The 56,727-nt window shown below is 64.3% G+C and carries 55 protein-coding genes (2 of these 55 running past the window's edge); 20 read left to right on the plus strand and 35 right to left on the minus strand.

Annotated features, from left to right (window positions below; genetic code table 11):
• From AASM09_RS13205 to AASM09_RS13235, 7 genes are all read right to left on the minus strand, one after another.
• On the minus strand, positions 1-51 hold the beginning of the coding sequence (locus AASM09_RS13205) for a GNAT family N-acetyltransferase (protein WP_049430722.1). 501 nt of this gene lie to the left of the window's left edge; the window shows 51 of its 552 coding nt (coding positions 1-51); the start codon lies at positions 49-51; its stop codon lies beyond the left edge, outside the window.
• Positions 48-1,268, minus strand: coding sequence for a M20 aminoacylase family protein (locus tag AASM09_RS13210; RefSeq protein ID WP_080355067.1), 1,221 nt, complete (start codon positions 1,266-1,268; stop codon positions 48-50). The genes AASM09_RS13205 and AASM09_RS13210 overlap by 4 nt, the downstream gene beginning before the upstream one ends.
• A gap of 4 nt (positions 1,269-1,272) precedes the next feature.
• A complete protein-coding gene (locus AASM09_RS13215; protein WP_049430726.1) occupies positions 1,273-2,616 on the minus strand; it encodes an LLM class flavin-dependent oxidoreductase in 1,344 nt (447 codons plus the stop codon).
• An 18-nt stretch (positions 2,617-2,634) separates the two neighbouring features.
• The gene (locus tag AASM09_RS13220) at positions 2,635-3,612 is read right to left on the minus strand and encodes an MsnO8 family LLM class oxidoreductase (protein ID WP_049430728.1); all 978 of its coding nucleotides are present in this window, start codon (positions 3,610-3,612) and stop codon (positions 2,635-2,637) included.
• Positions 3,613-3,626: 14 nt separating this feature from the next.
• Positions 3,627-3,989, minus strand: coding sequence for a DUF3088 family protein (locus AASM09_RS13225; protein WP_014646898.1), 363 nt, complete (start codon positions 3,987-3,989; stop codon positions 3,627-3,629).
• A gap of 156 nt (positions 3,990-4,145) precedes the next feature.
• Complete coding sequence (msuE, locus tag AASM09_RS13230) at positions 4,146-4,727, minus strand: FMN reductase (protein ID WP_049430729.1); 582 nt, start codon at positions 4,725-4,727, stop codon at positions 4,146-4,148.
• Positions 4,728-4,844: 117 nt separating this feature from the next.
• Positions 4,845-7,421 carry a TonB-dependent receptor plug domain-containing protein gene (locus tag AASM09_RS13235; protein ID WP_049430731.1) on the minus strand — a complete coding sequence of 859 codons (2,577 nt, stop codon included), beginning with the start codon at positions 7,419-7,421 and terminating at the stop codon, positions 4,845-4,847.
• Positions 7,422-7,759: 338 nt separating this feature from the next.
• Between AASM09_RS13235 and ftrA the strand changes: the two genes are divergently transcribed.
• The 3 genes from ftrA (at position 7,760) to AASM09_RS13250 (ending at position 9,865) form a co-directional block, all read left to right on the plus strand.
• Positions 7,760-8,761: a transcriptional regulator FtrA gene (ftrA, locus tag AASM09_RS13240; RefSeq protein WP_049430733.1), complete on the plus strand. Its 1,002-nt coding sequence runs from the start codon at positions 7,760-7,762 to the stop codon at positions 8,759-8,761.
• A 95-nt stretch (positions 8,762-8,856) separates the two neighbouring features.
• On the plus strand, positions 8,857-9,300 hold the full coding sequence (locus AASM09_RS13245) for a BLUF domain-containing protein (protein WP_049430735.1): 444 nt from the start codon (positions 8,857-8,859) through the stop codon (positions 9,298-9,300).
• A gap of 148 nt (positions 9,301-9,448) precedes the next feature.
• Positions 9,449-9,865, plus strand: a complete 417-nt coding sequence (locus AASM09_RS13250) for a chemotaxis protein CheW (protein WP_238378622.1) — start codon at positions 9,449-9,451, stop codon at positions 9,863-9,865.
• Positions 9,866-9,876: 11 nt separating this feature from the next.
• On the opposite strand, the gene AASM09_RS13255 is transcribed toward AASM09_RS13250, so the two are convergent.
• From AASM09_RS13255 to AASM09_RS13265, 3 genes are all read right to left on the minus strand, one after another.
• The gene (locus tag AASM09_RS13255) at positions 9,877-10,377 is read right to left on the minus strand and encodes a membrane protein (RefSeq protein ID WP_049430739.1); all 501 of its coding nucleotides are present in this window, start codon (positions 10,375-10,377) and stop codon (positions 9,877-9,879) included.
• Between the two features lie 91 nt (positions 10,378-10,468).
• On the minus strand, positions 10,469-11,056 hold the full coding sequence (locus AASM09_RS13260; RefSeq protein ID WP_049430740.1) for a TetR/AcrR family transcriptional regulator: 588 nt from the start codon (positions 11,054-11,056) through the stop codon (positions 10,469-10,471).
• Between the two features lie 86 nt (positions 11,057-11,142).
• Positions 11,143-12,912 carry an oleate hydratase gene (locus AASM09_RS13265; protein WP_343368471.1) on the minus strand — a complete coding sequence of 590 codons (1,770 nt, stop codon included), beginning with the start codon at positions 12,910-12,912 and terminating at the stop codon, positions 11,143-11,145.
• Between the two features lie 206 nt (positions 12,913-13,118).
• Between AASM09_RS13265 and AASM09_RS13270 the strand changes: the two genes are divergently transcribed.
• The 7 genes from AASM09_RS13270 to AASM09_RS13300 all read left to right on the plus strand — a co-directional run bounded on the left by AASM09_RS13270 (position 13,119) and on the right by AASM09_RS13300 (position 17,009).
• Positions 13,119-13,574, plus strand: a complete 456-nt coding sequence (locus tag AASM09_RS13270) for an SRPBCC family protein (protein ID WP_049429142.1) — start codon at positions 13,119-13,121, stop codon at positions 13,572-13,574.
• An 11-nt stretch (positions 13,575-13,585) separates the two neighbouring features.
• Positions 13,586-13,900 (plus strand): ArsR/SmtB family transcription factor, encoded by a 315-nt coding sequence (locus AASM09_RS13275; protein WP_005416268.1) that lies wholly within the window; start codon positions 13,586-13,588, stop codon positions 13,898-13,900.
• A gap of 2 nt (positions 13,901-13,902) precedes the next feature.
• Positions 13,903-14,361, plus strand: a complete 459-nt coding sequence (locus AASM09_RS13280; protein WP_049429143.1) for an SRPBCC family protein — start codon at positions 13,903-13,905, stop codon at positions 14,359-14,361.
• Between the two features lie 133 nt (positions 14,362-14,494).
• Positions 14,495-14,914 (plus strand): helix-turn-helix domain-containing protein, encoded by a 420-nt coding sequence (locus AASM09_RS13285; RefSeq protein WP_049429144.1) that lies wholly within the window; start codon positions 14,495-14,497, stop codon positions 14,912-14,914.
• Positions 14,911-15,777: an alpha/beta fold hydrolase gene (locus AASM09_RS13290; RefSeq protein WP_049429145.1), complete on the plus strand. Its 867-nt coding sequence runs from the start codon at positions 14,911-14,913 to the stop codon at positions 15,775-15,777. The genes AASM09_RS13285 and AASM09_RS13290 overlap by 4 nt, the downstream gene beginning before the upstream one ends.
• Positions 15,770-16,147 (plus strand): DUF4180 domain-containing protein, encoded by a 378-nt coding sequence (locus AASM09_RS13295; protein ID WP_100443603.1) that lies wholly within the window; start codon positions 15,770-15,772, stop codon positions 16,145-16,147. The genes AASM09_RS13290 and AASM09_RS13295 overlap by 8 nt, the downstream gene beginning before the upstream one ends.
• Positions 16,148-16,244: 97 nt before the next feature.
• Positions 16,245-17,009 (plus strand): COG4705 family protein, encoded by a 765-nt coding sequence (locus tag AASM09_RS13300; protein WP_100443604.1) that lies wholly within the window; start codon positions 16,245-16,247, stop codon positions 17,007-17,009.
• Here AASM09_RS13300 and AASM09_RS13305 read toward each other — a convergent pair.
• Positions 17,006-17,788 (minus strand): 3-hydroxybutyrate dehydrogenase, encoded by a 783-nt coding sequence (locus tag AASM09_RS13305; RefSeq protein WP_049427994.1) that lies wholly within the window; start codon positions 17,786-17,788, stop codon positions 17,006-17,008. The genes AASM09_RS13300 and AASM09_RS13305 overlap by 4 nt on opposite strands.
• A 61-nt stretch (positions 17,789-17,849) precedes the next feature.
• On the minus strand, positions 17,850-18,329 hold the full coding sequence (locus AASM09_RS13310) for a tetratricopeptide repeat protein (protein WP_049427996.1): 480 nt from the start codon (positions 18,327-18,329) through the stop codon (positions 17,850-17,852).
• Between the two features lie 166 nt (positions 18,330-18,495).
• On the opposite strand from AASM09_RS13310, the gene AASM09_RS13315 reads away from it, so the two are divergent.
• Positions 18,496-19,872, plus strand: coding sequence for a hypothetical protein (locus tag AASM09_RS13315; protein WP_049427998.1), 1,377 nt, complete (start codon positions 18,496-18,498; stop codon positions 19,870-19,872).
• A gap of 126 nt (positions 19,873-19,998) precedes the next feature.
• Here AASM09_RS13315 and AASM09_RS13320 read toward each other — a convergent pair whose 3' ends face one another.
• Positions 19,999-20,478, minus strand: coding sequence for a hypothetical protein (locus tag AASM09_RS13320; RefSeq protein ID WP_238378623.1), 480 nt, complete (start codon positions 20,476-20,478; stop codon positions 19,999-20,001).
• Between the two features lie 79 nt (positions 20,479-20,557).
• Positions 20,558-21,292 (minus strand): hypothetical protein, encoded by a 735-nt coding sequence (locus AASM09_RS13325; RefSeq protein WP_049427775.1) that lies wholly within the window; start codon positions 21,290-21,292, stop codon positions 20,558-20,560.
• A 700-nt stretch (positions 21,293-21,992) separates the two neighbouring features.
• On the opposite strand from AASM09_RS13325, the gene AASM09_RS13330 reads away from it, so the two are divergent.
• Positions 21,993-22,568 (plus strand): 5' nucleotidase, NT5C type, encoded by a 576-nt coding sequence (locus AASM09_RS13330; RefSeq protein ID WP_049427773.1) that lies wholly within the window; start codon positions 21,993-21,995, stop codon positions 22,566-22,568.
• Between the two features lie 96 nt (positions 22,569-22,664).
• Here the strand turns inward: AASM09_RS13330 and AASM09_RS13335 are convergent, their stop codons facing one another.
• The gene (locus AASM09_RS13335) at positions 22,665-23,504 is read right to left on the minus strand and encodes a type 1 glutamine amidotransferase domain-containing protein (RefSeq protein ID WP_049427772.1); all 840 of its coding nucleotides are present in this window, start codon (positions 23,502-23,504) and stop codon (positions 22,665-22,667) included.
• A 96-nt stretch (positions 23,505-23,600) separates the two neighbouring features.
• Between AASM09_RS13335 and AASM09_RS13340 the strand changes: the two genes are divergently transcribed.
• The 5 genes from AASM09_RS13340 to AASM09_RS13360 all read left to right on the plus strand — a co-directional run bounded on the left by AASM09_RS13340 (position 23,601) and on the right by AASM09_RS13360 (position 29,570).
• Positions 23,601-24,524: a LysR family transcriptional regulator gene (locus AASM09_RS13340; RefSeq protein WP_049427770.1), complete on the plus strand. Its 924-nt coding sequence runs from the start codon at positions 23,601-23,603 to the stop codon at positions 24,522-24,524.
• 548 nt (positions 24,525-25,072) lie between these two features.
• On the plus strand, positions 25,073-25,429 hold the full coding sequence (locus AASM09_RS13345; RefSeq protein ID WP_049427767.1) for a hypothetical protein: 357 nt from the start codon (positions 25,073-25,075) through the stop codon (positions 25,427-25,429).
• Positions 25,430-26,051: 622 nt separating this feature from the next.
• Positions 26,052-27,260 (plus strand): hypothetical protein, encoded by a 1,209-nt coding sequence (locus AASM09_RS13350; RefSeq protein ID WP_080354974.1) that lies wholly within the window; start codon positions 26,052-26,054, stop codon positions 27,258-27,260.
• A gap of 1 nt (position 27,261) precedes the next feature.
• Positions 27,262-27,714, plus strand: coding sequence for a three component ABC system middle component (locus AASM09_RS13355; RefSeq protein WP_049427765.1), 453 nt, complete (start codon positions 27,262-27,264; stop codon positions 27,712-27,714).
• Positions 27,711-29,570, plus strand: coding sequence for a DUF3732 domain-containing protein (locus tag AASM09_RS13360; protein ID WP_049427764.1), 1,860 nt, complete (start codon positions 27,711-27,713; stop codon positions 29,568-29,570). Before AASM09_RS13355 ends, AASM09_RS13360 begins: the two co-directional genes overlap by 4 nt.
• Before the next feature lie 80 nt (positions 29,571-29,650).
• On the opposite strand, the gene guaA is transcribed toward AASM09_RS13360, so the two are convergent.
• From guaA to ndk, 13 genes are all read right to left on the minus strand, one after another.
• Entirely contained in the window at positions 29,651-31,216 is a 1,566-nt protein-coding gene (gene guaA / locus AASM09_RS13365) for a glutamine-hydrolyzing GMP synthase (protein ID WP_012479957.1), read from the minus strand.
• On the minus strand, positions 31,213-31,689 hold the full coding sequence (locus AASM09_RS13370) for a hypothetical protein (RefSeq protein ID WP_049427751.1): 477 nt from the start codon (positions 31,687-31,689) through the stop codon (positions 31,213-31,215). Before AASM09_RS13370 ends, guaA begins: the two co-directional genes overlap by 4 nt.
• A 107-nt stretch (positions 31,690-31,796) precedes the next feature.
• Entirely contained in the window at positions 31,797-33,254 is a 1,458-nt protein-coding gene (gene guaB, locus AASM09_RS13375; protein ID WP_049427750.1) for an IMP dehydrogenase, read from the minus strand.
• A 265-nt stretch (positions 33,255-33,519) separates the two neighbouring features.
• Positions 33,520-34,398 (minus strand): bifunctional methylenetetrahydrofolate dehydrogenase/methenyltetrahydrofolate cyclohydrolase FolD, encoded by an 879-nt coding sequence (gene folD / locus AASM09_RS13380; protein ID WP_049402332.1) that lies wholly within the window; start codon positions 34,396-34,398, stop codon positions 33,520-33,522.
• Positions 34,399-35,085: 687 nt separating this feature from the next.
• Positions 35,086-36,918 (minus strand): monovalent cation:proton antiporter-2 (CPA2) family protein, encoded by a 1,833-nt coding sequence (locus tag AASM09_RS13385; RefSeq protein WP_100443605.1) that lies wholly within the window; start codon positions 36,916-36,918, stop codon positions 35,086-35,088.
• 351 nt (positions 36,919-37,269) lie between these two features.
• Entirely contained in the window at positions 37,270-38,406 is a 1,137-nt protein-coding gene (gene moeB / locus AASM09_RS13390; RefSeq protein WP_049427444.1) for a molybdopterin-synthase adenylyltransferase MoeB, read from the minus strand.
• Positions 38,407-38,590: 184 nt separating this feature from the next.
• Positions 38,591-39,988 carry a ribosome biogenesis GTPase Der gene (der, locus tag AASM09_RS13395; protein WP_012479950.1) on the minus strand — a complete coding sequence of 466 codons (1,398 nt, stop codon included), beginning with the start codon at positions 39,986-39,988 and terminating at the stop codon, positions 38,591-38,593.
• Positions 39,989-40,005: 17 nt separating this feature from the next.
• On the minus strand, positions 40,006-41,214 hold the full coding sequence (bamB, locus tag AASM09_RS13400; protein WP_005409300.1) for an outer membrane protein assembly factor BamB: 1,209 nt from the start codon (positions 41,212-41,214) through the stop codon (positions 40,006-40,008).
• Positions 41,214-41,852 carry a YfgM family protein gene (locus AASM09_RS13405; protein ID WP_033834897.1) on the minus strand — a complete coding sequence of 213 codons (639 nt, stop codon included), beginning with the start codon at positions 41,850-41,852 and terminating at the stop codon, positions 41,214-41,216. Before AASM09_RS13405 ends, bamB begins: the two co-directional genes overlap by 1 nt.
• Before the next feature lie 65 nt (positions 41,853-41,917).
• On the minus strand, positions 41,918-42,790 hold the full coding sequence (locus AASM09_RS13410; protein WP_049427443.1) for a RodZ domain-containing protein: 873 nt from the start codon (positions 42,788-42,790) through the stop codon (positions 41,918-41,920).
• An 18-nt stretch (positions 42,791-42,808) separates the two neighbouring features.
• Positions 42,809-43,594 carry a tetratricopeptide repeat protein gene (locus AASM09_RS13415; RefSeq protein WP_049427441.1) on the minus strand — a complete coding sequence of 262 codons (786 nt, stop codon included), beginning with the start codon at positions 43,592-43,594 and terminating at the stop codon, positions 42,809-42,811.
• Entirely contained in the window at positions 43,581-44,786 is a 1,206-nt protein-coding gene (gene rlmN / locus AASM09_RS13420) for a 23S rRNA (adenine(2503)-C(2))-methyltransferase RlmN (protein WP_005409296.1), read from the minus strand. The genes AASM09_RS13415 and rlmN overlap by 14 nt, the downstream gene beginning before the upstream one ends.
• 10 nt (positions 44,787-44,796) lie before the next feature.
• Positions 44,797-45,222: a nucleoside-diphosphate kinase gene (ndk, locus tag AASM09_RS13425; protein ID WP_008265389.1), complete on the minus strand. Its 426-nt coding sequence runs from the start codon at positions 45,220-45,222 to the stop codon at positions 44,797-44,799.
• Between the two features lie 363 nt (positions 45,223-45,585).
• On the opposite strand from ndk, the gene AASM09_RS13430 reads away from it, so the two are divergent.
• From AASM09_RS13430 to AASM09_RS13440, 3 genes are all read left to right on the plus strand, one after another.
• Entirely contained in the window at positions 45,586-46,239 is a 654-nt protein-coding gene (locus AASM09_RS13430) for a TetR/AcrR family transcriptional regulator (RefSeq protein WP_049427155.1), read from the plus strand.
• A 39-nt stretch (positions 46,240-46,278) separates the two neighbouring features.
• Positions 46,279-48,651: a 3-hydroxyacyl-CoA dehydrogenase/enoyl-CoA hydratase family protein gene (locus tag AASM09_RS13435; protein ID WP_343368472.1), complete on the plus strand. Its 2,373-nt coding sequence runs from the start codon at positions 46,279-46,281 to the stop codon at positions 48,649-48,651.
• Between the two features lie 103 nt (positions 48,652-48,754).
• Positions 48,755-49,963 carry an acetyl-CoA C-acyltransferase gene (locus AASM09_RS13440; RefSeq protein WP_100443607.1) on the plus strand — a complete coding sequence of 403 codons (1,209 nt, stop codon included), beginning with the start codon at positions 48,755-48,757 and terminating at the stop codon, positions 49,961-49,963.
• 477 nt (positions 49,964-50,440) lie between these two features.
• Here the strand turns inward: AASM09_RS13440 and galU are convergent, their stop codons facing one another.
• From galU to rpsA, 7 genes are all read right to left on the minus strand, one after another.
• Complete coding sequence (gene galU, locus AASM09_RS13445; protein WP_049428015.1) at positions 50,441-51,319, minus strand: UTP--glucose-1-phosphate uridylyltransferase GalU; 879 nt, start codon at positions 51,317-51,319, stop codon at positions 50,441-50,443.
• Positions 51,316-53,229, minus strand: coding sequence for a polysaccharide biosynthesis protein (locus AASM09_RS13450; RefSeq protein WP_049428017.1), 1,914 nt, complete (start codon positions 53,227-53,229; stop codon positions 51,316-51,318). The genes galU and AASM09_RS13450 overlap by 4 nt, the downstream gene beginning before the upstream one ends.
• 15 nt (positions 53,230-53,244) lie before the next feature.
• Positions 53,245-54,222 (minus strand): MraY family glycosyltransferase, encoded by a 978-nt coding sequence (locus tag AASM09_RS13455; RefSeq protein ID WP_049428018.1) that lies wholly within the window; start codon positions 54,220-54,222, stop codon positions 53,245-53,247.
• 3 nt (positions 54,223-54,225) lie between these two features.
• Positions 54,226-55,404, minus strand: coding sequence for a lipopolysaccharide assembly protein LapB (gene lapB / locus AASM09_RS13460; RefSeq protein WP_049428020.1), 1,179 nt, complete (start codon positions 55,402-55,404; stop codon positions 54,226-54,228).
• Positions 55,405-55,410: 6 nt separating this feature from the next.
• On the minus strand, positions 55,411-55,692 hold the full coding sequence (locus tag AASM09_RS13465) for a LapA family protein (protein WP_049428022.1): 282 nt from the start codon (positions 55,690-55,692) through the stop codon (positions 55,411-55,413).
• A 76-nt stretch (positions 55,693-55,768) separates the two neighbouring features.
• A complete protein-coding gene (locus tag AASM09_RS13470; protein WP_005409286.1) occupies positions 55,769-56,074 on the minus strand; it encodes an integration host factor subunit beta in 306 nt (101 codons plus the stop codon).
• 88 nt (positions 56,075-56,162) lie between these two features.
• Positions 56,163-56,727 carry the end of a 30S ribosomal protein S1 gene (gene rpsA, locus AASM09_RS13475; RefSeq protein ID WP_005409285.1) on the minus strand. It continues 1,121 nt past the right edge of the window, so the window shows 565 of its 1,686 coding nt (coding positions 1,122-1,686); its start codon lies beyond the right edge, outside the window; the stop codon is at positions 56,163-56,165.

Here is a 56,727-nt window from a genome sequence, read left to right on the forward strand (position 1 = left end):
CGCCAGCGGATCATCCACCGAGGTATAGAGGAAGCGTTCGTTGCTGCTCATGTCGCGTCCTTCACCAGATAGTCTTCGGCCAGCCGCGCCCACAGGCTGGCGGCGGGTGCGATGGCCGCATCGTTGAACACATAGCGCGGGCTGTGCAGCGGGGCGCTGTCACCGTTACCCACGAACACGAAGCTGCCGGGCCGCGCCTGCAGCAGGAAGGCGAAATCCTCGCTGGCGGTGCGTGGCGCGAATTCGGGCACCACCTGTTCGGCACCGAAGCCCTGCACGGCCACCTCGCGGATGTAGGCGGTCTGCTGCGGGTGGTTGATCACGCTCGGGAAGCCGCGCGGGAACTCGATCTCGGCGCGTGCCCCGAACGCCGCCGCGATCTGCTCGGCAAGTTCGGTGACGCGGCGCCGCAGTGTATCGCGCACCTCGGGCAGGTAGGCGCGCACCGTCAGCTTCAGCTCCACCACGTCCGGAATCACATTGGCGGCCTGCCCGCCATGGATCGAGCCCACGGTAACCACGCCCATCTGCCGCGGGTCGACGTTGCGTGACACCACGCTCTGCAGCGCGGTGATGATGTGTGCCGCCACCAGGATCGGGTCGACACTGCCCTGCGGCTCGGCGCCGTGGCCGCCCTTGCCGATCACCTTCAGTCGCGCCCAGTCCACCGAGGCCATCGCTGGCCCGTCGACGAAACCGAAATGGCCCACCGGCACGCCCGGCCAGTTGTGCAGGCCATAGATCGCATCCACCGGGAAGCGCTCGAACAGGCCGTCGGCAATCATCTTCGATGCACCCGAGCCGGTTTCCTCGGCCGGCTGGAATACCAGCTGCAGGGTCCCATCGATCCGTCCGTGGTGGGCCAGGTAATGCGCGGCAGACAGCAGGATGGCGGTGTGGCCATCATGACCGCAGGCATGCATCAGGCCCTCGGTCTGGCTGGCATAGGCCAGGCCGGAGTCCTCATGGATCGGCAGTGCGTCGATGTCGGCGCGCAGGCCGAGGCGACGGCTGCCGTGCCCGCGCTGCAGCGTGCCGACCACGCCGGTGCCACCGAGCCCGGTGGTCACCTCATAACCCCACTGCTGCAGCAGTTCGGCCACGCGGGCGCTGGTGCGATGCTCCTCGAAGGCCAGCTCAGGGTGCCGATGCAGGTCATGGCGGATCGCGATGGCGGCCTCGGCGCGTGCTGCGATCTCAGGCAGCACGCCGGTTGTTGGGGAAGTCCGCCGGGCGTGGCCCGGCGCTACCGCGCTTTCTCCGCTCATCGCCCTACCCTACCTTCCGCGCCGGTTCGGCATCGGTCGAATAGCGGCTGGCCTTGTACGGCAGCCCCAGATGCTCGCGCAGGGTCTGTCCTTCCAGCTCGCGCTGGTGGTAACCGCGCGCCTGCAGGATCGGCAGCACCTGGGTCACGAAATCGTCCAGGCCTTCGCGCTGTGCGGCGAAGCCGAGAATGAAGCCATCGCTGGCACCCGCATCGAACCAGCGGATCAGCTCATCGGCCACATGCTCCGGTGTGCCGATGAAGTTTGGCCGTGGGCTGACCGCTTCCAGCGCCACCTGGCGCAGGCTCAGTCCCTTCTCGCGCGCGTCCTGCTTGATGCGGTCGGTGGTGGAGCGGAACGAATTGCTGCCGATGTCGCCAAGCGCCGGGAACGGTGCATCCGGGTCGTACTGGCTGAAATCATGGTGATCGAAGAAGCGCCCGAGGTAGGCCAGCGCATCTTCCAGCGTCGCCAACGCGGCAATCGCCTGGTATTTGGCTTCGGCCTCCTCGGCAGTACGGCCGACGATGGGACCGATGCCCGGGAAGATCTTCACGTCGTTGCCGCTGCGGCCGTGCGCGATCGCCGAGTTCTTCACCTTCTGGGTGAACGCGCGGGTTTCTTCCAGCGACGGCGAATGGGTGAACACCGCATCGGCGTACTTGCCGGCCAGCGCGATACCATCATCAGACGAACCGGCCTGGAAGATCACCGGCTGGCCCTGTGGCGAACGCTGGATGTTGAGCGGCCCTTCCACCTGGAAGAAGCGGCCCTTGTGATCGAGGCGGCGGAACTTCTCCGGTGCGAAGAACGTGCCACTGTCACGCTCGCGCACGAAGGCATCGTCATCCCACGAATCCCACAGCCCCTGCACGACGTCCAGATACTCATCGGCGATCTGGTAGCGCAGAGCGTGCTCCGGATGCGGGCGGCCGTAGTTGCGGCCGGAGCCTTCCAGCGGTGAGGTCACCACGTTCCAACCGGCGCGGCCGCCGCTGAGAAGATCCAGCGAGGCAAACTGCCGGGCCACGGTGAACGGGTCGCTGTAGGAGGTCGACAGCGTGCCGGCCAGGCCAATCTTCTTCGTTGCCGTGGCCAGTGCCGACAGCAGCGAGATCGGCTCAAAGCGGTTGAGGAAATGCGGGATCGACTTCTCGTTGATGTACAGCCCATCGGCCACGAAGCCAAAGGCAATTCCGTTGTTCTCGGCGGTGCGCGCGATGTCGATGTAGAACTGCAGGTTGACGCTGGCATCGGCCGGATTGGATGGATGCTTCCAGGCATGCATGTGGCTGCCAGGGCCCTGCAGCATGATGCCGAACGGAATGTGGCGCGGGGTGGTGCTCATGGGGATCGCTCCTGCTGGTCAGGCCACCGCCGCGCGTGGCGCGGGCGACAGCAGTTCAAGGGATGTCAGGCGTGCGTCGAGGTCGGCCACCGGCGCATCGAGAATGAACTCACCCACGCCGAAGCGCCGGTGCAGCGCGTCCAGTTCGTCACGCACATGCTGCGCATCGCCGGACAGCACGCTGGGGCGCGTTTCCTCGATGCGGAAGTCCGCCACGCCCACCTGGCGTGCGTACTCGGCAGCCGCCTCGGGGCTGGGCAGGTTCACCGCCTGCCCGGGACCAAGGTGCAGCTTGTAGACGCGTAGCGCACCGATGTGCCGCGCAGCCGCTTCGGCCGTAGGTGCGGCGAAGGCCACCGTCGCCAACAGAGGGGGCTGCGAGGAGACGCTGCGGTAGGCGTCGAACGCCGCCTCGATATGCTTCGGGTCGCCATCGAAGTGCGCGGCGTAGACGAAGCGCCAGCCCAGCTCGGCCGCCTGCTTCGCGCTCTGCGGGCTGGCACCGAGCAGGAAGCGCTCCGGCGCCTGCTGCGGAACCGGACGCGCCAGCACATCGGCTTCAGCGCCGGACAGATAGCCCTCAAGGTCGCGCAGCTGCTGGTCGAAGTCGGCGAACGCCGGGCGCCCGGCCGCCAGCGCGGCAGTCGACGCTGGCAGGCCGCCCGGCGCCTTGCCCACGCCCAGATCCACGCGCCCTGGCGCCAACGCTGCCAGCAGGTTGAAGTTCTCCGCCACCTTGTACGGCGCGTAGTGGCGCAGCATCACCCCGCCGCTGCCGATACGGATGCGCCGGGTCTGCGCCAGCACCCACGCCGCAATCACCTCGGGTGCGGGACTCGCCAACGTCGGCGTGGCATGGTGCTCGGCAAACCAGTACCGGTGATAGCCCAGCTGTTCGGCGCGCTGGGCCAACTGCAGGCTGTTGCGCAGCGCCTGCTCTGGCGAGGCACCTTCGGCCACCGGGCTCTTGTCCAGTACGCTGATCTGATAGCTCATGGTCGCGTCCTCGCTCAGGGGTGGGCCACGGGAATGCCGAGCAATCCATTCAGCGCGGCCAGAATCGGCTCGGCACCGGAGATGTACTGGCGGTCCTGGTGCGCGCCGCTGGCCAGGTCGCTGCGCACGCCCTGCGGCAGCACCAGCTTCGGCAGTGACTGGTCCTGCTCGCCGATCTCGGCGATCACCTCGCGGCGCGGCCGCGCGAAGCCGATGCGGCGCACGTCCAGCTGCGCGTCCAGGCCGTCGATGCTCGACAGCGCCCCTTCCAACAGCAGGCTGTGCCGGCAGAAGAAGCGCTGGCCGGGAATCTGTCCGTCCTCGAACTCACGATCGAGCAGGAACAGGATGGGCTTGTCGGTTGCGTCCAGACTCACGGGGTTGTCCTCAGCGGGGGCGGCAATGCGATGCCGCTTCGATATCGATGCTAGAGATGGCTGCGACCGCAGCAGCGATGCGAAGCGACAATCGACGGTCAGATCCGGCCATGCAGATGCGCCTTGGCCATAAGCAAAGCGCCGCCGGTTATGCCGTCAGGCGATGCGTCGCAGCGGAGCCGGTACCGCCAGCGTCTGTGCGGTCAGATGCCCGGCCGCACGCTCGGTCGCCAGCGCAATCCGCGCCTGCAGGGCCGCACTGTTGATGTGCTCGCCATCGAAGTCGGCCGGCGTGGCGTACACCCCGACTGGAAGTGTGTGCGCCTGCAGGAAACTGAACAACGGCCGCAGCTGGTGGTCGATCACCAGCGCATGGCGCTCGCTGCCACCGGTTGCCGCCAGCAGTACCGGCGTGTCCACCAACGCTTCCAGCCCGATGAAGTCGACCAGATGCTTGAACAGCCCCGGAAACGATCCCCGATAGACCGGCGCAGCCACTACCAGCAGCCCGGCCGCCTCGATCGTCTGCAGCGCCTGCTCCACGGCGGGCTCCACTTCGTCGCGCGACAACGACTGCCCCAGCGAGCGCGCGATCGGCGCCAGCTCCACCAGATCCACACTGGCGTGCACCCGCTGCTGCAACGACTCCAGCAGATACCGCACCAGCAGCAACGTGCGCGACGTCGCCGAACTGGTCGGCGACCCCACTAATGCAACCACCTTCAATGCAGAAGACATGAACTGCTCCTCGATGATGCCGGACTACGTCCGGCCGCCTTTCGCCTTTTGTAGAGCCGAGCCATGCTCGGCTGCTTCCCGCCCTTGTAGAGTCGAGCCATGCTCGACTGCTCCAGGTCAGAACCGGTAATTGACCCGCCCATACCAGTACGCCCCAACGTTGCCCAGCACGTCGCCGTTGTCCCAGGTCGTCTCGATGCTGGCCACATCGGTGGCACTGCGCGCGTACTCCGGCACCTTGCGGGTGCGCTTGTCGAACACGTTGTTGATGCCCAGCGCCGCACTCCAGCCCGCACCCAGTTCCACCGCACCGGAGAGATTGGTCACCAGCACCGGCGGCTGCTTGTACTCCACGCCATTGTTCAGGCGTTTGATCGGGCCGTAATACGTGAAGTCCACATTCGAACGCCAGCGCCCGTTCTGCCACCCCAGCCCGGCCACCTGCGTGTAGCTCGGCGTACGGAAGCGCAGCGCGTACTCGCTGCTCTTTGTCAGCAGGTTGATGTTCGGCAGCCCCTGCAGCACCGCCGGAATGTCGCTGACCTTCTGGATGGTGGTGCGCCCTACGTTGGCCGCGTAGCTCCAGCGCAGCTTGCCCCATGCCGTTTCCTGGTTCGCTTCCAGGGTCAATTCGACGCCGCGTGTGCGGGTGTTGCCCACGTTGGTGAAGTAGCTGGCGTAGAACGCATCACCCGGCAGGATGCTGATACCGGCCGAACCCAGCAGCGCATCGATGGTGTTCTTCTGCGCCGCACTCAGCACCGTGCCACTGTTGTCGGTGATACGCGCCGGATCCTGCGCGTTGTAGCCGATCTGGCTGGACTGCCCGAGCTGGCCACGGATATCGATCTGGTACGCATCCACGGCCAGGTGGAAGGCCGGGCTCGGGTCCCAGGTCACGCCGAGGCTGTAGTTGGTGGCTTTCTCAGGCTTCAGCGGTGTGGCACCCAGTGCGATCGCTGCCGGCGACGACACCTGCGCCACCAGCGTGGTGCCGCAGGGGCAGCTGCCGGTGGCCTGGTAGAACTGCGCGCCCAGGCTGGGCGCATGGAAGCCGTTACTGACCGTGGCCCGCACACCCAGCGCGTCGGTGAAGTCAAATCGCGTGGTCAGGCGGCCGGTGGAGACACTGCCAAAGTCGGAATGGTCTTCCCAGCGAGCGGCCGCATCCAGGTACCAGCGCGAGGTGATGTTGGTGGCCGCGCCCACATAGACCGCCTTGCTGTTGCGCGTAGCCTTCACCGCATCGGCGGTGGAGTAGCCCACGAATGCAGCAGCACCGAAGCCGGTGTACGACTCCCACTGCCCTGCCCCACGTTCGTACCGTTCGTGCTGGTACTCCGCGCCCGCGCTCACTTCCAGCGGCGAAGCGAACGCCGCCACCTCGAAGCCACGGCGCAGGTCCAGGTTGGCGATGCCCTGCTGGTAGTCCAGCTTGCCGTCGTAGAAGTCGGTCGGCGAGCCGGGGTACGGCAGCGAATAGTTCACCGAGTTGCGGGTGTAGGTACGCACCGTGCTGCGGTTGCCGGTCAGGCTGGCGTCGTAGTCCCACCCCGCAATCTGGCCTTTCACGCCCGCCGTGCCGGTGTACTGCTTCTCCTTGGTTTCCAGCACCGGCAGGAAGCCATCGGGGAACACACTCAACACGCCGGGTGCCTTGTAGGTGGTGAAGATGGTCGCCGGCAGGCGGAAGTTCTGGATCGCCTGCGCGGTGCGATCGCTGGCGGTGGCATTGGCATAGAACTGTGCGCTGTCGCCCAGCCCATGGCCCACGTTCACCGCAAACGCCTTCAGCGCATACGAGGGCGAGCTGAGGATGGTGTTGGCCTCGGCATTGCGGTTGGCCTCGGCCGGGTTCGGCGATGCGCCGGCCGGCAACCGGTTGTTCGGGCGCAGCGCAACCAGATTGCCGTTGGCATCTACCGCCGGATAGCTCAGATAGCCATCGATGTAGCGGCGGGTACGGATCGCGTGGTGCTGCCGCGTGGTCTCGCCCGACAGGTTGACGAAGCCATCGGCGCCCCACGGCAGTCCCACATTCGCACGCACGCTGGTGCGCGAACCATCGCCGTCGATGCTCTGACCGCTTTCCACAGCCAGTTCGCCACCCTGTGCCTGCGATTTCAGGATCACGTTGACCACACCGGTAATCGCATCCGAGCCATAGATGGCTGAAGCGCCATCGCGCAGCACTTCCACATGGTCGATGGCCGAGACCGGAATCAACGCCAGATCGGCCCAGGCATGGCCGGGGAAGCCACCGCCGTTGGCGCCACTGACATAGGCACTGGCATTGCGGCGCTTGCCGTTCACCAGCACCAGCGTGTAGCCCGGCGACAGGTTGCGCAGCTGGTAGCCACGGATCAGGCTCTCCTGGTCGCTCTGGTAGCCACCGATCTGGCTGAGCGACGGCAGCGCGCGTTGCAGTGCTTCCAGCAGGTTGGCCTGGCCGGTGGCGGTGAGGTCTTCGGCCGAGATCACATCGATCGGCGTGGAGCTGTTCTTCACCGTACGCGTGCTGGTGCGCGAGCCGGTCACCACCACGGCATCCAACGTGGATGCCGCGACATTGGCGGTTGCTGCCGTGGTGGCAGGATCCGTATCGGCTTCAGCGGCATGGCTGGGCGACGTGGCCAGGGTGGCCGCGATCAGGACGGCAAGAGAGCTCAGGACAGGAGTGTGGGCGGCAGGCATGGGGGCTCGTGGGGGTAGGCCGGAAACACGCTTCCATTCAAGGGCCTGTTCACCCACCGCGACAGGCATGAACGCGTCACCCAGCCGTAACATCCGGCCACCCACATGACTGCTGGTAATGACGTTAGGCGGCATTGCCGGTGCACTGCTGTCTGTAGAGCCGAGCCCACGCTCGGCTGCTCTTCGTGACGGCGTCAGATGCATCCCCCCTGCCGGTATTGAGCCGAGCGTGGGCTCGGCTCTACAAGAGGGGAACGACCGCTCCATATGCCTGCCCGGCATCACCTCATGCCCGTACACCACTCCGCACCGCGCATCACCGCCCGTAGCATCAGGCCATGCCCAGCCCACCTGCCGATCCCGCCGCACCGCTCGTCGCCATCGTCGCCTGCCACGGCCAGGGGCTGTTCGAATTCGGCTGTGCGGTTGGCCTGTTCGCACCCGTGCGGCCGGAACTCGGCGTGGCCTGGTACCGCACCCAGCTCTGCGCAGGCGAGCCCGGCGCATTGCGCATGCTCGGCGGCACGCAGGTGCAGCTTCCCTACGATCTGAGCACAGTTGATGACGCTGACATCATCGTCATTCCCGGCTGGCGTGAGCCCAGCGAGCGTCCACCACAGGCGCTGCTCGAAGCCCTCATCCGTGCCCACGCACGTGGCGCGCGCATCGCCTCGATCTGCTCCGGTGCCTTCGTGCTGGCCTGGGCCGGGCTGCTCGACGGCCGCCAGGCCACCACCCACTGGCGCCTCACCGAAGCGCTGGCGCGTGACTTCCCGCGCATCGACGTACGCGAGGATGTGTTGTACGTGGACACCGGCAGCATCATCACCTCCGCAGGTTCGGCCACCGGCATGGACATGATGCTGCACATGGTGCGCAAGGATTACGGCGCACGGGTAGCCAACCTGGTGGCCGAGCGGCTGGTGCTGGCACCGTGGCGTGATGCCGGCCGCAGCCAGCGCGTCAGCCGGGCCATTCCCAATGGCGAGCCCTCGCGTCTGGCAAAACTGATGGAATGGATGCGCCGCAACCTGCGCGAGCCGCACTCGCTGGGCAGTCTTGCCGAGCAGGCCGCGCTCAGCCAGCGCACACTGCAGCGGCAGTTCCTGGAAGCCACCGGCCTGTCACCCATCGACTGGCTGATCCGCGAACGCGTGGCCTTTGCCCGCGAGCTGCTGGAGACCACCGACCGGCCGCTGCAGTGGATCGCCGAGCAGGCCGGCTTTGGTTCACAGGAATCGTTCCGTCGCCACTTCCGTGGCCAGGTCGACGCGAGCCCCACCGAGTACCGCAGCCAGCATCGCAGCGGTATTGGCGCGGATCGGTTGGTGGGCTGCTGATCCAACTCAGCGCTCCCCAGCGCTACGTGAGAAAAGGCTCACGGCGGACGGTAGAGACCCACGTATAGTGATGGGCGTCACACGAAGCCCCTTCCATGCTCCACGCATTTGCTTACTCCAGCCACATATCGGCTGGGCTTTCCGATGAAACCCTCCGCCAGATCGTCTCGGGCTCTGCCGCGTTCAATCGCCGGGTGGACGTCACCGGAGCACTGCTCGTCGACGGGCAGCGGTTTTTCCAGTACGTCGAAGGCCCGCCCGACGGCCTGGAGGCGGTCAAGCGCCGCATCCATGACAGTCGCTCGCATGCTGCCGTCGTACCGGTACTGGACATGGCCATCAGCGCGCGTGCTGTTCCCTATTGGGCCATGACCCGCATCGACACCGGGCAGATCATGGTGTCCGGCCTGGTCAATGCGCGATGGGACGAATTTGGCCATGCCGTTCCGGGCATGGATCAGCTCGTCGGCCTGCTGCGTCCGCACTTTCCGCGCATCGGCCCGCTCAGTGCGCACCATGCGTCCGTCGGATCCAGATGAACCGCCGCCTTGCGCGCGTACTCCCACGCGGCCGCGTGCTCCCAGCACACGTCATCATTCAAGCCGCGTTACCCATCGTTCCTGCCAGATCCACAGCATGCCTGTACCCGCTCAACCTTCAACGGAAACACGTGCCTCGCCCGCCGAGTTGTTCGAGGTCGTCGTCCTGCGTGCAGGCACGGCCCTGTTCGCGATCGACGTACAGGTGGCCGTGGAAATACGCGGCCCCGAGACCTTCGGCCCTGCAGACCCACATGGCAGGCGGAACCTGGAGGTACGAGGGCAGCCGTTGCCGGTGGCCGACCTGCGCAGGCTCAGCGGGCAACCGGCATTCGATGGCGGCAGCCCAGCCATGCTGCTGATCACCGCCGGCACTGCAACCCTGGCGCTGGCGGTAGATGAAGTGCTCGAGATCGAAACACCGGACGCATCTCCAGACGCAGCCTCGCCGGCCCAGAGTCGACCGTTCAACTTCTGCAGCCGGCACGTTCGGGTGGATGCCACACGTTCGGCTTCGCTGATCGAACCGCAGTCGCTGCTGGCTGCGCTCGCGGTGCGGGACTGAGGCGCCTCTGCTCAAGGGCGCCTGCGAACCGTTTGAAACCGCATGCGCCAGCACTGCGCGGCAAAGCCGATCACAAACACCACCGCCAATCCCAGCAACGTGTGCAGCACCACCGGCGCCATCGGCGCAGCCGCAATGGGATGGTTCACCGGCAAACGTGTCAGCGTTTCATTCACGCCTGGCACCAGCGACAGCAGGAAGCTGAAAGACAGCGCAAATGTCGACACGTAGCGCGCTGCGCGACCCAGCCAGCGCAGCCGGGCGGCCTGCACGCCGCCGAACGCCACCAGCAGCACGATCACGCCGAACGCATGGCCTGGATTGAGCCCCCCCGTGCTGGAGACGGTCAATGACGTAGCGACCGACAGCACCAATCCCAAAAGGTACAGCTTGCCCGAGCGTGTGGCGGGGTCGATCGCGCGATGGCGAATGAGGGCATAAAGGCCGGCGATAGCCGGTACCAGACTGACGGCCGTGTGGATCAAGCCCAGCGTGGACAGAGAGTGCGACATGGAACATCTCCAGAGTTAAATAAACCTACTAGTAGGTAGGTGCATGATTCAAAAAATGACCCGCGTCGCCGCGGGCCCCACCACAGTCATGTCAGGCAGTCGCGCTCACCCGCGCAATGGCCAACCGCGCCAGTGCCGCGAACGTCGCCGCATCGGCGAAACCGCGCGCGGCCAGCATCGCGCCATGTACCGACGACATGAAGGCCTTCGCCTCGTCCGCCGCCGAGCCCTGCAGGCGCAACTGGCCCTGCGCGGCGCCCTTCTCCAGCGTCAACGTCAGCCACCCGCTCAGATCCTCGAAATGCCCGCGTACTTCTTCGGCAATCTCCGCAGGGATCATCGGTGCCTCTGCCGCCAGCATCGCGCAGATACAGAACGACGACGTGCCGCCCGCAATACAACTGGACCAGTAGTCCACATAGGCGTTGAGCTCCTGCAACGGGTCGCCCAGCTGCCGGTCCAGCAGCGCCAGGCCCTCACGCGCCTCGGCCCGGTACAGCTCAACCACCGTGCGCACCAGATCCGCCTTGCTGGGGAAATGGTGGTGGATGCTGGCCTTGCTGATGTTCACCCGCGCCGACACGTCGGCATAGCTGAAGCCGTTGTAGCCACCGGCCTCCAGCAGCGAACGGGCGTGGGACAGGATCTCCTGGGCCTTGGGCGAGAGCGACTCTTTCATGCGCCTCAATCTACTAGTAGGTTGAGGCGTTGTCAACTCCCCGCTGTTGGACTCGCCGGGCATGGCCCGGCGCTACCCACTCCCGGTCAGTCCCCCTGCACCAGCTTGAACTCGCGCAGCAGGCCACCGATCTGGGTCTTGTCCAGCTTGTTCATCAGCAGGTTGCGCAGGAACGCCGGTCCCGGAATATCCAGTTCCTTGCCGTCACGCAGGCGCCCGGTCGCGGCCAGCAGCGAGCGCACGTCGTAGGTGGAATTGAACACCTCCGGCACGCCGCGTTCGATATCCAGCAGCGTGTACACCGCCTCCATCGGCGTGCGCACCGAATACTCGGTGGTGAAGATGCAGTCACGCTGCTTCGATTCGGCGAACTGGCCGATGAAGGCGAAGTTCACCGCCCCCTCCGGCACCACGTCCGGACGATCAGCGGCCTGGCGCGGCATGAAGAACGCGGTGATGTACGGCATCATCACCGGCACCGTCTTGGCACCGGTCGCGGCCAGCTCGTCGATCTCCTCCACCGGCACGCCCAGGTGGTACAGCCACTCGCGGGTGATCTCCTCGCCGGTACAGTCCTGCATCGGCTTCTTCACGTAGTCACCGGGCGTATCCACGAACAGCGAATACACCCAGACCACGATCTGGTCCTTGGGCTGGTTCTTGAAATGCGGCTGACGGTTTACCGTCCAGCTCATCAGCCAGCGCGAGTCGCGCACGCTGACAATGCCGCCGGTCACCACCTTGCCGCTGAAGGGATCGCGCTTGGCAATCTTCTGGATGTAAGCCGGAATGCGCGCGTCCAGCGTGGTTACCGTCGCCGATTCCCACTTGGTTTCCGGGATATGCGCGCCGAACACATCCGGGCGCCCGAACGCTGCATCCTTCGCGGCAATGCGCCGCCACAGGTCCCAGGCCGGCGCCGGGCCTTCATTCAGGCGTGCCGCAGTGTGGTGGTCGCCATTGTCCGAGTTCTCGGTCAGCGAGCCGATGGTCATGAACAGAAGATCGTCCGCGCCCAGATCCACGCCACCGGCTACACCATCACGCATCCAGTGGATGCGCGTGGCCTGCTTGCGGCCCGGCTGCAGATCGAAGTCGACGTCGGTCACCTCGGTGCCGTACTGGAACACCACGCCATGGTCCTGCAGCCACTTCACCAGCGGCAGCACCAGCGATTCGTACTGGTTGTACTTGGTGAACTTCAGCGCCGAGAAGTCCGGCAGGCCGCCAATGTGATGGATGAAGCGATGCAGGTACAGCTTCATCTCCAGCGCCGAATGCCATTCCTCGAACGCGAACATCGTGCGCCAGTACAGCCAGAAGTTGCTGTCCAGGAAATCACGGCCCAGCACTTCGTTGATGCGCTTGTTCTCCATCTCCTGCCGGGTAGCCAGGAACAGCGCGATGATGTCCTTCTGCGCCTGCTCGGTCAGCGTGAACAGGCCGTCGGTGTGCGCATCCTCGCCGCGGTTGATGGTGGCGCGCTGCAACGAATAGTTCGGGTCGTCCTTGTTCAACCAGTAGAACTCGTCCAGCACGCTGGCGTCGTCGATCTCCAGCGAGGGGATCGAGCGGAACAGGTCCCACAGGCACTCGAAATGGTTCTCCATCTCGCGGCCACCACGGATCACGAAACCCTTTTCCGGCACCTTCAGGCCATCCAGCGCGCCGCCGGCAATCTGCTGCTGCTCCAGGATGGTGATGCGCTCACCGGCCAAGCGCCCGTCGCGTACCAGGAACACCGCACCGGCCAGCGAAGCCAGGCCCGAGCCCACAAACCAGGCGCTCTTGCCATCCACACCGGCCGGCTTGCGCGGGCGCGCGAAGGCTTCGTAGTTGCCACTGCTGTAGTACATGCACTGCTCCTTCCTGGAGGGGGTCCACCCCACTCTAGCGCCGAACCCGTGTCCCTCATGCTTCAGCCCGCCTGCGACCCAGTGACGCAGTAGTGCCAGACCATGCCTGGCAGATCCCCTCCACACCGATGATTGACATGCAGGCATTTGCCTGCATATATTCCTCCCAAGGACGGCACCTGCCCGCCCATCGCGAGGAATCTGCAATGGTGGATATCGCACATCGGGTCGGCATCAAGGCCCCTGCAAGCCAGGTGTACCAGGCCCTGGCGACCCCCGAAGGCGTCGCCGCTTGGTGGGCCGAAGACACCCACGGCGACCGCAACGTCGGCGGCACGGTGAAGGTCCGTTTCACCAACAACGGCCAGGAAATAGGCGCCATGGAAATGCAGCTGGAACAGCTCGTTCCCGGCGAACTCGTGCTCTGGAAGTTCTTGGCCGGCCCTGCCGAATGGATCGGCACGCATGCGCGTTTCGCACTGAAACAGGAAGGCGACTACTGCATCGTGCTGTTCACCCACGAAGGCTGGAAGGAACGCGTCGAGTTCACCTCCCACTGCAGCACCAAGTGGGCGGTCTTCTTGATGAGCCTCAAAGCCCTGCTGGAAACCGGCAAGGGCCAGCCCAACCCACACGACATCAGGATCGACAACTGGAACTGAAGACGCCCCGCATGAATGCAGACAAGGTGTTCAAGGCCCTGGCCGACCCCACGCGCAGAACGCTGCTGGACCTGCTCTGCGAGGACAACGGCCAGACCCTGGGCCAGCTGTGCGAACACCTGGACATGGCCCGGCAATCGGTCACCCAACACCTGGGCCTGCTGGAAGACGCCAACCTGATCAGCACCGTGCGCCGTGGCCGCGAGAAGCTGCACTTCATCAACCCGGTGCCGCTGCATGAAGTCTACGAGCGCTGGGTACGCAAGTTCGAGCAGCAGCGCCTGAGCCTGCTGCATGACCTGAAACGAGAACTGGAAGGAGAATGACGATGTCCGCAGAGACCACCCGCTTCATCCACGTGATCTATATCGCCTCCACGCCACAGAAGGTGTTCGAGGCCATCACCAGGCCCGAGATCGCCAGCCGCTACTGGGGCCATGAAAACGTCTCGGACTGGAAGCCCGGCTCGCGCTGGCAGCATGTGCGCGCCAACGAAACGCGCTCGGTCGAGCTGGTCGGCGAAGTGGTGGAGCGCACCCCGCCCTCGCGGCTGGTCATCACCTGGGCCGCCGCCTCGCAGGCCGACAACCCGGACGCCTACAGCCGGGTGACCTTCGAGATCGTGCCCTACCAGGACATGGTGCGGCTGACGGTTACCCATGAGGAGCTGGAACCGGGCAGCGGCATGGATACCGGCATCCGCCAGGGCTGGCCGATCGTGCTGTCCAGCCTGAAGTCGTTGTTGGAGACGGGCAAGGGGCTGGATGTGTTTGCGAAGCCGGCGTAGTCGTCGGGAGGGTTGGCCCGCGCGAGCGGCACCGGGGAGATGGCCCCTGTTGCCGCCGCCGCACAATCCCCAATCACTCCCACAAATTGCATTTCATGGAACAATAGGGAGCACATGGTTCTCGAGTTCCGTTATGTCCCCCGCGTTGCTAACCGTCGATCAGGCTGCCCAGCAGCTCAGCCTGCACCCCAAAACCGTCCTGCGGCATATCCGTAGCGGCCAACTGCGCGCGACCCGCATCGGCAAGTCCTATCGCATCACCGCCGAAGACCTCGACGTGTTCACCGGCACCGTGCGTGAGCCCTCCGCTGCGTGCCCACAGCTCACCACCGTGGTGGACATTCCCGGATGCGGTGCGACACGTGCCGCCGACCTGGCCCGTGCCCTGCATGCGCGCGTCACCGGCCGCGAGGCCGACGATGAGCCGCTGCGCATGGAGACGATCTATTCGCCTGAGCACGATGTGCTCAAGCTGATCGTGATCGGTGGCCTGGCAGGTTCCACGGCGCTGCTGGTCAGCCTGCAGCGTCTGCTGCAGGACCGCAGCGCATGAAGCGGCAGCGCCCCGGCATTCCCACGCAGCACGTACTTGCCGCCTACCGCCAGGTGCTTTCGGACTGGCCGGGACCCCACGAATCGCACCATCTCGCCACCCGTGCCGGTTCCACATTTGTGGTCAGCTGCGGCCCGGAACACGGCCCTGCCCTGGTGCTGCTGCATGGCACCCTCAGCAATGCCGCCAGCTGGATGTTCGATGCTGAACGTTGGAGCGAGCACTACCGCGTGCATGCCGTCGACATCATTGGCGAACCGGGCCTCAGCGAAGGCACGCAACCTGCGCTGGACAGCGATGCGCATGCGCAATGGCTGGATGATGTCCTCGACGCACTCGGCGTGGAAAGTGCAGCATTCGTGGGCCTGTCGTTCGGCGGCTTCCTGGCACTGGACTACGCGCTGCGAAGGCCTGCCCGGGTCAACGCACTGGTCCTGGTCAGCCCCTCGGGTATCGGGCGCCAGCGTGCATTCCTGCTCAAGGCGCTGCCACTGTTGCTGCTTGGCCGATGGGGACGCGAGCGCCTTCGCCGTGCGGTCATGGGTCCCGCGCCACTACATGCACCTGCACGTGCGCAGCCGCTGCTCGACCTGTTGGCATTGATCCGTGCCGAGGTTCGGCCACGTCCGCTGCGCATTCCCCCCATCAGCGACGAGCGGCTGGCTGCGTTGCATCCGCCGGTAGCCCTTGTCATGGGCGCGCGTGATGCCCTCATCGACACCCCTGCCGCCGCCGAACGCATGAAACGGCTCGTCCCGACGGCGGACGTCACCCTGCTCGCAGACGCCTATCACTACATCCCCGGCCTGCGCGAAGACATCCTCGCCCGGCTGCGTCAACTGCAGAACCTCCAGCATGAATGATTCCATTGAACACATCGGCACCACCCGCCTCCTGCGCATCGAGCCGCAGGGCCCCGCACTCGATGCCAACGGCCTGCGCGATCTGGTCGGCGACGCCCTTGGGCATCAGGCCGAGTGGATTGCCGTGCCGGTGCAGCGCCTTTCGGCAGACTTCTTCGAGCTGCGCTCCGGCACGGCCGGGCAATGGCTGCAGATGCTGGTGAACTACCGCCTGCGCTTCGCCGTGCTGGGCGATGTCAGCGGCTACCGCGCACAGAGTGAATCGCTGGACGCGTGGATCACCGAATGCAACCGTGGTCGCGATGGCTGCTTCGTGGCCGATTGGGATGCTCTGCTGGCTCGCCTTTCGGCCCCCGCCAGCGCGGGCTGAACGCCAACCCCACGCTCACCCTCACCGAACCCGGTTCCGACTGCACTCCGACGGCGCCCGCCACAGCATCGCCGGCAGGCTCCCCAGGCGACGTTCGATGAGTGCTTCAGACGCAGATTCCCTGCACAGCAAAGTGGCGGCGGTCACCCTTGGCTTCTGGGTGATGAAAATTGCCGCCACCACCCTCGGCGAGACTGCGGGCGATCTGCTGTCGATGACGCTCAACCTGGGCTACGTGACCAGCTCGGCCATCCTGCTGACGATCTTTGCCGGCCTGCTGGGCATGCAGTTGTCGGCACGGCGCTTCCACCCGGTGCTGTTCTGGTCGGTGGTGCTGGCCACCAGCACCGCCGGCACGACGATGTCCGACCTGCTCGACCGCACGCTTGGCCTGGGCTACGCCACCGGCGCCAGCCTGCTGGCCGGCTGCCTGGCGCTGGTGCTGCTGGCCTGGCGCATGTCGGAAAAGTCGATCTCGGTCAGCAACATCGCATCGCGCCGCGCCGAAGGCTTCTACTGGACCGCCGTGCTGTTCTCCAACACGCTCGGCACCGCGCTGGGCGACTTCCTCGCCGACGATTCCGGGCTGGGCTTCACCGGCGGCGCACTGCTGATCGGCAGCCTCATCGCGCTCACTGCGCTGGCCAGCCGCATCGGGGGCATCAACCGGGTCATCCTGTTCTGGATCGCCTTCGTGCTCACCCGCCCGTTCGGCGCCACCTTCGGCGACCTGCTCACCAAGCCGCTGGAGAAGGGCGGCCTGGGCTTCGGCACGGTAGGCTCGTCGCTGGTGCTGTTCACCCTCCTCGCCACACTGGTGGCACTGCCAATGCTGCAGCGTAAGGCGCAGCCAGCCAGCTAGCGCGCCGTCCAGCCCCCATCCACCGGCAGCGCCGTGCCGGTAATCTGCGCCGCCGCGTCCGAGGCCAGGAACACCACCATCTCGCCCAGCTGATCGGGCGTCACGAACTGCAACGACGGCTGCTTTTCAGCCAGCAGCGCACGCGCGGCGGTTTCCTGATCCGTGCCTTCGTGCTCGGCCAACGCGGTGATCTGCTGCTCGACCAGCGCCGTTCGCACCCAGCCCGGGCAGATGGCATTGGCGGTAATGCCGGTGCCCGCATTCTCCAGCGCGGTCACCTTGGTAAACCCCACCACGCCATGCTTGGCCGCCACATAGGCCGACTTGTTCACCGAGCCCACCAACCCGTGCACCGACGCGATGTTGATGATGCGGCCGGCGCCCTGCTGCTTCATGTGCGGCAAGGCCGCCGCCGTTGCATGGAACACCGCCGACAGGTTCAGCGCCAGGATCGCATCCCATTTCTCGACCGGGAATTCCTCGATCGACGCGGTGTACTGGATGCCCGCGTTGTTCACCAGGATGTCGATGCGGCCCATCTTCGCAACGGCGTGGTCGATCAGTCCGCGCACCGCCTCGCCGCGCGACAGGTCGGCGCCGTCATGCGCCACTCGCACACCGAACTCAGCTTCCAACCGCGAACGAATGCGCTCGATCTCCGCCGCATCGCCGAAGCCATTCAGCACGATGTCCGCGCCCTGCCGCGCCAGCGCGGTGGCAATGCCAAGACCGATACCGCTGGTGGAGCCGGTGACCACCGCAACCTTTCCATTGAACATGGGTGAGCTTCCATCGGGCATAGGCAGCCAGTGTAGCGTCACCGACCGCCGCACCCACTTCCTACGCGTCCACATCCAATGAATGCGCCAACAGGAACTCCCGGGCGTACTCATTCCCACCCTGCGCCGAAGCGCGGATCAGGGACACCGCACGTGGCACGTCGCTGGCGACTCCCTTGCCATGGAACAGCGCCAGGCCAAACTCGTACATGGCCGACGGATAGCCGGCCTCCGATGCGCGCTCAAAATGCGCGGCCGCCCGCGTGACGTCCTGCTCAACGCCGTCACCCGTCAGCAGTCGCAGTCCCAGCGCATGGATGGCCGGGATGTAACCTTTCTCCGCGGCCTGCTTGAGGGTCGCGAGGCTGTCCGCCTCGGCATGTGCATCGTCCTCCCCTTCAGGCACCGAAGCAGAGAGAAACAACGCTTCGGCACACCCGCGTGCAAGATGGGGGGCCAACAGCCGCCGCGCCTCGGCAATGTCACCGTGGTCGAGCAGCGCATCGAAGTCGGTCGTGAGCTGGGTTGGCATGTCCGTCATGGCGCAGGCTTCCTTTCTGTTCGCGGGCATACCTTCGCCCCGCTGCCATTATGCCTGCACCATGCCAGCGCATTTCGCCAGCCCCACAAGACCGGGTGACCTGAAGACTCTCTGCACCCATCGCTGTTGGCCCTATAGTCAGCGCAATCCACCCAAGGATGGCCCGATGACCCCCTGCAAGGCCCTGCTGCCTGCCGCCCTGATCGCGCTGCTCGCTCCCGCTACCAGCGTGGCCGCACCGGCCGCACAACCGGCCACACCGCTCACCACCGGCAGCGTGCGGCTGGATATTGCCAGCGGCCGTGTCGAGGGCGATGTCTGCATGTCCAACCTCCCAGCCGAATCAAGGGGCGCGTTCGTACTCAACGCCGGTCTGAACGTCGCGCGGGTCTCCGACGGTGACGGCAAGCCGGTAGGGTTCGATGGCTGGTACGACCCGGGTGTGGATGGCGAAGCGCGTGTCTATACCCTGGCAGAGCCCGCCGCCGCGCTCTGCGTGCAGTATGTGGGCGCGTTCCCGCTGTACCCGAAGCACGATGCCCTGGGCGACTTCAAGGGCATGATGGCCTTCAACGGCGACAGCGCCCGCTTCACCGAGCAGTCCGCATGGCTGCCGCAGGCGTTCGATCCCAAGGCGCGCGTGCGCAGCAGCGAGAGCCGCTACGACCTGCAGGTGGACTGCGCCGGCTGCCGCTTCCTGTATCTCAACGGCAGCCCGGCCATCGAAGGCGCGCAGGGGCGATTCCGCAGCGACAACGCGCGGCCGATCCTGCTGTTCGGCGGCAGCGGCCCGATCACCCGCACTGCGCAGGTCACCATCCTCAACGAGACCCTGCCCACGGCCAAGGTCGATGCATTGTCCAGCACGGTGCAGAAGGTTGCCGACGTGCACAGCCGCTACATGGGCGCGCCGCTGGCCGACCGCCCCACCTTCCTGCGCATGGTCACGCTCAACCAGATCGAGCGCGACCGCGAAGGCAGCGAATGGGGCTTTGCCACCTGGCCGACCATCGCCATGAGCGGCAGCATCGGCAATGTGGCCGACTCGCTGCTGGCCGGGGGCGAGCAGGCCGAGCGGCGCGTGCAGTACATCGCACACGAAATGGGCCATTACTATTTCGGCACACTGAACCGTCCGCAGGGGCCGTATTTCTGGGTGCTGCTGGAGTCCAGCGCCGAGTTCCTGTCGATCAGGGCGCTGCGTGAGATCAGTGGCGATGCCGCGGCCGATCGCTATATTGCGCGACTGCAATCGACCATCGACACGCAGGACAAGCCGCTGCCAGCATTCGATGCCATCGACAGCAGCTCCGATCTGGGCGAGATGTATCGCTACGTCTATGCCCCCTTGCTGTTGCTCTCGCTGGAGAAACAGGTGGGCGAAGCGAAGATGCAGGCCTTCATGCGCGGGCTGCTGGCCGCGCCGTCGCCGAGGAACTGGGCCGAGCTGCAGACCATCGCACTGAAGGCCGGCATCGACGCCAAGGCCTGGGAGCGTTGGCGGGCCAGCTGTGTGGCAGGTGGCACACCGAGGTGCCGGTAGATTCACGCCACGCGTGGATTCACTCCCTCAACGCCCGCACAACTGAATCGCCCAGCACCGTGTCCAAGGCAACTCGCCCCCTGGCCCCTCCATTTGCCAATCAGCGCCGCTGATGTCCCCGCGCAATCAGAAGAACAGACCCGCCTGATCCAAAGTCGCCAATGGATTGGCCTTCCGCACCGCCTCCAGGAACAGCAGGAAATCGCGATTGAACAGCGTCAGGTTGTTGGTGAACGTCACGCATTTTCTGCCCGATGCTTTGCTGAAGCACACCTGCCACACATAGCGCCCGTAGATCTTGTCGGAGGTGCGAGTGACTGAGGTGATCTGCGAAAGCGAAACCGCCGTAGGCACCGGGCCACGCCGTAGGTAAAAGGACGCCGCATCAAAGAAGTAGTGCTCCCGATCCTCTTTCCCATCCACCATCACCAAGGTCATGGATGTACCGGAGATCCGGCGAGGGGGATCCAAACGCAGCCCCGATTTCACGGACGAGCGAGCAGTTGCTGACATTCGCCGAAGGATGAACCAAAGGATAACCAACGGAAGCGCCGCAACGACAATGAAGCCTGCAGTCTTCAAAACAGTTTCCAGCGTGCTAGGCACACAGATCTCCAGGATGAACGTTCAGGCGATACCCAAGTAGATCCACGCCACGCGTGGATGCTCTGGCTTCAACGCCTTTTCACTTCCAATGATCCGGCCCCAGGAACGGCAGGCTCAGCACAAACACCGGCACCGCCACAGGGATTAGCGCCGCGCCGAGCACCTTGCCCGCCGCCGAACCCGCACCCGGCTTGTCCTCCCTCTCCGGTAGGATCCGCTGCTCACGCGCATTGATCGGCTGTGCAAGCTTCCCTTTCTCCGCCAGCACCGCAGCATCCGACAACTGCACCCGTTCGCCGTCGCCCTCGAACAGCGCGCTGTAATAGCTGCCGCCCTTCCTTGAAAGATTGCAGGCGCGATCAAACGCCAGCGCGTAACGGGTCCGGTCCATCGGCAGGTGGTAGCGCGCCCGCTCCTCCACGGCCTTGGCCTCACGCGGGGGGACCTCAATCCGCTCCAGCCTGAACTGTGCGGCCTGCTCTGCCGTTACCTGCTCCGGCCGCAGCAGCAGCGCATAGCTGCCGTGCACCTTGGCCTTGTTGGCCGGGTCGCGCCAGTCTTCATGGAAGTACATCTGCGCGCAGGCCACCGCCTCGCGCAGCGGGCTGTCCATCAGCGCCCGATACTCGCGGAACGGCGCGGCATTGAAGCGCATCGGCTCGTCATAGCGCGGCAACAGGTACAGCTGGCCGTCGTCGGCCACGAACGCACTGGTGATCTCGCGGCTTGAGGCGTGCTCCTCCGGGCCACTGGCACAGCCGGACAGCAGACCAAGGCACAGGGCGGAGAAGGTGAAGAGGATGGACGTTCGCATGTCGTGTTGGTGGGCTTCCCTGGGAAAACGGCCCCGGTCGGAAGGACGAGGCCAGCCCATCATGGTGCCATGCCAGCCTTGCCCTGCCCAATCAAACTGCTGGAGATCGAGCGGGTTCAAGCCGCTAGCGCTGGTCGGCGTGATACATTGAGTGCGCCTGGACATGCATGTTCAGTGACGTTCCTGGATCAGTCTGGAACGAGCGCCACAGGCATATCCCCGTTCGGCCTTTCCGTAGCGCGTTGGGATTATCCAATCACCAGCGCGCCAGATTGCTCCTTGGTTGGCGAAATGAGCCAGTGGCTGGGGCCATGCGTCTTGGGCAACGGCCAGAGCAGCCACTCGGCACGCCTTTGAAGAATCGCCGCGATATATACCGCATTTCAAGCGTGCCGATTACGGCATCTGCCGGGCGGCATCGCCGTGAGGCGATGCCCATCTCAGTTTCAATTCTGGTTGGTGGTGCCCGTATTGTGTTGTTACGGCACGGTGCACCGTCCCGCTGCAGCAGCGCCTGATGGACTCAAAAGGCACTCTGGCATTCCGCATTGGCGGGGTTGCAGGCCATCACTCTTTCGCCCTGGACCGACGCCAGCGGCATCGCGATTGCTGCCATATCTGTCGCAATCACCAAACACTTTGCCCCGCTACTGGGGAACCGATGAAGAAGAAAGCCCACTCTTGAAAGGAGAGCGCGTAAATGAACGCTGATGATGTGAAGTCGATACCGATGATGGACCCGCTCGCGAACCAGCACACCGGTGGATCGAGTGCATCCAGACGCACCATCTACGTAGATCTTGATGGCGTAATGGCCGACTTCGACGCGGCATTTCCCGCCCTGTTTGGCCTGGACCATCGCCTGCTTGCCGACGATGAAATGTGGGGGCACATCAACAACCACCCGTCGTTCTTCCGCGACCTTCCGCCGATGCAGGGTGCAGTAGAGTTCTTCCACAGCATCCACCACTTGAACCCGGTGATTCTCACCGCCTGCCCGAAATCGAACTATCCGCTCGCTGCCATGCAGAAGCGGCAGTGGGTCCGCGAACATCTGTCAGCAACCTGCCTGGTGTTGCCTGTGCTCGGCGGCAGGCACAAGCCTCTTTTCATGCACCAGCCAGGCGATGTTCTGATCGACGATTTCGAAACGAACTGTGATGCCTGGACAGCGGCCGGAGGCGTGGCGATCAGGCACGCCGGCGATTGGGCCGCGACGCGTCACGCCCTTTCCCAGATTGAAGATCTGTCAGGAATAGCGCTCGCGAAGGGCTGATGCCCTCTCTGCCGACCACGCTGGCACTTCCACAGACAGGCCGAGGCGCTGGCCCCTCGGCCCACAAGGCTGGCAGCCTGCTGTGCAGGCCCCGCCTTACTTCAACCGCTCCACCAACCGCTGCCCCACCTCCAGCGCCGAGGCCGGGTTCTGCCCGGTAATCAGCTCGCGGTCCGCCACCACATGCCCGGTCCACGGCGTGGTGTTGCTGCTGAACGTCGCACCCGCCCGCTGCAACGCGGTCTGCGGGTAGAACTTCATCTCGCCACCACCCAGCAACGGCTTGGCCTGCTCTTCTTCCTGGTTGCTGATCACCGTCATCTGGTAGCCGCTGTAGATCCACTTCGGCGTGGCCGGCATCACCCCCGCTTCCAACTTGGACACGAAACCCGCCGCATCCGGCAGCGTGGACAGCAGCGCGATCGGCCCGTGGCAGACCAGCGCGGTGGTCTTGTTGCGCTGGTGGAAGTCGGCCAGCAGCCGGCCCAGCGCCGGGCTTTTCAGCAGGTCCTGCATCGGCGCGTGGCCACCGGGAATGTAGACCGCATCGAACCGCGCATAGCCCTGCTGCTCAATGCGCGCCAGGCTGACCACCGGCGAGGCCGTCGGCGAGGTCAGCGCCAGTTTCTCCAGCAGCTCCTTGTGCAGCGTCAGCTGCGCGGCATCGTTGCCGAAGTACGCCGGCGTCACCGAGGACGCATCCACCGTCGGCGCCCGCCCCTGCGGCGTGGCGAAGGTCACTTTGTGGCCCGCGTCCAGCAGCAGCTTGACCGGCTGCATCAGCTCGTTGAGATAGAAGCCGGTGGACAGCACCTTGCCGTCCTTCAGGTCCAGGTGGTTCTCGTCGGACAGCACCACCAGTACGTTGGCGGCCTGCGCGCCGGTGGCGGCCAGGGTCAGGGCCAGCGCTGCCGCCAGCCGGGTCATCAGGTTCAAGGGGAGCTCCTATCGGGGAATGGCGGCCACTTTATTCATCGCCCCAGCGGCGATAAATTGGCCCCATCGCAAAACATCTGTTCCCCGGAGAGCCAAATGAGCCGCAAGTTCGACTACCTGGGCGATGTGGAAGTGTTCCTGGCGGTGGTCGAGCACGGCTCGTTCACCGCCGGAGCGGTGGCGCTGTCCACCACGCCCTCGGTGCTGAGCCGCGCGGTCACCCGCCTGGAAGCGCGGCTGGGCCGGCAGCTGCTGCAGCGGACCACCCGCCGCGTGGGCCTGACCGACGCCGGGCGGCTCTATCTGGAACAGGTGCGCACCGCCTTCGGCCTGCTGGACGACGCCGAGCGCGACGTACTGGCCCAGGACGGTGCGCTGGCCGGCCGCGTGCGCCTGAGTGTGCCCACCACCTATGGCCACTACCGGCTGCCGCCCGTGCTGGCGCGCTTTGCGCAGCAGTACCCGCAGGTACAGGTGGAACTGAACATCACCAACCGCAACGTGGACCTGGTGGCAGAAGGCTTCGACCTGGCCATCCGCCTGGGCCAGCTGCCGGACAGCGGGCTGGTGGCGCGCAAGCTGGAGGACGCGCCGCTGCTGCTGGTGGCCGCGCCGGACTACCTGCAACGCCGCGGCACGCCGCAGACGCTGGACGACCTGCAGCAGCACCTGTGCCTGCCGTTTGTGATGCCGCGCACCGGGCGGCTTGCGCCGTGGATCTTCCGCGACGGCGGGCGCGACGTGGACTGGCTGCCGCGTTCCTCCATCGAGACTTCCAACGATGTGCTGGGCGTGGTGTCGCTGGCCGAACAGGGCATTGGCATCTGCCAAAGCTATGAGTTCATCGTGCGGGAGAGGTTGCAGCGTGGGGAGCTGGTGGAGGTGCTGCCGCAGTTGCGGGGACGGTCAAGGCCGTTCTCGGTGATCTATGCGCCGCATCGGCGGCAGTCGGCGGCGGCGCGGGCGATGATTGAGTTGCTTGTGGGGAATGCGGCGGTGGCTGGGGATGGTGGTGGTTGAGGCTGTGACGCTCGCTAACGGTGTCGCGTTTGAACCGCTTTTCGCAGTGTGGGGCTGATCTGGCGTCGATGCCTGCCGGGCATGACTAAGAACTGTTGTAAAGAAGGCTGTCGCGCTATGCGCTTGTGGTGCTGGGGATTGCGTCATTTGGAATCGCAATCAACAGAGCAGCTGCGCGAATACGTCTGGCGGTGTCGCGTGCTGCCCGAATGGTGCGTGCAACAATAGTTCTTCGCTCTCGGATTCAGAGATTCCTTAGCGAATTTCTATTGGCATTCGAAGCGGCGGCGTAAACACCATGGCGCGCCACCGACAAAAGGTGGTCGGGTCTGCAAACCCGAAGAAAGCGATGTCTGTAGTTTGCGCTTGCCCGTCGGCACCGTCCTTAACCGGTGCCGGCGGGCAATCCGTCGGCCTGTATGGCGGGCGGTGCGTGGGGGCCCTCGGGCCCGCCGGTCTTATGACATCGCTTCTTCCGGTTTGCAGCCACGCATCGTCCGCCACCCTTAGCGGTGGCGCTGTTAAGCACAGCCACGGAAGCCGACGCCATGAACGAATCCGACACCTTCTCTTCGTACACCGTTGTTGAACCCATCAACGACGACACTCCCCTGCCCGACCTGAACTACCTCCTCGGCATCCTCAAGCGCATGCGCGGCTGCGAGGGAGCCGATGGGCACCCGTGGCCAGAGACCGATGTGTCACCCGGCCGTCGCGTAAGCCTGGCCAGGAGCGAGCGCGCTATGGTTGGTGCGCTGACTGTCTTGGAGCTGCTGCACGCGGCAGACCGCTGCCGGGTGGCAGCGGACCCGGAGCGGCATCTGGATGAGGGGGTCGTGGATGGGCTGTTTCTGGCGTGCCGGGGGTTGGTTGAGTGGGCTTGTCATGAGGTGAGGCCGGAGTAAATCAAAGCTCAACATTCCACCTTGACCTCGCCTCGACCGAATCAAAGCTAGATACCGGTCGATCTAGCACAAATATCTGCAAAAATACCAAGACGCACGGCAAACGTCGCGCCCTCAGACTTTGGCAGGATGGACTATTGGACCTTCCAATAACATTCTCCAATTAGGCCAACACTTAAGCCTCTGGCCAATATGCTTACCGAGCTTGAAAGTTCAGTGAGATTGTGGGACCGTAAGCTAGAGCACGAGCTCAGTCGGTGGTCGCGTCACTCACGCGTCCCTAGAACGGATCCTAATCACGGCCAAGGGTGGCCCAAGCTCAGCTGACGCCCCCAAAGCTGCAATGGCTTGCAAGGGGGCAGCCAGTGGTAACTTTGCAGAACGTTCAAATATTCCTGAAAAATCCGGTCTCCTTATCGAATGAAGCAATCGAGAAATCCATAGCTTCCATTACCCATGCTCGACTAAGAAATTGGGATTCGCGTAGAGACATGGTTCGGCAGATTATAAATCGCGACGCACTCCTGCCGACCAGCGCTCTGGACGCAGCAAGCAAGGGCGCCAGCTCACATGAAAATTCACTCATCGCAAGTAAAGCGCCAACCTCTCTGGTAATCGAACAATGAGCGGCGCCGACAAATTTTCTGCCGACAAGACATCGTTAGGCTTTGAATTTCAGGATTTCGTATATGTCGAAAAACTAATTTCCCTTAGAGAAGGGCAGGCACTTGGCCTGGAGCTCCATGACGACATCCATGCTCAAACAGTTTCAGATGACGGATCCATTCAAGACCTCACACTAATCCAGTTAAAGCACTCGGTAGAACCTGGCAACATCACAGACAGAGACATTGATCTCTGGAAGACCCTGCATAACTGGCTCCAGATCATCCCAGGCCTCCCCAGCCATAGAAATCTGACGCTTCAACTCTATACAAACAAGGGCCTAAATAACCAAGAGTTTGTTTCCTTACTAAAGAGTCCACGTCAGAACATTGAAGCCATAATTTCGCACATAAGAAGTACTAACGAGAAAATCTCGCTAGTCGAGTCCAAGAAGAAACCTGACGAATCAAAGAATCCTCTCGCAAAGTACGTTCAATCGGTATGCGATGCGAGCAATGAACAACTTAATCATCTTTTTAGTCGATTCGAATTCCATTCTGACGACTCGTCCGTCATTGGAAGAATTACCTCAGAACTGAGGCAGCTTTCCGTTCCAGCATCTCAAATTGAAGAAACCAGACGTCATGTAATCGGCGCATTCAAAGAATCGAAGTTCTCCCGAATAATAAGTGGCGAAAAAGTAGTTATTACGTTTGACGATTTCAGAACAACGATGGGATTTGACAGGATTATTAGATCAGCACGGTCCGAACCTGTTGAGTTTGATCGATTCATTGATTTTTATTACGAATATGAACGACCTCACACCCTGTCATTCCGCTCAAGCAAGTTCCATGAACAGCTTCAGGACATCGGAATACACGAAGAAGAGATCATTGATCGCGGAGTCGAAATGGTCTTGTCAGAGCAATTTATACAGTCACTTAAGGACTCGGGATCGTTCAGCGCTAGAGACGATTCAAGGCTCGAAAACAAGGCACTGTCAGATTGGCAACTTTTACACAATCAGTCTCATAGGAACACGCCGGATGATGACGAGCCAATTCATCTAAAAGCGTCTCAGGATTGCTATGACCAAACAATGAAAAAGCAAATGACGGCTGGCGGCGTCGAAATTCCAATCAATCTCAGCTGCGGAAAGTACATTAAACTTTCCAATATCCCTCGAATAGGATGGCGCAAGAACTGGCGGAGCAAGTTCTGAAATGAACCGAATCTCTCAGAATGAATTAATCGGAACCGTTGCGCTTCAGATTGCACTTGAGAACTCGCCCGACCATAGTCTCGCCCTATCTAAAGCAATGCTCATCCTTCCATTGATTTTTGATAGAACAATTCGCTCAGTTCTGAAGAGAAAGAACAGTATCGTATTAAGTAGTAAAGACTTAATTGTCTCAAACCCTGGTGCGTTTACTGTAGTCCGCGCGAAGTATGAGGATCTTACAATTACGTCCTTGAATACTATTTTGCTAGCCAAGGAGCTTGGAATGATCACCCTGGAGGATCATTCATTGAGCCTTAGATCCAAAATATTCTTCCGAGACGCTACGGACATTGGAAAGATCGCAACGGAGATCTTCGATTCAGGCCCCAAGCTTGGCCTAATCCTTCGCGAATCGACTTTGGACCTCTATCAAACATTCAGGATCGAATTGTGAGCAACATCCAGATTTCCAGCGTAATTCTCTGGCAAAAGAACGGAATAACAAGATCACTAGACTTCCTCCACAATCGCGTTAACGTGATTACTGGAGACTCAGGAAAAGGAAAGTCGTCAATACTTTTCATAATTGACTACTGCTTACTCGCGAGTGAAACAACAGGCATATCGAAAGCAAACATCGACTCAAAGGTAAATTGGTATGGCATCAAGCTTTCGGTAGATGGCAAGGAGATCGTAATAGCTCGCCCAGCGGAGAGCGCCGGCTGTACCGACCAGGCCTACTTTAACGAGAACGGAATCATCCCAGACACCCCCGACCTGAATGTCCGCGTTGACAGTCTAAAAAAAGTTCTCAGTGCAGCCTTTGGAATCGACACGGAATTGAGAGTTCCATACGGCGGAAGGTACATTCAGGCCGGATCTAAAGTCTCTTTCCGAAATTTCCTAGCGTACTGCTATCAGGATCAGAACACCATCGTCGCGCCAGACCATTTGTACATTAGACCTACTGATGGCCGATTCCAAGAGTCCATTGAAAGAACATTTAGAATGGCGATTGGCGCAGAGAACGTTGACACCGCTATTTCTCGCAGCAAGTTGGCAGAGCTTGAACGAAAGAGAGCAGCTCATGTTAGAAAGCAGGATTCCTATAGAGAAGCCGCAAATTCATTTTCAGAGGAAGTTTCTGCGCTATCTATCGAGGCTCGCTCACTGGGTGTTATTGATCAGGTTCATGACACCTATCACGAGAATTTCGCCGAACTGAGGAAGGTTGTCCAGATACCCTCTACTCCGACTGGCCCCAGGGCTGAAGTTGAAAGGGTCGAGCGCGAGATTTTCAGGCTCACTGCCAAGAATCGTCAGCTTCAGGCGTTTATCGACAACAAGCCGACTTACGTCGCTTCCCTGAAGCAAATTGAAGATGCGCTAAAGCCGGTCAATGCGTTCAACTCGCAGTCTGAGGATATATTCCCCTCGCAGTTTGCCAACCAGGTCATATCGAAGCTGCAACGTGAGCTCTCTGAAGTTAAAGAGTCTTTGCGAAATCGGAAGAGCTTCCCATTCCTTGATGAAGTTAGAAAGATTCACGAAGGCAATGAAGTAGAGCTGCGAAGACTAAGGGATGAACTTGACACTCTTAACACAAGACGGGATGTCCAGCAAAACCCGAATGAATACTATCGTTTCTTGGGTCGACTGGAGACAAAGCTTGACATCTACAGTCAGAGCCACACCCAGCCCGTCGACACGCAATCCGAAGAGTTCGACGACGCAATCGCAGATCTACAGAAGGTTGTTGATCAGAATGACGAAAAGAATTCGATCGCGAAGGAAAGATTAAATAGCCTTATAAATAGAGTATTAAGCCATCTCCCACTAAAGGGATACAGCGAATTCTCCGCTCACTACTCAGAGAAGGAGAAATTAATCCATCTACACTCGCCAGATCTGACTCAAATAGAGAAAATGCCAGATGTGGGAAGTGCATCTAACTATCTGTACCTTCATATCGCGCACTTCCTTGCAATACATGAAATCGCAAGGACGTTACTGATTCCTTGGATGCCGTCCTTCTTAATACTTGATCAAGTCAGCACCCCATATTTCTCAAGCGACGGCCAACCGAATGATGACATCCGCAGCCTTGACAAGGTCCTAGCGCAACTGAATGATTTTGTTTATAGAATGGATAAACGCGGCGGATTTCAGATCATTCTTTTGGAGCACATAGCCGAAGATCACTGGACGTCGCTGCAACTTGACCGGTTCCATCTCGTGGACAGAGAGCTTCGGGATGATTACGGCCTCATTCTTGAGCTCGCTGAAGATGACAGTCCTCGGAGCGAATAGATTCAGGGAAGCATTTATAGAATCCCCGCTCAACTCGAAGATAGAACAAGGGCGCCTCTCGGCGCCCTCGTTCTTTCAACTCACTCCCACTCAATGGTCGCCGGCGGCTTCCCCGAGATGTCATAGACAACCCGCGACACCCCCCGCAACTCATTGATGATCCGGTTGCTCACCGTGCCCAGGAACTCATACGGCAGATGCGCCCAATGCGCCGTCATGAAGTCGATCGTCTCCACGGCTCTTAGCGCAATCACCCACTCATAAGCCCGCGCATCGCCCACCACGCCCACCGACTTCACCGGCAGGAACACGGCAAACGCCTGGCTGGTCTTGTCGTACAGGTCGGCCTTGCGCAGCTCATCAATGAAGATGGCATCGGCCTTGGCCAGCAGTTCGGCGTATTCGCGCTTCACTTCGCCCAGGATACGCACGCCCAGGCCCGGGCCCGGGAACGGGTGGCGGTAGACCATGGTGCGCGGCAGGCCCAGCTCAACGCCCAGGCGGCGCACTTCGTCCTTGAACAGCTCGCGCAGCGGCTCCACCAGGCCCAGCTTCATGTGCTCTGGCAGGCCGCCAACGTTGTGGTGGCTCTTGATCACATGCGCCTTGCCGGTCTTGCTGCCGGCCGACTCGATCACGTCCGGGTAGATGGTGCCCTGCGCCAGCCACTTGGCGTTCTTCAGCTTGTTCGACTCTTCGTCGAAGATCTCAACGAACAGGTTGCCGATAATCTTGCGCTTGGCTTCCGGGTCGCTCACGCCTTCCAGCGCGGCAAAGTAGCGGTCGGCGGCATTCACGCGCACCACCTTCACGCCCATGTGCTCGGCGAACATCGCCATCACCTGGTCGCCTTCCTGCCAGCGCAGCAGGCCGGTATCCACGAACACGCAGGTCAGCTTCTCGCCGATGGCCTTGTGCAGCAGCGCAGCCACCACGGACGAATCAACGCCGCCGGACAGGCCCAGGATCACTTCGTCATCGCCCACCTGTTCGCGCACGCGGGCGATCTGGTCGTCGATGATGTTGGCAGCGGTCCACAGGGTCTGGCAGCCGCACACATCCACCACGAAGCGGCGCAGCAGCGCCTGGCCCTGCAGGGTGTGGGTCACTTCCGGGTGGAACTGCACGCCGTACCAGCGCTTTTCTTCGTTGGCCATGGCGGCCACTGGAATGCGGTCGGTGGTGGCGGTGATGGTGAAGCCCGGCGGCGCAACGGAGACGTGGTCGCCGTGGCTCATCCAGACATTCAGCTTCGGCTCGCCGCCGTGGTCGCTCAGGCCCTTGAACAGTGCATCGGGGTTGATCACGTTCACTTCGGCGTGGCCGAATTCGCGCTGATCCGCCGCTTCGGTGGCACCACCCAGCTGTGCGGCCAGGGTCTGCATGCCGTAGCAGATGCCGAAGATCGGCAGGCCGCTGTCGAACACTTCCTGCGGCGCGGCCGGGGCGCCCGGCAGCGTGGTCGATTCCGGGCCACCGGACAGGATGATGCCCTTGGCGCCAAAGCCGGCGATCTCGGCCGGGTTGTGGTCCCACGCCCAGATTTCGCAGTAGACGCCCAGCTCGCGGATGCGGCGGGCGATCAGCTGCGTGTACTGCGCGCCGAAATCGAGGATGAGGATCTTGTCGTTATGGATGTTGGTCATGGTGCCGTTCCAGTGGTGTTTTTCGCAGCGCCCGGCGCTTCAAGGCTCTGTGTCAGCGTGGCGATGAACGCCTCGCGTTGTTGAATATTTGAGGGGTCTTCCTCGTCCCAGCGCAGCATCAGCAGGCCATGCGGTGCGTTGGGGTTGGAGCGGTCAGCGCGCGGCAGCTCGGCGATTTCCTGCACTTCGGTGCCAGGCACGATGCGCCGTTGCAGCGCCGCCATCGAGAAGCCCGACTCCGCAGCGCCCCAGGACGCCCACTGCACGCTCATCCGTGCGGGCTCCAGCGCGCCCAGTACCGGCGTCAGCACCGGATCATCCGGGCCATGCAGCAGCTCGGTAACGCACTGCAGCGTGACCTGCAGCGGGCGCTCGCCGGTGCCTTTCAGCAGCCAGCGCTGCTCGCCAGCGGCCTGCACCTGCCAGCCCTTCGGCAGCGAGAACGCGTTCTGGCACGCCTGTACGTCCTTCACTTGCGAAACCGCCGCGCCCGGAGACCCGGAGCGCGGCGGCGGTTCGGACAACGAACAGCCTGCCATCAGCAGGCTGCCCGTAATCGCAAGAGCAGTTCGCAAGCGCATCAGGCGCGGTAGTTCGGCGGCTCTTTGGTGATGGTCACGTCGTGGACGTGGCTCTCACGCTGGCCGGCGCCGCTGATCTTCACGAACTTGGGCTTGCTGCGCATGTCTTCGATGGTGGCGCAGCCCACGTAGCCCATGGTGGCGCGCAGGCCGCCCATCAGCTGGTGGATGATGCCGCCCACCGGGCCGCGGTACGGCACGCGGCCTTCGATGCCTTCCGGCACCAGCTTGTCGGCGGTGGCGGCGTCCTGGAAGTAGCGGTCCTTCGACCCCTTTTCCATGGCGGCCAGCGAACCCATGCCGCGGTAGCTCTTGTACGAACGGCCCTGGTACAGCTCGGTCTCGCCCGGCGATTCCTCGGTACCGGCCAGCAGGCCACCGACCATGATGGTCGAGGCACCGGCAGCCAGCGCCTTGCCGATGTCGCCCGAGTAGCGGATGCCACCGTCGGCGATCAGCGGGATGCGGTCCTGCAGCGCATCGGCCACCAGATCAATGGCGGTGACCTGCGGCACGCCGACGCCGGCAACGACGCGGGTGGTGCAGATCGAGCCCGGGCCGATGCCGACCTTCACGGCGTCCGCGCCGCTGTCCAGCAGCGCCAGTGCGGCTTCGCCGGTGCAGATGTTGCCACCGATGACCTGCACGTTCGGGAAGTTCTTCTTGACCCAGCTGACGCGGTCCAGCACGCCCTGCGAGTGGCCGTGCGCGGTATCGACCACAATCACGTCCACGCCGGCGGCGACCAGCGCTTCCACGCGGCGATCGGTATCACCACCCACGCCGACGGCAGCGCCGACCAGCAGGCGGGTCGACAGATCCTTGGCAGCGTTCGGGAAGTCGGTGTTCTTCTGGATGTCCTTGACGGTGATCAGGCCACGCAGTTCGAACGAGTCATTGACCACCAGCACCTTTTCGATGCGGTTGCGGTGCAGCAGCTGCAGCACTTCGTCGGAGGCGGCGCCTTCCTTGACCGTGATCAGGCGATCCTTCTTGGTCATGATGTGGCGGACCGGATCATCCAGCTCGGTCTCAAAGCGCATATCGCGGTGGGTCACGATGCCGGCCAGCAGGCCGTCGCTGCCCACCACCGGCACGCCGGAGATGTTGTGCGCCTGGGTCAGGGCCAGCACGTCGCGGATGGTGGTTTCCGGGCCGACGGTGATCGGGTCGCGGATGACACCGGCCTCGAACTTCTTGACCTTGGCCACTTCCGCGGCCTGCTGTTCCAGGCTGAGATTCTTGTGGATGATGCCCATGCCGCCGAGCTGGGCCATGGCGATGGCCAGGCGGGCTTCGGTGACGGTATCCATGGCTGCAGACAGGATCGGAAGCTTCAGCTTCAGGTCGCGAGTCAACCGCGTTTCGAGGTTGACGTCCTTGGGCAGGATGGTCGAGTGGGCGGGGACGAGCGAGACGTCGTCGTAAGTGAGTGCTTCAGCCTGGATGCGCAGCATCGGCATACCCGAGATGTGGGGAAGCGCGACATTTTACCCCTTTTCAGGGGCCAAGAACAGCATTTTTGGTAGCCAGAATTGGAACTTCGCGCGACACAGTGTCGCACCCGCTCACCTGTAGAGCCGAGCCCACGCTCGGCTGCTTTCCGCCAGACCGCGATGAGCCGAGCATAGGCTCGGCTCTACAGGAGGCCCCAGGCCCGGTACCACCAAGCGGTGCCGCAGCGTCGCGCGGGGCGGTGATTCATTCAGGGGGGGGGACGGGTCAGCTCAGCGCTTCCGCCGCTTCCAGGGTGTTCTGCATCAGCGTGGCCACGGTCATCGGGCCCACGCCACCCGGCACCGGGGTGATCCAGCTCGCCCGCTGCGCAGCGGCCTCAAACCCAACGTCACCCACCAGACGGCCGTCATCCAAGCGGTTGATGCCCACGTCGATCACCACCGCGCCCGGCTTCACCCACTCGCCCGGCACGATGCCCGGGCGGCCGACCGCCACCACCAGGATGTCGGCGTTGCGCACGGCCTGTTCCAGCACGTCCTTGGGGGTGAACTTGTGGCAGCTGGTGACGGTGCAGCCGGCAATCAGCAGCTCCAGGCCCATCGGCCGGCCAACGTGGTTGCTCACGCCCACGATGGTGGCGTTGCGGCCGCGCACCGGCTGGTCAGTGTGGCCCAGCAGCGTAGTGATGCCGCGCGGGGTGCACGGGCGCAGGCCGAACTCGCGCAGGGCCAGGTGGCCGACGTTTTCCGGGTGGAAACCGTCCACGTCCTTGCGCGGGTCGATGCGCTGGATCAGCCGGCGCGCGTCCGGAATGCCCGGCAGCGGCAGCTGGATCAGGATGCCGTTGATCTTCGGATCGGCGTTGAGCTGGTCGATCAGGTCGAGCAGCTCGGCCTCGGTGGTACCGGCCGGCAGGTCGTAGTCGTGTGCTTCGATGCCGACCTTCTCGGCGGCACGGCGCTTGTTGCGCACGTACACGGTCGAGGCCGGGTCACCACCGACCAGCACCACGGCCAGGCCCGGACGGCTGCCACCGGCGGCCACGCGGGCGTCGACGCGCACCTTCAGGCTGTCGAGCAGGTCCTCGGCGATACGGCGGCCATCAAGGATGCGGGCAGGATGCTGGGGGGCGGAATCGGTCATCGGGGGCAGGCGTGGGGCGGCGGGGACGCTATTGTCCCCGATTCAGGCCCCCTCGCCCACCGCCACGACGCCGGCCGACCCGCCCCTGTAGAGCCGAGCCTACGCTCGGCTCACGCGCATAGCGCGGCTCTATCGCAACCTGACCGAAGAGCAAGCCGAGCATGGGCTCGGCTCTACAGCCGACCGGCCCACTCTTGTAGAGCCGAGCCTACGCTCGGCTCACGCGCGCAGCGCGGCTTTTTCGCAACCTGACCGAAGAGCAGCCGAGCATGGGCTCGGCTCTACAACCGTCCGCCCCACTCTTGTAGAGCCGAGCCTACGCTCGGGCAACCTGACCGAAGAGCAGCCGAGCATGGGCTCGGCTCTACAACCGTCCGCCCCACTCTTGTAGAGCCGAGCCTACGCTCGGCTCAAGCGCGCAGCGCGGCATTTTCGCAACCTGACCGAAGAGCAGCCGAGCACGGGCTCGGCTCTACAGCCGACCGGCCCGCCCTTGTAGAGCCGAGCCTACGCTCGGCTCACGCGCAGCGCGGCTTTATCGCAACCTGACCGAAGAGCAGCCGAGCACGGGCTCGGCTCTACAGCCGACCGGCCCGCCCTTGTAGAGCCGAGCCTACGCTCGGCTCACGCGCATAGCGCGGCTTTACCGCAACCTGACCGAAGAGCAAGCCGAGCACGGGCTCGGCTCTACTCTTCCTCTTCCGGCACGTCCTGCGGGTTCAACGTCTTGCTTGCCCGCTTCGGCGCGGTGAACGGCGTCGGCGTCGGTACGCCCTGCGGACTGTTGCCGTAGATCATCCGCGCACCTGCATTCAAACCACCACCGGCAATCTCCAGCTCAAAACGCTCGGCATCGCGGCGACGGATCTGCTCGGCAATCTCCACCGCATCATCCTCATCCGCGCCCAGCTCCACCAGCGCGGCCTGGCCGAACAGCACCGCCGACTCGAACGTCTCGCGGATCTGGAAATCGACACCGGCATGGATCAGCCGCAGCGAATGCTCGCGGTCGAACGAGCGCACCATCAGCTTGGCCTGCGGGAACTCGTGCGACACCAGTTCAACGATGCGGTCAGCGGCCTCGGCCTTGTCCACGCACACCGCGATCGCCCGCGCGGTGGCCGCACCCGAAGCATGCAGCACATCCAACCGCGTGCCATCGCCGTAATAGATCTTGAAACCGAACCGCGCTGCGCTCTGGATCATCTCCACATCGTTGTCGATGATGGTCACGTCCACGTCGCGCGCCAGCAGCGACTGGCTGGCGACCTGGCCGAAGCGGCCAAAGCCGATCAGCAGCACGCTGCCGGACAGGCCATCGGCTTCGTCCACGCCGTCCATGTTCACCGTCGGCTTCGGTGCGATGCGCTTGTAGAGCAGCACCACCAGCGGGGTCAGCGCCATCGACAGCACCACCACGGCGGTGAAGTTGGCATTGATCTCCATGTTGATCACGCCGGCCGATGCCGCGGCGGAGAACAGCACGAAGGCGAACTCGCCGCCCTGTGCCATCAGCACGCCACGGTCCAGCGCCTGTGCGTGGTCGCTGCCCATGATGCGCGCGACCACGTAGATGCACAGCGCCTTGGCCGCCATCAACGCCAGCACCAGGCCGAGGATCAGCTGCCAGTTGCCCGCCACCACGCCCAGGTCCAGCGCCATGCCCACGCTGAGGAAGAACAGGCCCAGCAGGATGCCGCGGAACGGCTCGATGTCCGCCTCGATCTGGTGGCGGAAGGTCGATTCGCTGAGCAGCACGCCGGCCAGGAACGCACCCATCGCCATCGACAGGCCGGACAGCTGCATCAGCAGCGCCGCACCCAGCACCACCAGCAGCGCGGCGGCGGTCATCACCTCGCGCGCCTTCGATTCGGCCAGCACGCGGAACAGCGGGTTGAGCAGGAAGCGGCCGACCAGCACCAGGCCAACAATGGCGCCCACGCCGATCGCCACCGACAGCCAGCGTGAGCCTTCGCCATCGGCACTGCCCGCGCTCGGGCCCATCCAGGCCACCAGCGCCAGCAACGGCACGATCAGCAGGTCTTCGAACAGCAGGATCGAAACGATCTTCTGCCCCGACGGCAGCGCGATGTCACCGCGCTCGGCCAGCAACTGCATCACCACTGCGGTGGAGGTGAGCACGAAACCGGTGGCGCCGATGAAGGCCACCTGCCACGGCAGCCCGAACAGCTTGGCGATGCTGGTCAGTATCAGCGCACAGGTGACGATCTGCAGCGTACCCAGCCCGAAGATTTCCTTGCGCAGGCTCCACAGGTGCGAGGGCCGCATTTCCAGGCCGATCACGAACAGGAACATCACCACGCCGAGTTCGGCGGTATGCAGGATCGCCTGCGGGTCGGAGAACCAGCCCAGCCCGAACGGTCCGATCGCCAGGCCAGCAGCAAAGTAGCCCAGTACCGAGCCCAGGCCGGCCCGGCGGAACAGGGGCACCATCACCACCGCCGCGCCCAACAGGGCCACGACCTTGACCAGCTCGCTGGTCGCTGCTTCTACCGCCATGCGGTGTTTTCCCCAAGATCCAGAATCGGGTTCAACAATAGAGCAATGCCGATGACGGCAATAGCACGCATGTTGCGCCGGATTGTCTTGGAGGTGGAACGATGCCGACAGCGACCCCCGACATCATCCCGAAATCGTTGCAAGTCGCTGTAGAGCCGAGCCCATGCTCGGCTGCTCTTCGTGCCGAGGCCAGAAGCAGCCGAGCATGGGCTCGGCTCTACAGTAGATCTACGCCATGCGTGGATGACGCACAGCCGCCGCGCCCCGGTAGATCCACGCCATGCGTGGATGACGCACAGCCGCCGCGCCCCGGTAGATCCACGCCATGCGTGGATGACTCCCCGGCCAGCCTCACCCGCCCCGGCAGAACGCGGCGTAATCGATATACCCCGGGAACGGCACGCCCGGCGCGCACACCGGGCAGTGCGGGTCCGGCCGGATGCCGGTCTCGCGGAAGCGCATGCCCAGCGCATCGAAACGCAGCAGGCGCCCCACCAGCGGCTCGCCGATGCCCAGCAACAGCTTCAGCACTTCGGTGGCCTGCAGCACGCCCGCCAACCCAGGCAGCACCCCCAGCACCCCGGCCTCGGAACAGTTCGGCGCGAACTCCGGCGGCGGCGGCTCGGGGAACAGGCAGCGGTAGCACGGCGCCACGCCACGCTGGCGGCCTGCATCAAACACGCTGACCTGGCCGTCGAAGCGCTCGATGGCGGCATACACCAGCGGTTTTGCGTGCTTGATGCAGGCGTCGTTGAGCAGGTAGCGCAGCGGGAAGTTGTCCGAGCCGTCCAGCACCACGTCCACGCCCTCCAGCAGCGCATCCACGTTGTCGGAGGTGACCCGCTCGGGCACCGCTTCGACGTCGATGGACGGGTTCAGCGCCAGCAACCGCTCGCGCGCGGAATCGACCTTGAGCTGGCCGACACTGGCTTCGGTATGCACGATCTGCCGGTGCAGGTTGCTGCGCTCGACGCGGTCGTGGTCGGCGAAACGCAGGTGCCCCACCCCGGCCGCGGCCAGATAGAAGCCGGCCGGTGCGCCCAGTCCGCCCGCACCCAGCACCAGCACGCGCGACTGCTGCAGCCTGCGTTGCCCGGCTTCACCCACCTGCGGCAACAGCAAATGGCGCGAATAGCGGTCAAAGAAATCGCGGTCGGCGGCGCTGGCCAGCGGCTGCACCAGCGGCAGCGACTGCTCGCGCCAGGCCACGGTGCCGCCCGTCACGGAAGCGACGTTGGTGTAGCCCGCCTCCAGCAGGAACTGCGCGGCATCGGCCGAGCGCTTGCCGCTCTGGCAGATCAGCAGGATTTCCTGGTCGTGACGCGGCAGATGCGCGGCCGGATCGGCCTGCAGCTCGCCCTTGGCCACGCCGCGTGCGCCTTCGGCCATGCCACCGGCACGCTCGTGCGCCTCGCGCACATCGATCAGCACGGCGCCATGGGCCAGGCGTTCACGCGCCTGCGTGGGGGAAAGCTCTTGGATGCTCATGGCCGCATTATCGCCCACGTCATGCCAGCCCGCCTCGGCCAGCGCCTGTAGAGCCGAGCCCGCGCTCGGCTGACGCGAGCAGCGCGGCGGTGGCACTACGCGAACAGCAGCCGAGCATGGGCTCGGCTCTACAGGGTTACCCCCGGCAACGAAAAAGGCGGCCCTGCGGCCGCCTTTTTCTGCGTCACTTGCCCTTGACGTGCTTCATCAAGCGCCGCTTGGCCTTGACCTGCCGCTCGGTGAGGACGTTCTTCTTGCCCTCGTACGGGTTGGTACCCTCGCGGAAGATGAAGCTCACCGGCGTGCCGATCAGCTTGAAGCGCTTGCGGAAGAAGTTCTCCAGATAGCGCTTGTACGACTCCTGCAGTTCCTTCAGGCGCGTGCCGTGCACGATGAAGGTCGGCGGATTCGCACCGGCCGGGTGCACGTAACGCAACTTGGAGACGTGGCCGCGGATGGTCGGCGGCGGGTTGGTCTCGTAGGCCACTTCCAGCGCCTTGTTCACTTCGCTGGTGGTGAAGGTCTTGTTCGCCGATTCGTGCGCGCGGTGCACGGCGCGGAACAGCTCGCGCAGGCCCGAGCCGTGCTTGGCCGAGATGCGCACCGATTCGGCCCACGGCACGAAGCCCAGCTTCAGCGACAGCATGGTCTCGGCCTGCTCGCGCTGGTACTCGGTCAGGCCATCCCACTTGTTGATGGCGATCACCAGCGCACGGCCGGCGTCGAGCACCGCACCGAGCACAGTGGCGTCCTGGTCGGTCACGCCTTCGGTGGCATCCAGCATCAGCACGGCCACCTGGCACTGCTCGATCGACTGCATGGTCTTGACCACCGAGAACTTCTCGACGACCTCGTCCACGCGCGAACGGCGGCGCAGGCCGGCGGTATCGATCAGGCGGTATTCGCGGCCATCGCGCTCCAGGTCCACCGCGATCGAGTCGCGGGTGGTACCCGGCACGTCGGAGGCGATCATGCGCTCCTCGCCGAGGATGCGGTTGACCAGCGTCGACTTGCCCACGTTCGGACGGCCGACGAAGGCGATGCGGATACGGTTCGGATCGTTGTCCAGCTCTTCGCCGCTGCCTTCTTCGGGCAGGCGCTGGATCACCTCGTCCAGCAGGTCGTCCAGGCCCTGGCGGTGCGCGGCCGAGACGGTCAGCATTTCGCCGAAGCCGTAGCGGGCGAACTCCGAACGCACGCTGTCCTCGTCGGTGCCGTCGATCTTGTTGATCAGCAGCAGCGTCGGGCGCGACAGCTTGCGCAGCCAGGCCAGGATCTCGTCGTCCAGCGCCGAGGTGCCCTCGCGGGCATCGACGACGAACAGGATCAGATCGGCTTCGGCCGCGGCAGCCCGCGCCTGCCGCGTGGTGGCGCCGGCCAGGCCTTCGTCCTCACCGGCGATACCGCCGGTATCCACGACGAGGAAATGGTTGTCCTCGTCGAGGCGGCAGACGCCGTAGTTGCGGTCACGGGTAACGCCGGGCTGGTCATGGACCAGCGCGTCACGGGTGCGCGTAAGCGCATTGAAAATAGTCGACTTGCCGACATTCGGCCGTCCAACCAGGGCGACCAAAGGCAGCATCGCGATTACTCCAATTTTTAATTTGCCAACCGGAAGGCGGTCAGCTTGCCATCCACGTTCTGCACCAGCAGCACCCCGTCGACGACGACCGGCTGGGCCAGCAGGGCGTCACCGCCGCTCTTCGCCCGTGCCGCCATCGCACCATCGGAGGTCTTCAACCAGTGCACGTATCCCTTGTAGTCGCCAACGACCACGTAATCACCGTGCAGCGCCGGGCCGGTCAGCGAACGACGCGCCAGCTCGGTCTGCGACCACATGGCAGCGCCGGTCGCCTTGTCCAGGCCGAACACGCCACCCTTGTTGTCGGTGACGAACACATTGCCCGACGACACCGCCACGCCACCTGCACCACCATGGTCACGCGCCCACAGCGGGCGACCGGTCGGACCTTCGATGGCCATGGTCTGGTTCTTGAAGCTGCTCACGAAGAGGGTGTTGCCCTCCAGCACCGGAGCACCGTCGACGTCGGCCATGCGGTCCAGCTCGGTACGGCCTTCGCCGTTGCCAAGGTTCTGTTCCCACAGGGTACGCCCATCCTGCATGGCCAGCGCGGCAACCGCGCCTTCGTCCTTGCCGATGAACAGCACGCCCGGACCGGTGACCACCGGGGCGTTGCCGCGCACGGTCAGCGCCGGCAGCTCGCTCGGGTTGAACCACTTCTGGGTGCCGTTGCCGGCATCGAAGGCGGTGACGCGGCCGTCGTTGCTGCGCACGAACACCAGGCCCTGGGCCACGGCCGGCGCGGCAATGACCTCACCCGGAACACGGGCGCGCCACTTCTCGCTGCCGTCATTGATGTCCAGCGCGATGACCTGGCCATCGAGCGTGCCGATCACGACCAGGTTCTCACCAACACCCGGACCGCCGGACAGGCGCAGCTTCGGCTTCTTCTTTTCCTTCTGCGGCTCCCAGGTCCAGACCTTCTTGCCGGTCTGCAGGTCGATGGCGTGCACGCCACCGGTGATAGCCGCGGCGAACACATGGCCATTGGCCACGGCCGGGCCCTGGCGCACGCCGATGCGGCGCTCGCCCTTGCCGAGGTTGACCGACCAGGCCTTGTTGACCTTCACGCTCGGCTCGAACTTGACCAGCTCAGCCGGCTCCTGGGCCTTCTTCGCTGCCGCGTCCTTGCCGGCGAACCAGCCCTTCATGGTGCTGCAGCCGGTCAGGGCCATGCCCATCAGGAGCACGGTGGCGACGCGGGTGATCATGACCTTCTGACTCATCAAACCGACTCCGCAGGGGCGGCGACCGTGCCGCCGGCATCCATAACCTTGGTTTCCAGCAGGCGCCGCTGCGGCGCTGCCACGTCCAGCGACTTCAGCGCCTTCTCGTACTGTGCGCGGGCATCATCGCGCTTGCCCTGCGCCATCAGCGCATCGCCATGGATTTCCAGGCTGCTGCTGTCGGTGGCGCTGCCCAGCAGCTTGATTGCCTCGTCGCTCTTGCCGGTGGCCACCAGCAGGCGGGCCACACGCTGGTCGACCACGCGCTGCAGGTCGCTTTCGACCTTCACGGCGCGCAGGGTGGCCAGCGCTTCTTCGTTCTTGCCGGCGTCGACCTGGGCCTTGGCCAGCTGCAGCGCCGCGAGGTCGCCGTAGATGCTGGACGGGCCGGCTTCGAGCGCCTTGACCGCCTTGGCGGCGTCGTCGAGCTTGTTCTGCTGCAGGCCAACGAGCGCCTTCTGGTACTCGACATTGGCCGAGGCCAGCTTGCCGCCCTGATCCTTCTGGTACCACTGCCAGCCGGCAATGGCACCGATGGCGATGACCACGCCACCGAGGATGCTGGCGCCATTCTTCCGCAGCCAGCTGCGGACGCGTTCACTTTGTTCGTGCTCGTCGAGCAGATCGTCGATCGCCATGCGTACTCTCGCCCCGCCCATCGGGAGGGACCATTGGGTTTAATCGAAGGTGGTGAAACCGCGCCTCAGTGCGAAACCGGGACTACGGAGCCTTCAGAGGATACCTGAAAGCGTGCCACGTTGGCTCGCTGGTAGGGGGTCAGATCGACGATAGCGCCGTTCTGCTGAACCTGGACCGCCGAAGCGTTGCCCAGGGTCACCCGGGCCACCTGGCCGGGCGTGAAGCTGCGGCTCTCGCCGGACTTGATCAGTGCCTTCTCGACGGTGCCGCCGTCCGGACCACCGATATCGACCCAGCTGTCGCCGCTGAACTGCATCTCCAGCGTATTGGCGGCCGCGGGCGCAGTGGGTGCCGGACGCGGCACCGGGGACAGCGAAGCGACATACGGCGTTGCGGCCGGCTTGCTGGCCGGGCCGCTTGCGACTTCAACCGGGGCCGAGGGCTCGACACCCGCAGCGGACGGGGCCACCGGCACAGCGGCCGGGATCGCGTCCAGCGAGGCGGTGTTCGGCGACGGCGTGGCGCTGCCATCGAAATGGCCGCGGGTGGCGAACCACACCGGCACGGCCAGCACGGCGGTGATGCCGACGTACAGCACGCGCCGGCCGAGGTTCTCGGCAATGCGGCGCGCACGCGGGGTATGGGTATGGCTGACCAGGGTGGGCGGCACCACCGGACCCACCTGGGCCTGCTCGAGCAGCTGGCCCACATCGACATCAAGCAGGCGCGCGTAGCTGCGCAGCTGGCCGCGCACGAAGACGGGTGCGCCCAGCTTCTGCCACTGCTCTTCTTCCAGCGACTTGACCACCTGGACCGGCATGCGCAGGCGCGAGCCGACATCCTCAAGGGTCAGTCCGGCCGCTTCACGGGCCTGGCGCAGGCGGGTGCCGCAGCCGGCCGCAGTCTCGAGAGCGCTCACAGTCTGGTCATCAATCACAATGCATCAACCCTGGAGTTAGGAGCCCGCTTCCTGCGGAAATTCCTGTCGAATCCGCTGGAGATAGCGGTCAGATGCCGCCCTATCCCCCAGCCGCGCTTCGATTTGAGACGCAAGTTGTAACACGGAACGCGTTGCGGGTGCAGCCGCAATCCTACGTTCGGCGAAGGCCCGGGCCTCCATGTAGCGGCCCTGGCGGAAGCTGAGCTGGGCCATGGCCTCCAATGCGACCGGGTTGCCGGGCAGCGTCGCCAGCGCCGCGCGCAGGTCGCGCTCGGCACGCTCGAACTGGCCTGCATCCAGCGCACAGCTGCCGGCATTGGCCTGTGCTTCGGCTACGGCGGGGTTGCCCGGCGCCCGCTGAGCACGATCGAACCAGATCAGCGATTCGGCCGCCTGGCCCTGCTGGCAGAGCCACGCACCATAGTTGTTGAGCACGTCGCCGCGCTGCGGCGCCAGCTCGGCGGCCTTGCGGAAGTTCTCGCCGGCCTGCTGGCTGCGACCGCGACGCTCGTCGATGCCCGCAAGCAGGACCAGGCCGTCGGGGGCCGTGGGCACCAGCTTCTGGGCTTCGCGCGCCTTGCGCTCGGCGGCATCGAGATTACCGCCCTGGATGTCGCGACCAGCCAGGGTCAGCAATTCCTGCCAGCGCACCTGCTGCCGCACCCCATCCGGATCACGGACGGAGTAGACCGGCGCCTCGCTCGGGCCGAGCTTGGCCTTGGGATGGGATTTGCAGCCGCCGACCGCGAGGGCCAGCGTGCCTGCGAGCAGAACCAGCCAGAGGCGGTCAGGCCGCGGCATCGCTCCCCTTCCCCGCCTGCAGCGTCTTGTTGAACTCCGCCTGGCGGCGGGTACGGTCCATGACTTGCCCCTTGAGCTGGCCACAGGCGGCGTCGATGTCGTCGCCACGGGTGCGGCGGACCATGGTCAGCACGTTGCTGTCGAGCAGGATCTTCTGGAAGGCACGGATGTGCGCCTCTTCCGAACGCTCGTAGCGGGTGCCCGGGAACGGGTTGAACGGGATCAGGTTGACCTTGCCCGAATCCTTGGCCTGCACCGCGTTGTCGAACTGGCGCATCAGGCGGGCCAGCTCACGGGCATGCTCGGGCTTGTCGTTGATGCCCTTCATCAGGGTGTATTCGAAGGTGACCGATTCGCGGCGCTTGTTGGCGCGCAGGTAGCGTGCGCACGAGGCCATCAGCTCGGCGATCGGGTACTTCTTGTTGAGCGGCACCAGGGTCTCGCGCAGCGCGTCGTTCGGCGCATGCAGCGACACCGCCAGCGACACGTCGCTTTCGGCAGACAGGCGATCGATCTGCGGCACCAGGCCGGAGGTCGACAGGGTCACGCGCTTGTTGGCCAGGCCGTAGCCCAGGTCGTCGCGCATCACGCTCATGGCGCGCACGACGTTGTCGAAATTCATCAGCGGCTCGCCCATGCCCATCATCACCACGTTGGTGAGGCGGCGCATCTGGTGCGGCACGTTGCCCAGGTGGCGTGCGGCAACCCACACCTGGCCGATGATCTCGGCGGTGGTCAGGTTGCGGTTGAAGCCCTGGGTGGCGGTGGAGCAGAACGTGCAGTTCAGGCCGCAACCGACCTGCGAGGACACGCACAGCGTGCCGCGGGTCTTGTCCGGGATGTACACGGTCTCGATGGCGTTCTTGCCATCAACGCCCATCGCCAGCAACCACTTGTGGGTGCCGTCGGCGGAGGGCTTGTCGAACACGATGTTCGGAACCAGCACCTCGGCATGGGCCTGCAGCTTGGCGCGCAGGACCTTGCCGAGGTCGGTCATTTCATCGAAGTCGGTGACGTAGCGATGGTGGATCCACTTCATCACCTGATGGGCACGGAACTTCTTTTCGCCAAGAACCTCGACGAAAAACTTCTCCAGGCCCGCGCGATCGAGGTCGAGCAGGTTCTGCTTGCCAGCCGTGGGTGCCGACTTCGGCAGCGGCTGGATGGCGGGGGACTGTACGACCTCGTTCACGGCATTACTCTCAGCGCGAAACGACTTCGGTGGCGGCGAAGAAGTAGGCGATTTCAATCGCGGCATTCTCTACCGAGTCCGAGCCGTGGGCGGCGTTGGCATCGATGGATTCGGCGAAGTCGGCGCGGATGGTACCGGCGGCGGCTTCCTTCGGGTTGGTGGCGCCCAGCAGGTCGCGGTGGGCCAGGACGGCGTTCTCGCCTTCCAGGGCCTGGATCATCACCGGGCCGGAGATCATGAACTCGACCAGCGCGTTGAAGAACGGACGCTCGCGGTGCACGGCGTAGAAGCCTTCGGCTTCACGGCGCGACAGCTGCTTGTACTTGGCGGCCACGACCTTCAGGCCGGCCTTCTCGAAGCGGGCGTAGATTTCGCCGATGACGTTCTTGGCAACGGCGTCCGGCTTGATGATCGAAAGGGTGCGCTCCAGCGCCATGGGATGTCTCCAATGGAATCGGGCCGCTGATGGCCCGAAGGGTAACATGAAAAAAACCCGCGTCGGGACGCGGGCTTAGCCTGATAAACGTAGGCGAATTGTAAAAGATAAAGCGCTGCCGTGGTAGAGGGCGGCCAGCGCCCCCTGTAGAGCCGGGCCCATGCTCGGCTGCTTTTGGCCAGAAAGGCAGCCGAGCATGGGCTCGGCTCTACAGAAGCCGCACAGCCTTCCAGGCCCCCTCACCCCATTCACCCACCTGAGCGGATTCTGACCACCCTGCGCATTTTTGCTGCACTGCAAAATGCCATACGGTACCGTCTGGTTCTAGTATCAAACAATCGTTTGATTAAGGTCTGCCAACTGATGGCCAAGCCCGCCCACTTCTCGACCAAGGACCGGATCCTCGGTGCCGCCGAGGAGCTGTTCGCCCAGCACGGCTTCGCCGGCACCTCGCTGCGCCAGGTCACCAGCCAGGCCGACGTCAACATCGCTGCGGTCAATTACCACTTCGGCTCCAAGGAAAACCTGGTCAACGAGGTGTTCCGTCGCCGCATGGACGAGATGACCGGCGCCCGCCTGTCGCAGCTGGAACGTGCCCGCGCCGAGCACCCCGGCGAACTGCGCCCGGTGCTGGCCGCCTTCGTCGAGCCCGCCCTGGCGCTGGCCCAGGACCGCCAGAACGGCGGCGCCTTCGTGCGCGTGATCGCCCGCGCCTACGCCGAGAAGAACGACAACCTGCGCAAGTTCCTGTCCGACCACTACGGCCACGTGCTGCGTGCGTTCGGCAAGGCCATCGGCGAGTGCGTGCCCGGCCTGAGCAAGGAAGAGCTGTACTGGCGCCTCGACTTCCTGGCCGGCTCGCTCACCTATGCCATGGCCGACTTCGGGCTGATCAAGCGTCCCGCCGGTGTCACCGAAGCGGCGCACCGTGCCCATGCCGCCCACGAACTGATCCATTTCGCCGAAGCCGGGTTCCGCGCCGCCGCACGCGCCAGCGCCCTGCCCGCTTCCCTTTGATTCCACCCAGTAACTGCTGACCAACAAAGGCCCTACACCATGTCCAATTCCCTGCTAGTCCGCCGCGCCGCCGTGCTGGGTGCCGGCGTCATGGGTGCCCAGATTGCCGCCCACCTCACCAACGCTGGCGTCGACACCGTGCTGTTCGACCTGCCCGCCAAGGAAGGCCCGGCCGACGGCATCGTGCTGAAGGCGATCGCCAACCTGGGCAAGCTGAGCCCGGCGCCGCTGGCCAGCAAGTCGCTGGCCGAAGCCATCACCCCGGCCAACTACGAATCCGGGCTGGAGCAGCTGAAGGACTGCGACCTGATCATCGAGGCCATCGCCGAGCGCATGGACTGGAAGCAGGACCTGTACAAGAAGATCGCCCCGTTCGTGGCCGACCACGCGGTGCTGGCGTCCAACACCTCGGGCCTGGGCATCAACAAGCTGGCCGACGTGCTGCCCGAGCAGCTGCGCCACCGCTTCTGCGGCGTGCACTTCTTCAACCCGCCGCGCTACATGCACCTGGCCGAGCTGATCCCGGCCACCACCACCGACGCCGCCGTGCTGGAAGGCCTGGAAGCATTCCTGGTCACCACCCTGGGCAAGGGCGTGGTGTACGCCAAGGACACCCCGAACTTCATCGGCAACCGCATCGGCGTGTTCTCGATCCTGTCGACCATCCACCACACCCAGCAGTTCGGCCTGGGCTTCGACGAAGTGGACGGCCTGACCGGCCCGCTGGTCGGCCGCCCGAAGTCGGCCACCTACCGCACCTCCGACGTGGTCGGCCTGGACACCATGGCCCACGTCATCAAGACCATGGGCGACACCCTGCCGAACGACCCGTGGCATGAATTCTTCAAGTCGCCGAAGTGGCTGGACGCGCTGATTTCCAAGGGCGCGCTGGGCCAGAAGACCGGCGCCGGCATCTTCCGCAAGGTCGGCAAGGACATCGTGGTGCTGGACCTGGAGAAGCAGGACTACCGTCCGGCCGACCGCACCGCCGCACCGGAAGTGGTCGAGATCCTGAAGATCAAGAACCCGGCCGAGAAGTTCGCCAAGCTGCGCGAGAGCCAGCACCCGCAGGCGCAGTTCCTGTGGGCGACCTTCCGTGACCTGTTCCACTACAGCGCCTACCACCTGGCCGACATCGCCGAAACCGCGCGCGACGTCGACCTGGCCATCCGCTGGGGCTACGGCTGGTCGCTGGGCCCGTTCGAAACCTGGCAGGCCGCCGGCTGGAAGCAGGTCGCGCAGTGGATTGCCGATGACATCGTGGCCGGCAAGAGCATGAGCAACGCCCCGCTGCCGGACTGGGTGTTCGATGGCCGCGACGGCGTGCACGCCGCCGAGGGCAGCTACAGCCCGTCGCGCAACGCCAAGCTGCCGCGCTCGTCGCTGCCGGTGTACCAGCGCCAGCGCTTCCCGGATCCGCTGCTGGGCGAAACGTTCGCACCGGGCGAGACCGTGTTCGAGAACGACGGCCTGCGCATGTGGCACGACGGCGATGGCATCGCCGTGGCCAGCTTCAAGACCAAGATGAACACCGTCTCCGACCAGGTGCTTGATGGCCTGCAGGAATGCGTCAGCCGTGCCGAGAAGGACTTCCAGGGCCTGGTGATCTGGCAGCAGAAGGAACCCTTCTCCGCCGGTGCCGACCTGGCCGGTGCACTGGGCCTGCTGCAGGCCGGCAAGGTCGACCAGTTCGAAGAAATGGTCGCCAACTTCCAGCGCACCAGCCAGCGCATCAAGTACTCGCTGGTGCCGGTGGTGGCCGCCGTGCGCGGCCTGGCCCTGGGTGGTGGCTGCGAGTTCCAGATGCACAGCGCCAAGACCGTGGCCTTCCTGGAAAGCTACATCGGCCTGGTCGAAGCCGGTGTCGGCCTGCTGCCGGCCGGTGGCGGTCTGAAGGAACTGGCCGTGCGCGCCTCGCAGGCCGCAGGCCCGGGCGGCGATGTGTTCGCTGAACTGAAGAAGACCTTCGAGACCGTGGCGATGGCCAAGGTGTCCAACTCGGCGGTCAACGCCAAGGAACTGGGCCTGCTGCGCAGTACCGACAAGGTGGTGTTCAACAGCTACGAGGCCCTGCATATCGCCAAGGCCGAAGCACGCGCCCTGGCCGAAGCGGGCTACCGTCCGCCGCTGCCGGCGCGCCGCATCCAGGTGGCCGGTGACGTGGGCATCGCCACCTTCAAGATGATGCTGGTCAACATGCTGGAAGGCCGTTTCATCAGCCCGTACGACTACGAGATCGCCGAGCGCATCGCCACCGTGCTGTGCGGCGGCAAGGTCGACCGCGGCACCCTGGTGGACGAAGAGTGGCTGCTGACCCTGGAGCGCAAGCACTTCGTCGAACTGGCCCAGCAGGAAAAGACCCAGGCCCGCATCGCGCACATGCTGAAGACCGGCAAGCCGCTGCGTAATTGATCGCCATCCCTGCTTTTGGTGGGTGCCCACTTTGGTGGGCACTCCCTGATGTGGCAGTCGAGCATGGCTCGACTCTACAAAACCTATTCGAGAGATCACTGCAATGACCAAGCAAATCCAGGACGCCTACATCGTCGCCGCCACCCGTACCCCGGTTGGCAAGGCGCCCAAGGGCATGTTCCGCAACACCCGCCCCGACGACATGCTTGCGCACGTGCTGCGCAGCGTCGTCGCCCAGGCCCCGGGCGTGGACGTCAACCGCATCGATGACGCGATCATCGGCTGCGCCATGCCGGAAGCCGAGCAGGGCATGAACGTGGCGCGCATCGGCGTGCTGCTGGCTGGCCTGCCGAACACCATCGCCGCGCAGACCGTGAACCGCTTCTGCTCCTCCGGCCTGCAGGCCGTGGCGCAGGCCGCCGACGCGATCCGCCTGGGCAACGCGGACCTGATGCTGGCCGGTGGTACCGAGTCGATGTCGATGGTGCCGATGATGGGCAACAAGATCGCGATGGCGCCGAGCGTGTTCGACAATGACCACGTCGCCATCGCCTACGGCATGGGCATCACCGCCGAGAAGGTGGCCGAAGAGTGGAAGGTCTCGCGCGAGGACCAGGACGCCTTCGCCCTCGCCTCGCACCAGAAGGCCATGGCCGCGATCCAGAACGGCGAGTTCAAGGACGAGATCAGCCCGTACGAGATCGTCTCGCACCTGCCCGACCTGGCCGACGGCCAGCGCATCATCACCCGCAACAAGGTCGTCGACACCGACGAAGGCCCGCGCCCGGACTCGTCCGCTGAAGGCCTGGCCAAGTTGCGCCCGGTGTTCCGCAACGGCCAGTTCGGCGGCACCGTCACCGCCGGTAACTCCTCGCAGATGAGCGATGGCGCCGGTGCCGTGCTGCTGGCGTCGGAGCAGGCCATCAAGGATTACGGCCTGACCCCGCTGGCCCGTTTCGTCAGCTTCTCGGTGGCCGGCGTGCGCCCGGAAGTGATGGGCATCGGCCCGATCGCCGCGATTCCGAAGGCGCTGAAGCAGGCCGGCCTGACACAGGACCAGCTGGACTGGATCGAATTGAACGAAGCCTTCGCCGCGCAGTCGCTGGCGGTGATCCGCGATTGCGGGCTGGACCCGAGCAAGGTCAACCCGCTGGGCGGCGCGATCGCCCTGGGCCACCCGCTGGGCGCGACCGGCGCGATCCGTACCGCCACCCTGCTGCACGGCCTGCGTCGTCGCCAGCAGAAGTACGGCATGGTGACGATGTGCATCGGCACCGGCATGGGCGCAGCGGGTATTTTCGAGGCGCTGTAAGGTTCAAAGCGTTGCCGGCGGGATGTCGGTCTGCTTGCAGGGCCCGGGTGGGTGAGGCTGCCCGGGACACGCCGTGAACCCGTCCCTGGGGGCTTGGCAGCGGCATCCATGCCGCTGACAGTCCCGGGCAGCCTCACCCACCCGCGCCATCCATCATTCCGCGCGGCGGAGGGGTGAGCAAAGGCAGGATCAAGAGCTGGGATCAGATCCCTTTGCTGCGCAAAGGGATCTGACCCCAACAAGTAAAAAAGGCAGCCATCGGCTGCCTTTTTGCTTTTGCTCTTGCCCTTGATTCCGCCCTTCCCGTCCGCGCCCGCAGGAAACTGTCGAGAGGCGCGGGCAGTCCGCTGCAGGACCGTTGGCGCCATGGATGGCGCCATCGAGCCCCCAGGGATGGGTTTACGGCGTGTCCTGCAGCGGACTGCCCGCGCCTCCCCCACTTTGCAGGAAGGCGCTGCACGGAGCGCTTGATAAACCTTATTCCACCAACATCGCCGTCAGCTTCTCCCGCGCCGGCCCTGCCAGCTTCGGGTTGTCCAGCGCGAAGCGGATCGTCGCCTCCACCAGCCCCAGGTGCGTACCGCAGTCGAAACGAGTGCCCTCGAATCGGTAGGCATCGACCTCTTCGGTCTTCAGCAGCTGCGCGATCGCATCGGTCAGCTGGATCTCGCCGCCGGCACCGCTGCCGGTCTGCTCCAGAAGCTCGAAGATCTTCGGGCTCAGCACATAGCGGCCGACCACCGCCAGGTCGCTCGGCGCGTCCTCCGGCTTCGGCTTCTCCACGATCTGCGAAATGCGACCCTTGCGGCCGTCGAATGCGTCGGTGGCGACGATGCCGTAGCTGGCGGTCTTGTCATGCGGCACGTCTTCGACCGCGATCACGCTGGCACCACTGGCCTCGTTGAGGTCGGCCATCTGCTTCAGCGCGCCGTCGCCGCGATTCCAGATCAGGTCGTCGGGCAGCAGAACCGCGAACGGTTCGTCACCGATCACGGCCTTGGCACACAACACCGCATGGCCCAGGCCCAGCGCCTCGGCCTGGGTCACGAAGATCGCGCGCACGCCATTGGGCAGTACGTGACGGATCAGTTCCAGCTGCTCCTGCTTGCCAGCGCGCTCGAGCTTCTGCTCCAGCTCGTAGGCCTTGTCGAAATAGTCGGCGACTGCATGCTTGTAACGGTTGGTGATGAACACCAGCGTGTCACAGCCCGCCTCGATTGCTTCATCCACCGCGTACTGGATCAGCGGCCGATCAATGATCGGCAGCATCTCCTTCGGTACGGTCTTGGTTGCTGGCAAAAAACGCGTCCCCAGACCCGCCACGGGGAAAACTGCTTTGCGAATTCGCTTGCTCATTGGTGCCTGTTGGCCTCGCGTGCCGGAAAGGGCACGACTTTAGCGGATGAAATGTAAGCATCCTGTTCGATTGGCGAGAACTCGGGCATCGTCGCGAACAGGACTTCCTTGATGGTTCCGGTGTCGTAGCTGCCGACTGCTTCCCGCAGGCGCGGGACGTTGCCCAGCACCAGATCACGCGAGAACATGCGGACACCGGCCTCGAGAACCTTCGGATGCGCGGTGGCACGGTAGTCCTCGTCCGAATAGAACAGCGTCTCGTGCAGCTTCTCGCCCGGACGCAGGCCGGTATAGATGATCTGCACATCCTTGTACGGCTGCTTGCCCGCCAGACGGATCATCTGCTCGGCCAGCAGCCGGATCGGCACCGGTTCGCCCATGTCGAGCGTGTAGATCGCACCGTGCGAAGCCGAAGCCGCTGCCTGCAGAATCAACTGGCAGGCCTCGGGGATGGTCATGAAGTAACGGGTGACTTCCGGGTCGGTGACCGTGACCGGCCCACCACGCAGGATCTGCTCCCGGAACAGCGGCACCACGCTGCCGGCCGAGGCCAGCACATTGCCGAAACGCACCGTGACGAACCGGGTATGCGTGGACTTCTGGTCCAGGCTCTGACAGATCATCTCGGCATAGCGCTTGCTGGCACCCAGCGCATTGACCGGGTCCACCGCCTTGTCGGTGGAGATGAACACGAAATGCTCGACGCGGGCTTCCAGGCAGGCACGGGCGACGTTCTCGGTCGCCAGGATGTTGTTGCGCACGGCTTCGCGCAGCTGCCGTTCCAGCACCGGCACATGCTTGTAAGCGGCCGCATGGAACGCGGTGTCGACCGGATGCAGCGACAGCGCATGGCGGATCACCGCGGGATCACCACAATCGCCCAGCACCGCTTCGATCTCGATATCGGGGAAACTGCGGCGCAGCTCACCTTCAATGGTCAGCAGCAGCAGTTCGCTGATCTCCAGCAGGATGATGCGACCGGCACCGTGGCGCGCGCACTGGCGGCACAGCTCCGAGCCGATCGAGCCACCGGCACCGGTAACCATCACGGTGCGCCCACCCAACCAACCCCGGATCAGGTTCCAGTCCGGGGTGATCGGCTTGCGGCCGAGCAGGTCCTCGATCGCCACTTCCTTCAGCTGGCCGGGCAGCGACTGGCCCTGCAGGATGTCGCTCAGCTTGGGCACCGTGCGGAACGGCACGCCGGTGCTTTCGCAGATGGCGACCACCCGCTGCATGCCAGCGGCATCCAACGACGGCATCGCGATCACCAGCAACTTGGCCGCGGTCTCGCGAACCACCGACGGTGCGTCATCCAGGCTGCCCAGGATGGGCAGGCCCTGCAGCTTGGCGCCGCGCAGGTGCGGTGCGTCGTCCAGCAGGCCAACCGGCTCGAAGTTGCCGGAACGGCGCAGATCGCGGACCAGGGTCTCGGCTGCCTGCCCGGCGCCCAGGATCAGCACGCGGCGTGCGCTCGAATCGGACTGCAGTGCCTGGTAATCCTTCCAGGCACGGTACAGCAGGCGCGGCGCGCCCAGCAGCGCCGACAGCGCGAACGGATAGATCACCAGCACCGACATCGGCACACCGTCGAAACGCTTCCACATCAGCACCAGCACGATGCCGACCAGGCCGATGAAGCTGGCCTTGAAGATGTTCAGCAGGTCGCTGACGCTGGCGAAACGCCACAGCCCGCGATACAGGCCCACGCGCCAGAACACCAGGCCCTGCAGCAGCAGCACCAGCGTGGTATCGACGTTCCAGAGGGGCAGCGCGGGCGCGTTGGGCAGGATCGAGTACCGCCCCGCATGGAGCAGCTGCCAGCATGCCCAGACCATGAACAGGTCGTGGCAGACGATGGCCGAACGCGGCATCAGGCCAAGAATTCTGTCCCGCCAAGGTGAAGCCATAAGTCAGGTCGTTCCTTATCGGTGACGCAATCCATTGCGCAGGAGGAGCCAGAGGACGCTCAGCGCGAGAAACCACGCGATCGCCAGGACAGCCTCCCACCTCGGCTGCAGATTGGAGCAGACATTAAGCACTGTAATACTGAACAGGCCCAAAGCAAAGTACATCCCTGTCACCTGGGCGTGGCTGGCTCCTGCCTGCACCGCCCGCTGGTAGACGTGCTGGGTATGGGGTTCCATCCAGCGTTGTCCGGAAATGATGCGCGCCGCCAGTGTGAAGCCCGCGTCCACAAGGAATGCCGAAGCCGGCACCAGCAGCAGGATCCAGTGGATATCGGTACGCACCGCGGCGATGGCCAGGACGACGGCGACTGCATAGCCAAGCGCGCCACTTCCGACATCACCCATGAATATCCGCGCCCGCGGGAAATTGAACGGCAGGAAACCCAGGCAGGCCAGGCCCAGCGCCACCGCCGCCAGCGAGTACGGCCAGGGCAGTATCGGCGCCAGGCCCAGTGCAACGACAATGGCCTGGCTGGCAGCAATACCGTTGATGCCATCCATGAAGTTCCAGATGTTGATCAACGAGGCTGTGAATACCAGCACCAGCCCGGCCAGCAACCAGCTTCCACCGTGCACCTTGACCAGGGCGGCCAGCAGCGCGGCAGCAATGAAGTGCACCAGCAGGCGGCGCATGGCCGGCAACGGCCGGTGGTCGTCCCACCAGCCGATGCCCGCCACCAGTACCAGGCCCAGGCTGGCCACCAGCAGGCTCGGTGTCGATTCCGGCCAGACCCACATCGCTGCACCGGCGGTGATCAGCAGGCTGACGACGATGGCGATACCACCACCGCGCGGCGTTGCCACGCTATGGCTGCGACGCTCGCCGGGCTGGTCCACCAGTTGCTGGCGCAGGGCATAACCCCGTGCCGCCCAGGTCAACCCCGCACTCAGCAGGGCCAGCCCCAGCAGCGCGCCCATCACGAGCCACGGCATGGATCAGAGCACCGCGTAGTTCAGCAGTGGCTTGACCGTGCCCCATTCCTTGCAGCTCGGGCACTGCCAATGGTGGGTGCGTGCACCGAATCCGCAACGGGTGCACCGGTAGGCGGGATTGCGCACCAGCAGCTGGTCGGTGATGTGCTTGAGGTCATGCAGGGTCGCAGTGGAATCGGCGCCCTCGGCCAGCGTCAGGTCGATCAGCGCGGATTCGCCGCGCACCGACGGACGATCCTTGAGCTGGCGGCCAAGGTAGGCACGGGCCGGAGCCACACCCTCCTGCTCTTCCATCAGCCGGGTCAGGGCCAGCACCGGGGCGATGCCACGGTAGTGTTCGGTCATTTCCGACAGGAACGCACGCGCGCCCCCCAGGTCGCCGACCTTGCGGTAGTTTTCCATCAACGCCGGCAGCAGCTCGGGCAGGTACTCCGGATCGTTGCGCGCGGCACGTTCGAATGCACGCACGGCGGCTTCAGCGTTGCCCGCATCCGTCTCAAGGCGACCTTCGATGATGCCGGCGCGCACCGACATGGCGTCGGCCTGGTAGGCGCGGGCGATCGCCGCCCTCGCCTCTTCCAGCTTGCCAGCACCGCGGAAGCGTTCGGCCAGTTCGCATTCGAACTGCCCGATCAGCTTGCCCATCGGCTCGCCGGTGACGTCTTCGAAGCGGGTGGCGTTGTCGATCGCCTTTTCCCAGTCACGCTCGGCCTGGTAGATGCCGATCAGGTGCTTGAGCGCCTGCGGGGCGCGCTGGTCCAGCTGCGCCAGCTCGGTGAACACAGTCTCTGCACGGTCCAGCAGGCCGGACTTCATGTAGTCCTCGCCCAGCGCCAGCAGGGCCTGCACGCGCTGCGCGTCGCTCAGGTCATGGCGGTTGACCAGCCCCTGGTGCAGGCGGATGGCGCGGTCGACTTCACCGCGGCGGCGGAACAGGTGGCCCAGCGCAACCTGGGTCTCGAAGGTTTCCTTGTCCAGCTCGGCGATGTGCAGGAACAGTTCGATGGCCTTGTCCGGCTGCTCGTTGAGCAGGTAGTTCAGGCCACGGAAGTAGGTGCTGGACAGGCGGCTGACCTGGTTGTCACCGTGGCGCTGGCCACCACGCCGGCCAATCACCCACCCGGCCAGTGCGGCCAGCGGAACGAACAGGAAAAACCACAGCCACTCGGTGACGAAATCCATCTTCGATCAGCGTCCATCAAAAGATTGGGGGGAAACACCCGCGGCCGGCATGGCGGCGGACTTGTTGGCGCGGCGCAGCTGGCTGTAGAGCGGAATGACCACGCTCACCAGCACCAGGCCGGCACCGACGATGACACCGATCAGCAGGGCCGCAATGAGCGCCACGCCCACGGAGGTATTCAATTGGGTAAACAGCAGGTTGATCGACATCGCGGTCATGTTGACCGCACCAATGATCAGCCCAAGGATCAGGACCGCCAGCAGGACCAGCAGACGAAAGACCTTCATGCGACAGCTCCAGTGGCAGGAGTCCGTAGCTTATCCGACCCGCGGCTGGATTCGCACGCGGTGGCGCGACGGAGGCTCAGGCCGGATCGGCGTCCAGCGGCAGCACACTGCTGACCCGCTCGCGCAGTTCCTTGCCCGGCTTGAAATGGGGGACGTGCTTGCCCGGCAGGGCAACCGATTCGCCGGTCTTCGGGTTGCGACCCAGGCGCGGCGGACGATAGTGCAGCGAGAAGCTGCCAAAACCACGGATTTCGATGCGATCCCCGGCGGACAGCGATCCGCCCATCATTTCCAGCAACGACTTCACCGCCAGATCGACATCATCGGCCTTCAGGTGCGCCTGGCGGCGCGCAAGGATTTCGATCAGTTCGGATTTGGTCATTACCGGCTCACATCAGGGGCATCTCAGCCTGAAACGGCCCGGGCAGAAGCCCGGGCCGTCCAGGAAACAACAAACAGCGTAAGGCCGATTACTCGGACTTGTTGCCGTTCAGCTGTGCACGCAGCAGCGCGCCCAGCTGGGTGGTGCCGCTGGAAGCCGAAGAGGACTGGTATTCCTCCAGCACTTCGCGCATTTCCGCGTCATCCTTGGCCTTGATCGACAGCTGCAGGGTACGGCCCTTGCGGTCCATGCCCACGAACTTGGCTTCGATCTTGTCGCCGACCTTCAGGTGCTGGGTGGCGTCGTCAACGCGCTCGTTGGCGATGTCGCGGGCCGAAACGTAACCCTCGATGCCGTCAGCCAGCTCGATGATCGCGCCCTTGGCGTCGACTTCCTTCACCACGCCTTCAACCTTGGAGCCCTTCGGATTGGCAGCCATGTACTGGCCGAACGGATCCTGCTCCAGCTGCTTCACGCCCAGGGAGATGCGCTCGCGCTCCGGATCGACAGCCAGGACAACTGCGTCCAGGGTATCGCCCTTCTTGAAGTTGCGAACGACGTCTTCGCCGGTGGTGTTCCAGCTGATGTCGGACAGGTGGACCAGGCCGTCGATGCCGCCGTCCAGGCCGATGAAGATGCCGAAGTCGGTGATC

Origin of the sequence: Stenotrophomonas maltophilia (genome assembly GCF_039555535.1) — a bacterium.
Taxonomy (GTDB): domain Bacteria; phylum Pseudomonadota; class Gammaproteobacteria; order Xanthomonadales; family Xanthomonadaceae; genus Stenotrophomonas; species Stenotrophomonas maltophilia_Q.

Bases quoted from the DNA above. Each gene is read 5' to 3' on its own strand.
- AASM09_RS13210 (WP_080355067.1), bottom strand. From the start codon at position 1,268: ATGAGCGGAGAAAGCGCGGTAGCGCCGGGCCACGCCCGGCGGACTTCC.
- AASM09_RS13215 (WP_049430726.1), bottom strand. From the start codon at position 2,616: ATGAGCACCACCCCGCGCCACATTCCGTTCGGCATCATGCTGCAGGGC.
- AASM09_RS13220 (WP_049430728.1), bottom strand. From the start codon at position 3,612: ATGAGCTATCAGATCAGCGTACTGGACAAGAGCCCGGTGGCCGAAGGT.
- msuE (WP_049430729.1), bottom strand. From the start codon at position 4,727: ATGTCTTCTGCATTGAAGGTGGTTGCATTAGTGGGGTCGCCGACCAGT.
- AASM09_RS13235 (WP_049430731.1), bottom strand. From the start codon at position 7,421: ATGCCTGCCGCCCACACTCCTGTCCTGAGCTCTCTTGCCGTCCTGATC.
- ftrA (WP_049430733.1), top strand. From the start codon at position 7,760: ATGCCCAGCCCACCTGCCGATCCCGCCGCACCGCTCGTCGCCATCGTC.
- AASM09_RS13245 (WP_049430735.1), top strand. From the start codon at position 8,857: ATGCTCCACGCATTTGCTTACTCCAGCCACATATCGGCTGGGCTTTCC.
- AASM09_RS13255 (WP_049430739.1), bottom strand. From the start codon at position 10,377: ATGTCGCACTCTCTGTCCACGCTGGGCTTGATCCACACGGCCGTCAGT.
- AASM09_RS13260 (WP_049430740.1), bottom strand. From the start codon at position 11,056: ATGAAAGAGTCGCTCTCGCCCAAGGCCCAGGAGATCCTGTCCCACGCC.
- AASM09_RS13265 (WP_343368471.1), bottom strand. From the start codon at position 12,912: ATGTACTACAGCAGTGGCAACTACGAAGCCTTCGCGCGCCCGCGCAAG.
- AASM09_RS13270 (WP_049429142.1), top strand. From the start codon at position 13,119: ATGGTGGATATCGCACATCGGGTCGGCATCAAGGCCCCTGCAAGCCAG.
- AASM09_RS13275 (WP_005416268.1), top strand. From the start codon at position 13,586: ATGAATGCAGACAAGGTGTTCAAGGCCCTGGCCGACCCCACGCGCAGA.
- AASM09_RS13280 (WP_049429143.1), top strand. From the start codon at position 13,903: ATGTCCGCAGAGACCACCCGCTTCATCCACGTGATCTATATCGCCTCC.
- AASM09_RS13285 (WP_049429144.1), top strand. From the start codon at position 14,495: ATGTCCCCCGCGTTGCTAACCGTCGATCAGGCTGCCCAGCAGCTCAGC.
- AASM09_RS13290 (WP_049429145.1), top strand. From the start codon at position 14,911: ATGAAGCGGCAGCGCCCCGGCATTCCCACGCAGCACGTACTTGCCGCC.
- AASM09_RS13295 (WP_100443603.1), top strand. From the start codon at position 15,770: ATGAATGATTCCATTGAACACATCGGCACCACCCGCCTCCTGCGCATC.
- AASM09_RS13300 (WP_100443604.1), top strand. From the start codon at position 16,245: ATGAGTGCTTCAGACGCAGATTCCCTGCACAGCAAAGTGGCGGCGGTC.
- AASM09_RS13305 (WP_049427994.1), bottom strand. From the start codon at position 17,788: ATGTTCAATGGAAAGGTTGCGGTGGTCACCGGCTCCACCAGCGGTATC.
- AASM09_RS13310 (WP_049427996.1), bottom strand. From the start codon at position 18,329: ATGACGGACATGCCAACCCAGCTCACGACCGACTTCGATGCGCTGCTC.
- AASM09_RS13315 (WP_049427998.1), top strand. From the start codon at position 18,496: ATGACCCCCTGCAAGGCCCTGCTGCCTGCCGCCCTGATCGCGCTGCTC.
- AASM09_RS13325 (WP_049427775.1), bottom strand. From the start codon at position 21,292: ATGCGAACGTCCATCCTCTTCACCTTCTCCGCCCTGTGCCTTGGTCTG.
- AASM09_RS13330 (WP_049427773.1), top strand. From the start codon at position 21,993: ATGAACGCTGATGATGTGAAGTCGATACCGATGATGGACCCGCTCGCG.
- AASM09_RS13340 (WP_049427770.1), top strand. From the start codon at position 23,601: ATGAGCCGCAAGTTCGACTACCTGGGCGATGTGGAAGTGTTCCTGGCG.
- AASM09_RS13345 (WP_049427767.1), top strand. From the start codon at position 25,073: ATGAACGAATCCGACACCTTCTCTTCGTACACCGTTGTTGAACCCATC.
- AASM09_RS13350 (WP_080354974.1), top strand. From the start codon at position 26,052: ATGAGCGGCGCCGACAAATTTTCTGCCGACAAGACATCGTTAGGCTTT.
- AASM09_RS13355 (WP_049427765.1), top strand. From the start codon at position 27,262: ATGAACCGAATCTCTCAGAATGAATTAATCGGAACCGTTGCGCTTCAG.
- guaA (WP_012479957.1), bottom strand. From the start codon at position 31,216: ATGACCAACATCCATAACGACAAGATCCTCATCCTCGATTTCGGCGCG.
- guaB (WP_049427750.1), bottom strand. From the start codon at position 33,254: ATGCTGCGCATCCAGGCTGAAGCACTCACTTACGACGACGTCTCGCTC.
- folD (WP_049402332.1), bottom strand. From the start codon at position 34,398: ATGACCGATTCCGCCCCCCAGCATCCTGCCCGCATCCTTGATGGCCGC.
- AASM09_RS13385 (WP_100443605.1), bottom strand. From the start codon at position 36,918: ATGGCGGTAGAAGCAGCGACCAGCGAGCTGGTCAAGGTCGTGGCCCTG.
- moeB (WP_049427444.1), bottom strand. From the start codon at position 38,406: ATGAGCATCCAAGAGCTTTCCCCCACGCAGGCGCGTGAACGCCTGGCC.
- der (WP_012479950.1), bottom strand. From the start codon at position 39,988: ATGCTGCCTTTGGTCGCCCTGGTTGGACGGCCGAATGTCGGCAAGTCG.
- bamB (WP_005409300.1), bottom strand. From the start codon at position 41,214: ATGAGTCAGAAGGTCATGATCACCCGCGTCGCCACCGTGCTCCTGATG.
- AASM09_RS13405 (WP_033834897.1), bottom strand. From the start codon at position 41,852: ATGGCGATCGACGATCTGCTCGACGAGCACGAACAAAGTGAACGCGTC.
- AASM09_RS13415 (WP_049427441.1), bottom strand. From the start codon at position 43,594: ATGCCGCGGCCTGACCGCCTCTGGCTGGTTCTGCTCGCAGGCACGCTG.
- ndk (WP_008265389.1), bottom strand. From the start codon at position 45,222: ATGGCGCTGGAGCGCACCCTTTCGATCATCAAGCCGGACGCCGTTGCC.
- AASM09_RS13430 (WP_049427155.1), top strand. From the start codon at position 45,586: ATGGCCAAGCCCGCCCACTTCTCGACCAAGGACCGGATCCTCGGTGCC.
- AASM09_RS13435 (WP_343368472.1), top strand. From the start codon at position 46,279: ATGTCCAATTCCCTGCTAGTCCGCCGCGCCGCCGTGCTGGGTGCCGGC.
- AASM09_RS13440 (WP_100443607.1), top strand. From the start codon at position 48,755: ATGACCAAGCAAATCCAGGACGCCTACATCGTCGCCGCCACCCGTACC.
- galU (WP_049428015.1), bottom strand. From the start codon at position 51,319: ATGAGCAAGCGAATTCGCAAAGCAGTTTTCCCCGTGGCGGGTCTGGGG.
- AASM09_RS13450 (WP_049428017.1), bottom strand. From the start codon at position 53,229: ATGGCTTCACCTTGGCGGGACAGAATTCTTGGCCTGATGCCGCGTTCG.
- AASM09_RS13455 (WP_049428018.1), bottom strand. From the start codon at position 54,222: ATGCCGTGGCTCGTGATGGGCGCGCTGCTGGGGCTGGCCCTGCTGAGT.
- lapB (WP_049428020.1), bottom strand. From the start codon at position 55,404: ATGGATTTCGTCACCGAGTGGCTGTGGTTTTTCCTGTTCGTTCCGCTG.
- AASM09_RS13465 (WP_049428022.1), bottom strand. From the start codon at position 55,692: ATGAAGGTCTTTCGTCTGCTGGTCCTGCTGGCGGTCCTGATCCTTGGG.
- AASM09_RS13470 (WP_005409286.1), bottom strand. From the start codon at position 56,074: ATGACCAAATCCGAACTGATCGAAATCCTTGCGCGCCGCCAGGCGCAC.